Source organism: Massilia phyllosphaerae (assembly GCF_034659755.1).
GTDB classification, from domain to species: domain Bacteria; phylum Pseudomonadota; class Gammaproteobacteria; order Burkholderiales; family Burkholderiaceae_D; genus Telluria; species Telluria phyllosphaerae.
In genome coordinates, this window is the sequence record NZ_JAXSQX010000002.1 from 108,448 (window position 1) to 166,118 (window position 57,671).

The following is a 57,671-nucleotide window of genomic DNA, read 5'->3' on the forward strand; positions in this document are numbered from 1 at the left end:
TGCCGCGCGTCGAGCTCAAGGGCAGCGCCATCGGCGGCGCCCCCTTGAGCCTGGCATGGGCCGGCCACCCGGCCGAGTGGATCGGCGATGCCGGCGCAGGCCGGCCGCTGGCGGGCGCACGCGGCGAGACGCCGTTCTATCGCCAGGGCTGGCTGCTGTGGGACGGTACGGGGGCGCTGCGCGTGCTGCGCCGTCCCAGCAGCGCCTGCCCGCAAGCCGGCGAGCTGGTGCTGCAGCTGTATCGTCCGGACCCGTCGCTGGCGCCGGCACGCGCGCTGGTGGCGGCCTTTCCCGCCGCCGGCACGCCGGTCGAGGTGCGGCTGGCGCCGGGCCGCTACGCCGTGCCTGCCAGTGCCCCGGCGCGCATGGAAGACCAGCAGCTGTTCGAGCAGTTGCGCGCGCACCGCCTGGTGCGCCTGGGCGCCGATGGCCTGGCCGAGCTGGCGCCGCCCGACCTGGCCGGCTGGCGCGCCGCCGGAGCGACGCCCTGGGACGGCGCCGTGCTCGACACCGAGGGCCGGCGCCTGCTGCAGCACTTGTATGCGCGCGCCGACGGCGCGTTCGTGCGCGAGCAGGTGCGCATCTTTAATAGCGAACGCCGGCTGCTGGCCTGGCGCGTGCGCGGCGCCGACCTGCAGGCCGCACCGGCGCCGGCATGGCGCATCGAGCTGGACGGCGTCCCGGCACCGCTGGCCGGCGACATGCCTGCCGCCGGGGCGCGCCTGTTCGCGCGCCTGCCGCAGGGCTGGGCGCCGTGGCAGCGCGTCGGTGCCTGGCCGTCCGGCGGCAGTGCGCGCCTGCGCCTGGCGCTGCCGGCAGCGGCGCGCCCCGGCGATGCGATCCGGGTGATGCTGGCCGGGCGCCTGCTCGGCGTGCAGGGTGGACGGCTGGCGGCGCCACCGCTGCCGGCCTGCAGCGGGCGCGCCTGCCGCAGCCCCGACCAGGTGCAACTGCTCGACCTGCAGCTGGAGCCGGGCGCGCGCGAACTGGTGCTGGAGGCGGCGCCGCTCGGCATGGACGCGCTGGCCACGCCGGGCGATGCGCGCTACCGCCACCTGGGCGTGCGCGACGGCGAGCTGGCTTGGCAAGCCCTGCCGGCGGCAGTGCGCGCATCCGTCCCGGCCCCGGCCCTGGCCGAGGTGCGGATAAGCGACCGCAACGGCGCAGCGCTGTGGCAGGACGGCGCCCCCACTGAGGCCGCACGCGCCGCCGGCCTGGCCACGCTGCTGGGTGTGCGCGCCGACCAGGCGTCAAGCGTGGCCGGCATGCTCGGCCGCCTGCCGGGCGCCGGCCGCCACGAGGCGCGCCTGAGCATCGACCTCGGCCTGCAGGCTGCGGCCCAGGCCGCGCTCGACTGCATCGGCATGCGCCGCGGCCAGTGGCTGGACGGACGCTGCAGCGGCGCCGGCGCGGTGCAGGAAGGCCGCCAGGCCGGGCTGGTGGTGCTCGACACCGAGACCGGCGAGGTGCTGGCCGCGGCCGGCAGCGGTAACGGCCAGGTCGACGCCGCCAACTGGAGCGAGGCGCGCGCCTTCGAGCGCCTCGACCCGGCCGCCAGTCCGCTGCGCCTGCCGGCCTTCCAGCACGACGGCGGTGCCGAGCGCAGTCCCGGCTCGACCTTCAAGATCGTCAGCGCGCTCGGGCTGGAGCTGGCGGCGCAGAGCGATCCCGGGCTCGACGCGCTGTTGGACGGCATGCCGCTGGCCGGCATCAATGCCTACGCGGCGGCGCGCGGCTGGGATTTCCGCACCGGTGCGTCCAGTTACCCGGCGGACGGCCGCGCCCGCATCACCAATTTCCGCGACCAGGGCCTGGACCGGCGCGCCCAGGATGGCCGCCTCGGCCTGGCGCAGGCGCTGACCTACAGCCTGAACACCTGGTTCGCCTGGACCGGCGAGCTGTCCGACCGCGCCGCCGCTGCTGGTACAAGTGCGGGCGCCGGCCTCACCGACCTGCAGCCGCTCGTGGCCGACGGCCTGGACCGGGTGCGGCCGATCGTCGCCATGGCGCACCGGCTCGGCTTCGGCCAGGCGTTGCGCCTCGACGGCGGCCTGCTGCCGGCCGGGTATCCGTGGTCGGCCTGGGATGCGCTGCAGGCGACCCCGGCCGCGATCGACCCGGTGCATACCCGCCACGAACTGCGCCAGATGGCGATCGGGCTGCGCATGCAGGCGACGCCGCTGCAGATGGCGCTGGCGGCCGGTGCGGTCGGGCAGGGCGGCGCGATTGCGCCGCGCCTGCTGGTGGGGCTGGACGGCAGGCAGGCGCAGCCGCTGCCGGCGCAGCCGCTGGGGGTGCGCCTGGACCGCATCCGCGCCGGCATGAAGGGCGTGGTCGATGCCGGCACCGCCGCCGGCGCCTTCCGCGGCCCCGACCTGGCCGGGCTGCGCCGTGGCCTGTCCGGCAAGACCGGCACGGCCCCGGTTGGCGACGGCGAGCGCGCTACCGTGTGGTTCACCGGCTGGCTCGAGCCGGGGAGCATTCCCGGCCAGGCGCACCGGCTGGCCATCGCCGTGTTCGTCAGCCGTTCGGAAGCGACCGGCGGCGAGCATGCGGCGCCGGTCGCGGCAGCCGTGCTGCGCCATCTCGCGGCCAGCACGCCACAATCTACGTCGAAAGCCCGATCAGAGGGGTAAATAAACCTCACCAGCGCGCCTTGCTAGTGTGTTTGTATGGCATTATTTGCTACGGCTAGGCATTGCCCGGCCGTCCACACGTCGAAAGGGAAGTATGCGTTTGCCGGGCACCCGGTACCAGGAACCGGGTTGGGAAGAAGTGCGCAAGCTGCTGGGGCAGTGCTCGCTGGCACTGCTGCGCGCCGCGAGGCTGACGCTCGGGCTGGACGACTACGTCGACGGCATGGCGCGCCAGCTGCGCGCCCAGCGCCGCAGTGCGCGTGCCCAGGCGTCCGGCAACAGCTATGGCGACAGCGTGCTCGAACTGGCGCTGGCGCTGGTCTACGAGCTGCGCGCCCGCCCCGCCGACTGGGACGCCCTGTGCGCGGCGCTGGCGGCCGAGGGCGACGGCATCGCCGACGCCCTGCTGCGCAAGAAGGCCAACGACATGTATTCGCTGCTGCGCGACAAGGTCGACGCCGACAATTACCAGGCCGCCTGCGGGCGTCCGTGCAGTCCGAACCGTATCTACGCCTACCGCATGCTGGACACCGCCTACGGCGAGATCGCGCGCCTGTTCGCCGCCTGGGAGCAGCACCGCGCCCAGGTTGGCGCCATCCTCGGGCGCGGCATCGACGGCGGCGTGCCGATCGAGGTGCGCCAGCTGCGCGCGATCGGCGACTGCCGGCCTGAATGGCTGCTGCGCTGGAGCGAGACTTTGGCGCGTTACACCGGCACGGTCGGCCCGCTGCACACGCGTTCGAAGCGCTTCGCCAGCCTGAAGACGAGTCCCGACAAGATCGGCGCCATGCTGCGCGAGATCGGCGAATACGAAGCCCTGTCGGCCAACCGCGACCACGACTGGCTGCAGGACCTGGACGACGCCTCGGTCTGGATGGAGGATTACTGGCGTGTGCTGCAGGATGCCGGCGACGCCACGCCGGGGCCGGACCGCATCCTGGAAGCGCGCGAGGACCAGTTCGCGGCGGCGGACGATGAACCGGCAGTGCCGGCGCCGGACGACGTGCCGGACGCGCCTGCCGACCCGGGCCGGCAGGCGCGCCTGGAAACGATCGCCGCCACGGTTTCGCTGCCCCCCGGCTACATGCTGGCGGCGGCCCGTGCCGAGGACCGGCAGAGCTGGGCCGCGCGCACCATGGCCGGCGACGGCCTGGCGGTGCGGCTGGCGGTGTATGCGCGCCTGCTGGGGCCGGACGACGATTGCTTTCCGGACGCCTGGCGCGATCCGGCCAGCGGCGAACTGCCGACCATGCAGCAGCTGGCGGCGCTGGCCGAGGTATCGCTGCCGACACTGCGCAAGCGGCGCGACGCGGCCATCGCGCGCCTGCAGGCCGCGACCCTATTGAAAGGCGGATGACGATGATGAAGGCGAAACAGATGGAACGGCGCTTGCAGGAGCAGGCACTGCTCGGACGGCGCGTCGACGGCGACCGCCTGGTGCTGGACGACGCCACCCTGCTGGCGGCGCTGGACGGCAGCCGGCCGCTGCGCACGGCCGAGCGCGACGCGCTGCAAGCCTCGCCGCTGACGGCGCGCCGCCTGCGCCAGCTGGCGCTCGAGCGCCGCGCCGGCGCCGGATCGAGCACCGTCACCGCCTGGCGCGGCAGCCGCGGCATGCTGCGCGCGGCCAGCAGCGGCGGCGCGCCGTCACCGATCCGCACCGACGACGGCTGCTGGACCCTGCATTTCATCGCATCGGCGGACGGCTGGCGTACCATCCTGCAATTGGCGCCGGATGCGCCATTCGCCGCCGCGCTGCTGGCCGCGCGCGCGCCGCTGCAGGTGCGCGACGGCCTCGGCCGCATTTTGCTCGAAGGCCGGCTCGACGCCGACGGCGAATGCGAGGCGCCGTGGCCACTGGCGGCCGCGCCGGCCACGCACCTGCAGGCGCACGGCGCCGCATTCACGGTAACGCCACTCACGGAGACCTCATCATGTTAGGGCTGTTCAAGCGCGCGACCCCGGTCGCCGATGCCTGCGAGCTGGGCAGCAGCGCGGTGGCGCTGCCAGTGCGCAGCGGCTGCAACGTGCCGCCGCAGTTTCCGGTGGTGGTGGTCGACGCCCGCGGCAGCACCCGCCGCGCCGGCGCCGCCGCCGCCAAGCGCATCGAATTGCGCGACGGCGAGCTGGCCTACGCCTTCCATCCGGGGCCGTACACGGTCGACCTGGTGCCGTTTGCCGGCGCCCCGGAGATCGGCCTGCGCACCCGCTTCGCCATCGCCGCCGATGCGCAGGCCGCCCACCAGCGCTTCGACCTGTACCTGGCCAGCGAGGTCTCGGGCCGGCTCGGGCTGGATGCGCTGGTCGCCGCGATGGAAGGCGCGCTGCAGCGCGAACTGCAGGACGGCGGCCTCGCATTGCCGCCATGCGCCACCATCGACGAGTGGAACGCCTTCCGCCTCGGCCTCAACCAGCTGCTCTACATGCGTTTCGGCGTGACCGTCGACGATTGCGTGCCGGCCGACCTGGGCGGCAGCCGCGATTATGCGGCGCTGCTGGCGGCGCGTGCGGCGGGCGGCGCGGCCCCGGCGCCCATGCAGGTAGCGCCGGTCCCGCCGCACGCAGCGGGACCGGCGGCGGACCTTATCGCCGAGCCGGCCATCGCCGACGCCAGGGCGCTGCGCCGCCTGTTCCTGGAGCTGCCCTGCCTGATGTGCGGGCTGCGCCTGGCCGCGCTGCCGGCCAGTCCCGAGCAGTTCCGCCAGCAGCAGGCCATGCTGCAGCGGCTCGACCTGCTGTGCGTCGGCGTCAACGCCATGCCGGCGCTGGCCATGGCGGCGCCGGGGCAGGCACTCGGCGCGGCCGAACAGCAGCGCCGTGCGCGCCACAGCCGCCGCGCCACGGTCTCGCTCGACGAAGCCTGGGCACTGCTGGCGCGCCTGAAAAACGCCACCCCGGCGCTGCTGGCGCCCCTGTACGACGAGGCCGAGCGCATCGTCGCCAACCTCGAAGCCGACTGCGACGGCCGCCGCCGCACGCAGGACAGTGCCAACGAAGGCGCCAACCAAGGCGAGACCGCATGAGCGGCGCGCCCACCAGCGCCGAGTGCCGCAGCCTGCTGCAGGATGGCAGCGTGCTGACGGTCAGCGCCACGCGCCGGCCACGCGCCGGCCGCGCCGAGGTCAAGTGCAGCGCCCCCGGCGACGCCCGCCTGGCCGAACGGATGCAGGAAGTGGTGCGCCTGGCGCGCCACACCGAAAGCCGCTTCGACAGCCGCGACCAGGTCGTGATCGGCATCGACCGCGCGCCGGCTACCGGTGAGCGCGACTGGGAACTGGCGGTGGTGCTGGCCGACCGCATGGTGCGCGGCGTCTGGGCGGCGCGCGGCCCGGTGCTGGCCAACGGCTGGTCGGATGCCTGGCACCTGGGGCGGGTCGATGGCCATGCGGCCGACGTCCCGGCCGCGACATTGCCGGCGGCGCTGCTGGGCGGCCCCGGCGGCCTGGTCCACCTGGGGCAGCTGTCCGGCCATCCGGACCCGGCTGCCGCGGTGTCGACCGCGCGTGCCTGGTTCCCGCTGCATGCCGGCGGCGCCGCCGACAGCCTGTGCTGGGTCGAGGTCGGCGTCTATCCGGTGCAGGGCACATCGGGAGCGCTCGACGACGAACAGGCCATCGCGGTGCCCGGCCAGGATGCGGCGCGCCAGCTGGGCGTGCGCCAGGCGCTGGCCGCGGCGCGCCACTTCGACGCCGGCCATCGTCCCGGCGCGGGCGGCGGCGTCCGCTGGCGCACCACGGTGCGCTTCGGCCAGCCGCATTTCCAGGGCCGCTCGTTCGAGCTGGCGCTGGTGCTGGCCGACCGCATCGCGCGCGGCCGCGAGTTCCTGCCGCGCGGGCGCCTGATCGCAAGCGGGCAGTCGGACGCCTGGCATGCCGGCCGCGTCGACACCGTCGAGGGCATCGCGCCGAAATGCGCGCTGCTGCTGCGCGAAGCGGCGCCCGGCGACCGCATCCTGCTGCCGCAGGCCTGGCAGGCGGCGCTGCCGGACGGTTTCGCGCAGCAGCTGCGCGCCCTCGGCGCCAGCATGGCGTGCGTCGAGCGCATCGGTATCATCTAAGGCTGCCGCGCACGCTTGTCGCATGAAAACAGGATCGGGCCGCCGCTGCTACAATCGCGCGGCATGAAAGCAGGGCACAGTTTCAGGAAGACGGGAGACCATATGTTCAATCTGTTCGCGGCGGGCACGACGGCGCCCTTGCGCAAGTCGCCGGTCCTGGTCGACAACCGCTGGATGCCGGAGGCGGACGATCTGGCCGTGTTCTTCGGCGTGGATGCCTTGTCCGGGATCTTCGTGAAGACCTTGCGCGTGCCGGCCACCGCGCGCGCCTACATCCTGCAGGGTGGGCAAGCCACCGAAGTGCCGCAGGGAGAATACGAGATCGAGGGTTTCTTCACGCGCCTGAACCACCTGCTGCGCGACCAGCACGCCGAGATCCTGGTCACGCGCAGCAGCGCGATGGCGCTCGATTTTGCGCTCGACGGCCTGGTGACGGCCGAACAGCTGGAGGTGGCGGCGCGCCTGGCGCTGTCGGTCCGCATCGAGAACGTGCCGGCGTTCGCGCGCCATTTCATGACCACCCCGGGCACGATCGGGGCCGCCCAGCTGCGCGAACTCCTGCAGCCGCCGGTGCGCCAGCTGGCCGGCGAATTCGTGGCGACGCGCTCGCTACGCGACATGGCCGGCAGTACCCGCCTGCGCGAGGAACTCGACCAGCACCTGCAGGGCGGTATCGCCATGCTGCTGGCCCAGTACGGGCTGGCGGTGGCGCGGGTCGACACGCTGGAGGTGCGCCACGATAAGTTCGACGCCAACCGTGCCCGCATCGGCAGCCTGTGGCTGGCGGCCGACGAGCGCCACGTCGAGACCGCGCACGCGCAGCGGCTCGACGAGCTGTATTCCGAAGAAGAATGGCGCCGCATTCGGCGCCAGGAGCAGGATGCGCGCCTGGCCTACCGGCGCGCCGAGCTGGCCCAGGACGGCAGCCTGGAACGCGCCGAACTCTCGCTCAAGAACGCCGAACGCGCGCACGCCATCCGCGCGCGCGAGATCGAGCTGTACGGCCGCATTGTGGAGTCGCGCACGCGCAAGCAGGCGGTCGAGCGCGGCGCCATCGACGCGGTCAAGGAACTCGAGCACGAACTGGCCGCCAAGCGCGGCGCGCGCCTGGACGAAGCCGGGCAGTGGGAACACCTGCGCGAGCTGGCCGCGATCCGCATGCGCACCGAGCTCGAAGTGGCGCGCCAGGACGCGGCCGAGGCGCGCACCGTGGCGCAGCAGCGCTTCACCCACCAGCTGCTGCAGCAGCAGATCCGCAACAAGATCGAGCAGGCGCAGGGCATCGAGGATGCCGCACGGCGCCGCGCCGAGCTGGTGCGCCTGCAGGCCACCGAGCAGGCCGCCGCCCGCCGCGCCCAGGACATCGACGACGAGGAGCACGCGTCCCAGTTCCGGCTGGTGCAGCTGGCCAACCGTGCGCGCGTGCGCGAAGCCGAGCGCGTGCTGGAATGGGAAGAGGCCCAGTTCGGTACGCGCCTGCGTGGCGCCGAGCGCGGCGAGTCGGTCGAGGCCGAGGACGTGCGCCAGCGCATCGAGTCGTTGCGCCGCGCCGGCGGCCAGGCCGAGGCGCTGGCCCAGCACGAAAAGCTGCTGCGCACGATCGAAGCCGATGCCCTGCAGCTGCGCCGCCAGCAGGAGGTGCGCAACGCCGGGCGCGAGGCCGAATGGCAGCACGAGTTGCGCCGCATGGCCCAGGAGGCCGAACACGCGGCCGCGCTCGGCGCGATGGACGACACCGCCAAGCTGGCACTGGCCGACCCGGCCAACGCGGCGCTGCTGGCCGACGTGATGAAGACGCGGGTGCATGCCGGCATGAGTCCCGAGCAGCTGGCGGCGCTGGCCGGCGTGGTCGGCGCGGCGCATGCCGGTGGCGTCGAGGCGCTGCGCCTGGCGCAGCAGCAGGTCGAGGACGAGCGCGTGCGGCGCGAGCGCGAAGTCGACAAGGACCGCCGCCACCAGCTCGACCTGCTGGCGCTGCAGAACGACGTCAACAAGGCGGCGCTGGCGTCGCAGGCGCAGCTCGGTGTCGGCGTGGCCGCCGCCGGCAAGGCGGGCGGGGCGGGCGGCGCAGCTGCGGCCCCATGCACGCACGCGCACGCGGGTGCCGGCGACCGCTTCTGCGGCAGTTGCGGCGCGCCCCTGCCGGCCCGGGGCTGATGCAGACGGCGCTCGACAAGCTGCGCGAACTGCGCGCGCTGCACGAAGACGGCTTGCTGAGCCGCGAGGAGTTCGAGGGCCGCAAGAACGCGATCCTCGACGCCAGCTATGCGCCGCCGGCGCCGTCGTCCGATGTATTAGCCCCCGCCGCGCGCCCCGGCACCGAGATCGGCCTGATGGCCGGCCAGGAAGTCGGCCCGTTCGAGCGCCGCTACCGGCTCGACCGCCTGATCGCCCACGGCGGCATGGGCCAGGTGTGGGAAGCCACCGACCTCGCCACCGAAGCCGAGCTCGGACACAGCGCCCGGGTCGCGTTGAAGATCCTGCCGCCCCAGCTGACCGAGAACGGCGCGCATGCGCGCCTGCTGATCGAGGAAGCGGCGCGTGCGCGCCAGCTGGCGCACGAGCACATCGTGCGCGTGTACGACTGGGCCCAGGACCCGGCCACGTCCAGCTACTTCATCATCATGGAATGCCTGGACGGCGAAGACGTCGACAGCCTGCTGGCGCGCGAAGGGGCGCTCGGCCTGGAGCGCACGCTGCAGCTGCTGGCGCCGGCCGCCGAGGCGCTCGACCACGCCTGGGAGCGGCACCGCCTGGTGCACCGCGACATCAAGCCGGCCAACCTGTTCCTGACCCGCCGTGGCGAGGTCAAGCTGCTCGATTTCGGCATCGCGGCCAGCGCCCGCGGCGGCGTCGATGCCGACAGCGCCGGCGTGGAAGCGCCGCCCAGTTCCGGCACCGCCGGCTACCGCGCGCCGGAGGCTGGGCGCGACGCCGCGGCGCCGGCACCGGCACCGGCGCTGGACGTGTATTCGGTGGCGGTGCTGGTCTACCGGATGGTGGCCGGACGCCTGCCGTTCGGGCTGCTGCGCGATCCGCTGCAGCAGCCGACGCACCCGGCGGGGCTGAACGAGGCGCAGTGGGAGGTGCTGCAGGCCGGCTTCGCGCTCGATCCGCAAGCGCGCCCGGCCAGCGTGCGCCTGCTGCTGGCACGCCTGCAGGATGCCGCCGGCCCCGGCGCCGCCGAGCTGGCCGAAGAGGAAAGGCAGCGCCGTGACGCCGCGCAGCGCCAGGCGGCCGAGGCGGCCCAGGAAGCCGAGCGCAAGGCCCAGCAGGCGGTGCGCGAGGCGGCGATCCGGGCCGCGGCGGTGGCCGCCGCCAGGGCCGCGGTCGAGCGCCAGCGCCGCGAACAGGAAAAGCTGGCGCGCGCGGCGGCCGACGAAGCGCGCGCGGCACGCAAGGAAACGCTGCGGCGCCAGCTGGCCGAGCGGCGCGAGCTCGAGTTCGAAAAGGCGAGGGCAGAGCAGGAAGAGGCGCAGCGCAAGCAGGCGCAGGCGCGGGCTGCCTCGGTCTACCTGGCCGAGCAGAAACGGGCGCGTGCCGAAGAGGCGGCGCAGGCACAGGCAAACGCCGGCGCGGCCGGGACCGAGGTCGAGGCGCTCGAGGCGCCTATCGCTTCACCGGCATCGGCGCCGGCACCGGCACCGTCACCGGCGCCCGCCGGCCCGGCCGCCGCTGCTGCCACTGCCGGCCCGGAAAGCATCCTGCGCGACCGATTTATCGCCGCCGACGGCCAGGGCCCGGAACTGGTCGTGCTGCCGGCCGGCCGCTTCCAGATGGGCTCGCCCGAGCACGAGCGCAAGATCGCGATGGAAGCCGGCTCGCAGAAGGGCTGGCTGGCGCGCGAGCTGCCGCAGCACTGGGTCGGCATCGAGCGTCCGGTCGCGATGGGAAGATATCCGGTGCTGGTGGAAGAATGGCGCGACTTCGTGCGCGCCACCGGCTGGCGCCCGAGCGGCGACGTCGACTGGAATGCGCCCGGCTTCGCCCAGACCGGGCGCCATCCGGTGGTCGGCGTCAACTGGTTCGACGCCTTGCGCTACGTGCAGTGGCTGTCGCAGGCCACCGGCCGCACTTATCGCCTGCCGAGCGAGGCGGAATGGGAATACGCCTGCCGCGCCGGCACCCGCACCGCCTTCAGCTGTGGCGACACGATCGGCCCGGAGCAGGCCAACTACGATGGGAATTTCACCTACAACGGCGGGCCGCGCGGCGCCTACCGGCGCGGGACCACGCCGGCCGGCATGTTCGCCCCGAATGCCTGGGGACTGCACGACATGCACGGCAACGTGTGGGAATGGGTGCAAGACGTGGTGCACGACAACTACGAAGGCGCGCCGCTGGACGGCAGCGCCTGGGAAACCGGTGGCGACCCTGCGCGCCGCATCCTGCGCGGCGGCTCCTGGCTGTACAACCCGCGCTACCTGCGCTCGGCGCTGCGCAACGGCTTCTCGGCCGTGCTGTCCAACGATATCGTCGGTTTCCGCGTAGTGCGCGAGCTGGCCTAGCCCGCGCTTGACTGGATGACTAAGTAGACCTTCAGGCTGCCAGCGCCAGGCGGCCAGCGTGCGCCGCTGCACTGCGCGGGGCCGTAGGCGTATGTTCCTGGTCGAGACGGAAGGTGCCGACCAGTTCGGCCAGTGCATGCGCCTGCTCCTGCAGCGAGGCGGTGGCTGCAGCCGCTTCCTCGACCAGCGCCGCATTCTGCTGCGTGGCCTGGTCCGCCTGCACGACGGCCTGGTTGATCTGCTCGATGCCCGAGCTCTGCTCGGCGCCGGCCGCCATGATCTCGGTCATGATGTCGGTAACGCGCGCCACGCTGGCCACGATCTCGTCCATCGTATTGCCGGCCTGGTCGACCAGCCCGGCGCCGGCGTCGACGGTCGCCACCGACGCCGTGATCAGTTCCTTGATTTCCTTGGCCGCCGCCGCCGAACGGTGCGCCAGGTTGCGCACTTCGCCTGCGACCACCGCGAAGCCGCGGCCCTGTTCGCCGGCGCGGGCGGCTTCCACCGCCGCGTTCAACGCCAGGATGTTGGTCTGGAAGGCGATGCCGTCGATGACCGAGATGATGTCGACGATGCGCTTGGACGAATCGTTGATCGAGCCCATGGTCTGGACCACCTGCGACACCAGCTGGCCGCCGCGCACTGCGACTTCCGAGGCCGACACCGCCAGCTGGTTGGCCTGGCGCGCGTTGTCGGCGTTGTGACGCACGGTCGAGGTCAGCTCTTCCAGCGCCGAGGCGGTTTCTTCGAGGCCACCGGCCTGCTGCTCGGTGCGGTTCGACAGGTTCAGGTTGCCGGCCGCGATCTCGCTGCTGGCAGTGGCGATCGAGGCGCTGCTGTTACGCACGCTGCGCACGGTGGTGGCCAGGTGGCTCTGCATGTCGGCGAGGCCCTGCAGCAGCTTGCCCATCTCGTCGCCACGGTCGATCGTGACCGGCGTCGACAGGTCGCCCTTGGCCATCGCATCGAAGTGGACCAGCGCCTGGTCGAGCGGACGCATGATGGCGCGCAGCAGCGATACCGAGGACGCGATGATCAGCAGCGCGCCCAGCACCACGGCGCCGATGGCCAGCTTCATCTGACGGTCGCCCATGCTGACGCTGCCTTCGAACGCGGTCTTGGCGGCGGCGACCTGGTAATCGTCGAGCTTGGTCGAGGCGGTGTTGTAGTCGCCGAAGGTCGCCGTCAGCTTTTTCATGAACAGCGTTTCCAGCGTCGCGGCATCCTGCGCCTGCACCGCGCGGGTCACCGCCTCGATGGTATCGACATAGGCCTTGCGCTGCTCGGCCAGGGTCTTGACCAGCGCCGCTTCCTCGTCGCTGCGCGGCATGGCCTGGTATTGCTGCCAGGTCTTCTCCGAATCGGCCATGAAGCCCTGCATGCGCGAAATGGTCTTGGCGACGTCGGGTGCATCCGGGTGCAGCACGGCGCGGTCGAGCACGAAGCGGGCGCGTGCCAGCCAGTTCTTGGAATTGTTCAGGGCGATGCTGGACAGCAGCTGGTTGGAGTACACCTGTTCGAGCGAGCGCTGGGTCGCGCGCATGCCGTTGATGCCGATCAGGCCGGTTGCCACGATGATCAGGCCGAGCAGGGCCATGGTTGCAATGAGGCGAATGCGGAGGGTCAATTTGGTTGTCATACCAGGAAGCAGTGAAGAGAGTGGACGAACTCTACCGTTCAACTTTCCGGAATTCAACAAAATGGTGAAATTTGTTGCCTCATGGATACATCATACGAAGAATTACAAAATATCGGGGAAAGGCATGCTACGAATGAGAATGCTGTGGAAAGTGGCATAATCGAGGCCTCAGGCTTCCTTGTTCATGGCAGGACTGCGAGGTGTGACATGCACATTCCGGAGGACATTCAGATTCCCGTCATCGTATTCGGGCTGCAGGCAGCCCTGCTGGCGGGCGCGGCGCTGGTGTTCCTGATGCTGGTCCCGGACTGATCCGGGACGGCATCTGGCGGGTTCAGGCGTTCAGCGCCGCCGCCGCAATGGTGCGGCGGCGCTCGCCTTCGTGCGCGTCTTCAGGGCGCGGCCGCGCCGTAAAGCGCACGCGGCCATGGAACCCGGCCAGGCGCTCGAGCGCGCTCGCCGGCGTCAGCGGCGTTTCCCGGCCGCTGGCCTGGTCGAGGTGCCAGAATCCGCCATCGCGGTGGAACAGCAGCGGCATGGCGGCGGCCCGTGGCAGTGTCAGCGCGCCGCTACCTTCGACACCGGGCGGCGCCGGCCTGCGTTCGGGCACAAGCAGCATGAAGCACTCGGCGGCGCCGCCGGCATCCACGCGGTGCAGCACCAGCGCGTGGTCCAGCAGCGCCGTCACCACCAGCGTGACCACGCCGCGGATGCTGGCCGTCAGGTCGATGCGCAGGCCGAGCCGCAGCGGCACCGGCTTGTGCTTGCCGGGCCAGACGCCGTCCAGCAGCAGGCCGTAGCGCGACACGTCCTCGATCTCGAAACCGTGACGCGTGGCGCGGATGACGGCATGGCGCCCGGACAGCCGGCGCGTCAGGCCGCCGGCGTCGGGTCCGTGCTCGCCGTGGTGCTGGAGCAGCAGGTCGGCCTCGGCATGCGCCATCTCGAAGCGTCCCAGCACGCATTCGTCGAGCGCGAACAGGCGCAGGTGGCGCGGGAAGCCGGCATCCGGCTCGGTTTGCACCAGGCAGGCGCTGGAAGCCGGGCAGGGGTGGGCGGACGGCGCCGCCGGCAGGTCGATCTCGACCAGGTCCTCGTCCCAGGCCAGCGTCGGCAGCGCCAGGCTGACCTTGCCGCCGCCGTTGTCGCCCCTGAAGGCCGCGAAGTCGAGCTGGGCGATCGAGGCGTTGCGCGCCCGGACGTCGATGTCGAGCGTACCGCCGGCGGCCGGACCCTGCGCCAGGCCCTGCAAGCGCGTGATGGCGCCGTCGTCGGCGTGGATGCGGACGTTCTTGTGGGTCGACAGGAAGGTCTGGTGGATGTCGCCGAGCGTGGCGTCCGGGCGCGGCACCAGCAGTACCAGGGTCGCGGCCCAGGCGCGCGCGGCGTCGCCGGCAAAGGCTTGCGCATGCACTTCGGCGTCGATCCGGTACTGGCCGTGCTCGCGCCCGCGCGAGGAAAACTCGATGAACAACGGCCGCCAGTCGCCGCCCGGACCGCGCCGGAAGGCCATGCGCGCGCCGCTGTCGGCCAGCAGGTCCGATTGCAGCAGCAGCGCCATTTCGGCCGGCGCCTCCGGCGGCATGCCGCGCAGCTCCAGCTTGACCGCATGGCGGCCGCCGGCGGCGCGCGGGTCGTAGCCGCTGACGTGCAGGTGCGGCCGCGGCGCCGGCACGGCCGCGCGGACGGCGGCGCCGTTGCCGCGCGCGCTGCGCAGTTCGCGGATCATGTCGTAACTGGGCGTCTCGAAGGCATCGGCGGCCGCACTGGCCGCACCGGCCGCAGGTCGGTCCTGCGGCTGGGCATGGCCGTGAGCGCACTGGGTCTCGCCGGGCAAAACCCAGTGGGTGCAGTGCGGATGGTCGGAGCTGGCGCAGCGGTGCATGTTGGCGGCAGGTTGTTAAACAATAAATGGACGTGGCTCGAGCATAGGCGATTCTACCGGCAAGCGGCGCCCGTCTTGCCTGCGGCTAAGCACATTTTGCAATACTTTTTGCTGAATCGCATCGGTTTGCGACACCTCAGGCCAGCGGCAGTGCGGTTTCGTCGCGCGCGCCGCCGTCCGGCGACCGCAGCAGGATCGCGCTGACATTATCCGGATAGAAGAAGGCCGCCGGATGGGCGTTGTAGGCGGCCAGCAATGCAGCCAGCATGGTGGCGGCATCGGCGCGCCCGGCCAGCAGCTGCGGCCACTGGGACGCCCAGCCATACGGATCCGAACACGACCACAGGCCGTCGGTGGCCAGAAGGTAGGACGCGCCGGGCACCAGGCGCAGTGCGCGGCGGTCGGGCAGGTGGGCCAGCCAGGCCGGCAGGCGCAGCGGCGTCAGTTCAAACAGCGGATCCTGCAGGCGCATCGGATCGGCGAAGGCATTGCCGAGGATGAAGGCCTGCGATACCTGCGGACGGTGTTCGCCATGTACCTGCTGCCACCAGTGCGCGTCCTGCAACTGCCCGGCCATCGCCAGCGCCGTGGCCGGGACATGGTCGATCGTCAGCGGCGCCACCCGCGCGCGCGTGATCTCGTACAGGCGCGAATCGCCGACGTGGTACAGCAGCGCATCGGCGCCGGCCGGCAGTTCGAGCATGGTCAGCGTGGTGCCGGGGCGCGGGCCGTCGTCGAAGCGGGCGTCGGCGAAATGCCGCTGCAGGTCGCCGTGCAGGGTATCCAGGCGCTGCGCCAGCGCGGCCACCTCGGTGCACGGCGGCATCGCCAGCAGGCCGGCCACCACCGCTTCGGCGGCCTCGCGTCCATGGCCGTGGCCGCCCATCCCGTCCAGCACTGCCAGGCGCGCATGGCCGCGCGGCCAGCCGGGCAGGCGGCGCCGCACCGGCACCTGGCCGTGCAGCCAGACGGCATTGCCGTCGTGGTCGACCAGCAGCAGGTTGTCCTGGTTTTCCGTGCGCAGGCGCGGGCCGGCGCCGAGGCGCGAGCAGGCGGCGACGTCGAGGTCGCCGAAGCGCAGGCCGTGGAGGATGTCGGAGGGGAGCGGAATCGGCATGCTGTTACTTTAACCGATGCCGGCGCCGAGGTGGCCGGACTTCAGGCGCGCACGCAGGAGACTGCCGCTTGTGCGGCGGCGCCGGCGTCGCCGTCACACTCGGGCGGCAGGGATTCGAAGCGCATGTCGTCCAGCTGGGCGCACAAATCGGGGTCGCCGCGCACGACGGCGCCGCGCTCGATCACGCACTGTTCGACCGGGTCGTTCGGCATGGCCGGGTTCTCGACCCGTACGACGCGGCCTGCGGCGTAGTGGACGATCGTCAGCGTTACCCAGCCGTCGATGGCCTGGGCCCACAGCGTCTGGCAGCCGTCGTAGGCCGGGCCAATGGCGGGCGTGCGTGGATGGACTTTCAAAAGCATGCCCATATGATGGTCGACGCCGGCGTCCGGCGGCGGCACGGCCAGGCCGCAGTTCGGGGCGGCACCGGCGGCGGCGTGCAGCGCCAGCGCCAGCAGGGGAAGGGAGCGGATCATGAGGGTCGGAAAGCCGGACATAACCATGGATTGTACCCCGCTGCCACCCTGTGCTAAGTTAACTCGACAATCACCATGCCGGAATCAACCCGGATTGCATGCCATGCTGATCCGCCCGATCGCAGACGCCGACATCCCCGCCGCCGCGGCACTGCTGCGCCATGCGGCCGAAGAATTCATCCTGCATGAGTCGACGCCGCAGGACGCCGCCGCTTTCCTCGTGGACCAGGGCGAGGCCGCGCTGCGTAGCCGCATCGCCTCGGGCTACGTCTATCATGTGGCGCTGGTCGACGGTGAGCTGGCCGGGTTTGTCGGCGTGCGCGAGCGCAGCCACGTGTACAGCCTGTACGTCGACAAACGCTACCAGCGCCGCGGCATCGGCCGCGCCCTGTGGGAGACCGCGCGCGCCGCGGCGCTCGACGGCGCTTCGGACCATCCCGGCGTGTTCACCGTGAACGCCTCCAACTACGCAGTGCCATCCTACCTCGCGCTCGGTTTCGAGCGGACCGCGCCGATGCAGGTGGCGATCGTGCGCTACAACCCGATGCGTTTCGTCCCGGCCTGAGCGTCCTGGGAGCGCCGTTCGTCGGCGCGGCGCAGCCACAGGCTGCTGGCCCAGCCTTCGCGCGCCTGGCCGTCCACGCGCGCGCGTACCTGCCACCAGTCGCCGTCGGCGGCGCCGGTGGCGGTCACCAGGGTGCCGGCGCGCAGCACGGCGGTCCGCTGCGCCCGTACACCGTGGGCGTCACGCAGGTTCAGATCGTCGACGACCAGGTAGCGGCCGCCGGGCGCCGGCTGCGCGCCATGCGCATCCGGCAGCACCGGCGCCGCTGCGCGCGGCGGCGGCGTCACGGCGGTCGCCGGCACCCAGGCCGAGAACAGCAGGCCCAAGGCGAGCGTGCCGCTGGCCAGCACGCCGAGCGCGCGCAGGTTGGGACGGCGCCACCAGGCGCGCGGCGTCAGCCAGGCGGCCAGCAGCAGCGTCAGCGCGAATGCCGCGCCCCAGGCCGCGATGTGATTGAAGTCCATCTCAGGCATCGAAACGCAGCACGTAATGGCCGGCCACCAGGTGGTGTCCGGCCGGCAGCGTGTAGGGCGCGTCCGCCGTGGCCTCGCCGATCGCCGCCACGAAGTGCAGGTCCGGGTCGAGGTGGTACAGCGCTTGCGTCGGACTCAGGCGCGCGATGCGGTAGCCGTCGGCGACCGGTTCGAAGCTGAAGGCACTGCGCGACAGGCCGAGCCGGTCGGCGCTCGACGCTGCCGTCCCAGCGGCGTGGCGCAGGAAGCGCGGCGAATCAAGCACGCGCAACGCCGCCAGCACCGGCGTGCTGCGTCCGAACACCTGGCGCACGCCCGGCGCGACCGGTAGCGCCGGCGGCTGCGGCAGGCGCAGCAGTGCGCAATAGCGGTCGGCCATCGCGGGGGCGGGGGCCAGCAGGTCGAGCGCGGTGTGGTCGACCGGGCGGAAGCTGGCCGGCACGCTGATCGCCTCGCGACCGGCGGCGGTGATCGCGTGCAGCGTGTCACCGTCGTCGACGGCGAAGCGGATGATGCTGCCGTCGGCCGAGGGCACCAGCGCGCGGTCGAGGCCGATTTCCAGCGCTTGGGCACCGGTCTCGCGATAGCGCGACAGGCGCGGCAGGGCCAGTGCCGCCAGCGCCACCCGCTGGCGCGACACCGGCGCGTAGGTCGCTTCGGCTTCGGCGGCCGCGGCGATGGGCGCCGGCGGCGCGGCCTGCAGTGCGACCGGCACGGCGGTCAGGTCGGCCGGCGGCGCCATGCGCGGTTTCCAGACGGCGGGGCGGGCGGCGGGCGGCTCGGCCGCGTGCTCTGCGGCTGTTGCGGCTGCGGCGGTGCGCGCCGGCTGCGCCGCGGGGGTGGACGCCGGACGTGCCGGCGCTTGCGCGGCCTGCGCTGCCGGCAGGCGCGGCGTCGCCAGCGCAGCGGGCGGGAGCGGCGCCATGGCGGCCGGTGCCGGCGTTACCCGCAGCAGCAGGCGCAGCGGCGCACCGGCGGCATCGACGCCGCCGCGGCGCGAGCGCACGATGTAGTAGCCCTGGGCGGCGTCGTGCACGCACTCGAAGGCATCCTTGGGGCGCACCTGGACTTCGAGCGGCGTGCCGGGGCCGTCGTTGACCAGCAGGATCGACCCCTCGAGGCCGAAGGGCCAGCCGGGCGCGGCCCAGGTCGCATGCTGGTCGTCGTTGCCGATCAGGGTCAGGCGCTGGTTCGGGTAGACCGGGCAGACGGTCTTCCACACCGCGCTGTCGCGCGATACGCTGACCGTGTACTGGATGGTCTCGCCCGGCGCCGGCAGGTACACGGCGTGGCCGAAGCGGACCTCGACTTCGCCCGGCACCAGGCGCTCGGCGCCGACCACCCGGTAGCGCACCTCGTCGCCCTGCAGCAGGTCGCCGAAATCCTTCTGGTGCAGCGCCGCCAGGCCCTCGGTCAGCTCGCGCACGCGCGCGCCGCGCGTCAGGTGGCGGTCGTCGTCGACTTCTTCCTGCGGCAGCGCCAGCGTGATGTGCGAGAAGCAGCGGGTGGCGGCGCGCCCGCGCTGTTCGCGCGGGGCCCGCTCCAGCAGGTCGCGCAGCAGGGCGCGCCGCGAGAACAGGGCCAGCCCCGGCGCCTGCCAGATGGCGTCGGCGTCGAAGACGTCGGGTATGCCGGCCAAAATTTCGCGTTGGACGTAATTCGGTACGAGGCGGGGCATCATGATCAGGTTTCCTCCAAAGATTGGGCACTGGCTGCGGTCAACGCTAGCAGGGGGCAGATGAAAAACAGCAGGTGCGAGCCGCCGGCCGACAAGAAGCTCATCGGCTGGCCCATCACCGGGAAGATGGCCAGGTTGGTGCCCCAGGACAGCAGCAGGTGGCCGAACACGAAGGCGGCGCCGCCGCACAGCAGGAAGCAGCGGAAGCGTGCCAGCCAGGCGCGGCGGAAGTCGCGCGTGCCGGCCTGCGCCTGCCAGCAGCGCAGCGCCACGGCCAGCAATCCACCGACGAAGGCGGCCTGCAGCAGCCACAGGGCGAGCGCCGCGGCCAGGCCGTGGCGGTTCAGGAAGAACGAGGGGGCGAAGTCGTCCTGCACCGCCGGGATGTGGCGCGCCGCACCGGCATCCTGGCCCAGCGCCGCCAGCCCGAACAGGTGGTCGGCGCCGAGCCAGCCGCCTTCGGCCACGGCGCGCGCGCCCAGCAGCAGCTGCTGGCCGGTGTGCGGATGGGTGCCCGGATCGAGCCAGACCAGGAAGCGGTCGGCATAGAAGTTCCACTGCGCGACCTCGCCCGGACCGGCGCCGCGCAGGGCGGCCACCGCCAGCACCGCGCCGCCGGCGCCGGCCACCAGCAGCACGGCCGCGAGGCGCTGGCGCGTGGCCAGCGCATGCGCCAGCGCCATGGCGCCGCCCCACACCCCCAGCAGCACCAGCGGCGAATAATCGTCGACCTGTACAAGCGCCACGCCCAGCAGCGCCATGAACAGCAGCGCCGGCGCGGCCAGGCGCAGGCTGCGCATCCAGAGGCTGCCCGGCGCCGGCTGCGCGCCGGCGGCCAGCGCCAGGCAGTGCGCGCTCAGCGCCGCCAGCGCCAGCTTGGCGAATTCCACCGGTTGCAGGTCGAACACGCCGGTCTCGTCGCCGAACACGACCTGCACCAGTAGCGCGGCCAGCGCGGCGCCGGCCAGCAGCACCAGCAGCGCTTCGATGCGCGCCTGTGGCAGCGGCGCGCTGTGCCGCGGCGGGCGCAGGGCGAGCAGCATGGCGCCGGCGCCCGCACTGCAGCCGATCCCCAGGGCCAGCGCGGCAGCGGTCTTTTGAAAATAGCGCAGCCAGGAGGATTCGGGCGCGCCCAGGCCGAGTTCCAACTGGGCCAGCAGGCCGACCGCCAGCAGCAGCACGCCGGCGCCCAGCGCCAGCGGCAGCCGCCGCGGCGCCCACAGCGCCAGCCACAGCGCGCCCCACGCGGCCAGCAGCGAGATGCCGGCGCCGGGCAGGGCACCCAGGCTCCCGCCGCCCCGCTGCAGCCACAGCAGGCCGAGGCCGCAACCGGCCAGGGCGGCGCCGGCCAGCGCCGGCAGCAGGTCGCGCAGGCGATGCCGGCGCCGGCCGGCGCACAGCAGCGCGGCGGTAGCGAGCAGCGCCGCCGCAGCGATCGCGGCCGGCACCCCGGCCCGGTCGGGCAGCTGCCACAGCCCGCGCCGCGTCCATTCCCAGCTGACGCCGGGCGCCAGGCGCACTTGCGTGTCGGCGTAGAGGGCGACATGGCTGGCCGGCTGCAGGTGCAGCAGGTCGCCGTTGCGCTCGATCAGCAGGCGCGTGCGGCCGCTGACCAGGGCTGTCGCGTCGTCGAGGCGCTGCTCGCGGCCGGCCAGCGATGCCGGCGTCGTAGCTGCGCCATCGGCCAGCAGCAGCGGCGCCAGCGCATCGGCACCGGCGGCCAGCACCAGGCCGTCGCGCGCGCGTGCGATGGTCGCCGCCGGGGCGGCCAGGCCGGCGACTGCGATGCGGTTGCCGCAGTCGAGGTTGCCGCCGAAGACCAGCGGCCGCGCCAGCGTCAGCGCTGCCGGCACGACGCGGTTCCAGGCCGCCGCGACGCGGGTGCCGAGGCGGGCCTCCGGACAGGCCGCCTGCAGCGCGCCATCGCGCAGCAGCGTGGCGCCGTCGTAGTGCCAGCGGCTGCCCTTGCGGATGAAGGTGGCGCCGGTACCGTCGAGCGCATCGATCGTGAAGGCGGTGGCGCCGAGCTGGAAGCGCTGGCCGGCGGCCACCAGGGCGCTGCCGCTGCGGCGCCGCACGCCGTCGCGCTCAAGCGCCAGCAGGCCGCTGCCGGCGCCGCTGCGTGCCAGCCACCAGGCGCCGTCGGGGTCGCGCCGCAGGCGCAGCTGCGGCCCGCTGCCGGGCGCCGCGCCGAGCATCGCGCTGTCCAGGTCGAGCATGGCGCCGCGTGCCAGCGTCAGCGTGATCCGGGACGGCATCCAGGCCGCAGGCGCGCGCAGGACCGCCAGCAGCTGCAGCGCGCACAGGCCGGCCAGGGCCAGCGCGGCGAGCGGACGCCAGGCCTTCATGCCGCGCTCCGCAGGTCGGGTGCCGGTGCGCCGCCGGCACGGGCCAGCAGGCGGCTGATCTCGAGCGCGTGGCGGGGCCGGTCTTCGGGGCGTGGCGACAGCAGGGCGCGCAGCAGTGTCGATAATGGCGCGCACGCCGTATCATGGGCGCTACCGGCCTGCCGCGCGCGGCTGGAGAACAGCGCCGCTTCGTCGGGATGCAGGGTCGGGGGCAATGCGCCGCCGTGCAGCGCGCGCAGGCGGGCCGCGCCGGTTGTGCCGTGGGCGCGGTAGGCGTCGGCGCAGGCACCGGCATAGCGCAGCGGGACCCCCGTCACCAGGCGGTAGAGCAGGGCGCCGAGGGCGAAATAATCGGCGCGGGCGTCGGTGCGGTAGGCGCCGTCGTCCCCGGCAAAGAACTGTTCCGGCGCCTGCCAGGCGGCGGTGCCGGCGTAGGGGTGGGGCGCGCGGTCGGCGAGGGCGCGGCCGGTGCCGAAATCGGCCAGCTTGAGGGTGGCGCCGCCGTCGGCCAGCAGCAGGTTCGAGGGCTTCAGGTCGAGGTGGCGCCAGCCGTACTGGTGCATCCTGGCCAGGGCCGCGTTGACTTGCGCAATCCAGTCGAGCGCGCGGGCCAGCGGGATCGCAGCGCCGCGCGCCTGCACCGCATCGAGGTGGCGCGCCAGGTCGCCTTCCAGCAGTTCCAGCGCCAGCGCCGGCTGGCCGCGGTGGGTGCCGCTGTCGAGCAGCCCGACGATGTGGCGCCGGTCCCAGGGCTGCAAGGCAAGCAGGAAGGCGAGTTCGGCGCCGGCGCTGCGGGTCCAGCAGGCGCGCTGCGGCGGCAGCGCCAGCGCCATCTGCTCGGTATTCACCAGCTTGAGCGCCGCCGGCACGCCGTCGGGAACGGACTCGGCCTGCCACAGCACCCCGTAGCTGGACGCGGACAGCGGCGCGCGCAGGCGCCAGGCGCTCGCTGTCAGTGTGATGATGTCTCCGGCCTGATGCATGGTTTTCCCTTCGGTGGCGATCGCATCGATCTAGCCGGGGGGCGTGGAAAAGCCGGGTCCATGGGGTACAGGCGAAAAAAAACCGCGCCAGGGCGCGGTTCTCGTGCGGACGATGCCGGCAGGATCAGCGATGACGATCCCAGCCGCCGTGGTGGCCACGGTCGTAATGACCGCGATCGTAGCCCCGGCCGTAGTAACCGCGATCGTAGTAGCCGCGGTCATAATAGACCGGGCGCGATTCGACATACACCGGGCGCGATTCGACATACACCGGGCGCGGCTCGTAATAATAAGACGGGCGCGATTCGACGTAGACCGGGGCCGGGGCGGCATACACCGGTGCCGGTGCGTAATAGTCGTTCGAAGCGTAGTAACCCGACGATGCGTAGCCGCGGTTGCGGTAGTAATAATCGTCGTTGGTGCGTACCGAATTGCCGACCACGGCGCCGATCGCGGCACCGACCAGGGCACCGTCACGGCCGCCTGCGCTGCCGCCGATCGCGGCGCCGGCCAGCGCACCGATGGCAGTGTTGGCACCGCGGTCCTGCGCAAATGCCGAGGACGACACGGCTGCCGTCGACACGGCGGTCGCGGCCAGGAGCACCGCACCAAAGCATTTTTTGTTCAACATGGTAGTTCCTTGAGCCTCAACGGGGATCGATATGATCACAACGACGCCAGGCATGTTTGAAACTATAGACCCGGCAAACAGTGCTGCCACGAGTTAATACAGATTATTACAGTTGCTTCCGTGGCGGTAACATCTGCTTATAACTGCTATCGGGGACGATCCGGCCTTGTGCGCACTAAAGGCCGCCCCATCTAATGTGACATTTGCACGCATCGTTCTCTCCCATGGCCCGCCAACGTTCATCGCTTTCCCTCCTCGCCATCCTGGCCCTGCTGCACCTGTACATCGGCGTGCGCCTGTTGCCGGCCATGGGCCTCGGCCTGCCCGGCATCGTGATCGGCACACTGCTGCTGGCGTTGTCGGCCGCGCTGGTACGCATCGGCCTGGGCGCGCCGAACCTGCGCCGCAGCCGCTGGTCCGAACAGCTGTCCTGGGCCGGCCTGCTGGCGATGGGCCTGTTTTCCTCGCTGTTCGTATTGACCCTGCTGCGCGACGTGGCGCTGCTGGTGCTGGCGCTGTTCAAGGCCGGCGGCCCGGTGTTCACCCGCGACAGCGCGGTGGCGGTGCCGCTGGTGGCGCTGCTGGTCACCGCGATCGGCTTCGTCAATGCGCGCCGCGTCGCCCGCGTGGTGCGGGTCGATGTGCCGATCGCCGGCCTGCCGCCGGCATTCGACGGTTATTCGATTGCGCAAATCTCGGACATCCACGTCGGCCCGACCATCAAGCGGCCCTACCTGAACGCGATCGTCAACAAGGTCAACGGGCTGAAGGCGGACGCGATCGCCGTCACCGGCGACCTGGTCGACGGCAGCGTGCAGCGGCTGGCCATGCACACCGAGCCGCTGGGCCGGCTGTCGGCGCCCGACGGCACTTTTTTCGTGACCGGCAACCACGAATACTATTCCGGCGCCGAGCAATGGATCGCCGAAGTGCGCCGCCTCGGCCTGCGCGTGCTGATGAACGAGCATGTGATCCGCCGCCGCGGCGATGCCAGCCTGATGATCGCCGGCGTGACCGACTACACGGCCCAGCTGTTCAATCCGGCGCACAAGAGCGACCCGCAGCAGGCCATCGCAGGGGCGCCGGGCGACGTCGCCGTGAAAATATTGCTGGCCCACCAGCCGCGCAGTGCGCCCGCCGCCGCCGAGGCCGGCTTTGACCTGCAACTGTCCGGGCATACGCATGGCGGGCAGTTTTTCCCGTGGAACCTGTTCGTGCCGCTGCAGCAGCCTTTCGTCGCGGGCCTGAACCGGGTGCGCTCGCTGTGGGTGTACACCAGCCGTGGCACCGGCTACTGGGGGCCGCCGAAGCGTTTCGGGGCGCCGTCGGAGATTACGCTGGTACGCCTGGTGGCCGCCTGAGAGCGTGCCCAACAAGCCTCCATGGCTGCGTTGCAGCGTCTGGCCGTACTGTCGTACTGTCTTCGACGCTGCGTCGGTAGGCCGCATCCCTTGCCCTGGAGGCTTGTTGGACGCGCTACGCTAAGTAAGTGTATTTATCGCAATCTTTCCCTGCAAAAACTGCGTGAATGCGCTATCGTGGATGTTTTCGCCCTGACCGAAGGATTCACGTATGATTCGCAGCAGCCGTTTCCCCGTCCTGACCCTCGTCGCCGCGCTGGTCGCCGCTTCCCTGAACAGCGCCCAGGCCGCAGCGCCGGGCGCCGATCCGGCCGCGCTGGCCAAGGTGCGCGACACGGCGCTGCAGAACGAGTACCCCTACCAGCGCCTGGAAGACCTGACCGACCTGGTCGGTCCGCGCCTGTCCGGCTCCGCCGGCGCGGCGGCGGCGGTGACCCAGGTCGCCGACGAGCTGCGCAAGCTGGGCGCCAAGGTGACGCTGCAGCCGGTCAAGGTGCCGCACTGGGTGCGTGGCGTCGAGACCGGTACCATCGTCGACTACAAGGGCAGGCCGAACGGCGTCACCCAGCGCGTCGTGCTGACCGCGCTGGGCGGTTCGGGCGCCACGCCCGCCGCCGGCATCAAGGCCGAAGTGATCGTGGTGCGCAGCTTCGAGGAACTCAAGGCGCGCGCAGCCGAGGTGAAGGGCCGCATCGTGTTGTTCGACGTTCCTTTCGACCAGAACATGGCCGACCGCGGCCTCGCGGGCACCGCCTACGGGCAAGCAGTGGCCTTCCGTGGTGCCGGACCGCGCATGGCAGCCGAGATGGGTGCCTCTGCCGCACTGGTGCGCGCCGTCGGCGGCGCCGCCTACCGCATCGTCCATACCGGCGCAACCAATCTGCCGGAGAATGCGCGCATCCCGGCCGCAGCCATCACCATCGAAGATTCGATGCTGCTGGCACGCCTGGCCAAGCGCGGCCCGGTCACCCTGCACCTGACCCTGACTCCGCAGACGCTGCCGGACGCCGACAGCTTCAACGTGATTGCCGACTGGACCGGCACGGACAAAGCCGACGAGATCGTGCTGGTATCCGGCCACCTCGATTCCTGGGACCTGGCAACCGGCGCCAACGACGACGGCTCGGGCGTGGTCAGTGCCATGGGCGTGATCGATACCCTGCGCAAGCTCGACTACCGTCCGCGCCGCACCATCCGGGTGGTGGCCTGGATGAACGAGGAAAACGGCGGCCGTGGCGGACGCGGCTACAACGACGCCTACAAGTCGAGCGCCGAAAAGCATTTCGCCGCCTACGAGGACGACAACGGCTCGGGCCGTCCGTTCGGCCTGCGCGCCGGCGTCAGCATCGCCTCGGCGAAGCTGTTCGCGCCGCTGCAGGCCGCGCTGTACCCGATGGGTGCAGGCGCCTTCCGCCGCGAAGACGTGATCGCATCCGGTGACCTGGCGGCGCTGGAAGTGTCGGGTGTGCCGAGCTTCGAACCCTGGATCGATTCGTCGGACTATTTTAATTACCACCACACCACGGCCGACACCTTCGACAAGGTGAATCCGGAAAACCTGCGCCGCCACGCCGCGGTGATGGCCACCACGGCCTGGTTCCTGGCAAACATGGACGAGCCGATCGGCCGCTCGAACGTGGCGCAGGGTAATGGCGCGACCAGCGCCCGGGCGCAGGCGGCTGCCAACGCAAAATAAGGCGTGCCGCGCGGGCGGCTTTTACGTCGCCCGCCTTGTCGAAACCCGCACCAGCCGGCCCGCCTGTGGCCGGCAGTCCAGTCCCGCCCGATCCGGCCGAGCCGCGGCCTCAGCCGCAGCCGCAGCCGCAGTCTCAGCCTCAGCCGCCGTCGATGCGCCGGATCGCACGCGCATGGCCGCGGAAGGGGCGGCCATACACGGTCTGGATGCCGCTTGCGAAATTCTGGCCCCAGACCAGTTGCGGACGCGTGTCGTGCTGTTCGCTCGACCAGTACCAGACGCGGTCGAAGCCTTCGCGCTGGTTGGCGAACAGCAGCGACAGCTCGCGCCGCGTCGGCAATTCGCCCTGCCGCTCGAGCGCCCATTCGCGCGCGGCCGACCAGCTGACGTCGGATGCTTCTTCCGGCAGCAGGATCAGGTGGTAGTCGGCATCGCCGTTCTTGCCAAGGATGAGGCCGGCATACGATTCGCCTTCCTTCAGCATTTCCTGGATTCTCAAGTAATCGCCCATCGCGCACTCCGTTAAGTGATTTCTAGCAGTCCTGTTCGACCGTGATCGCTGCGCTTGGTTGCGAAGCAAGACTCGACATAGCTCATAACGGAATGCGCTATAGCTGGTGCGAAATTCTCCAACAAGGCGTCCTGCATGGCTGTGAGGCATCATGTCATTGCCTGATGGAAAGCTTTTTGATGCTGATAAGGAAGTGTTAGAAAAACTCAGTCTTCCAGGGGCAGGGTGATCTGCGGGCCGTCGGCTCCGGCGCGGTTGACGGCGGTGCTGACCTTGTGCCATTCGAAAGCCTCGGCCGGCACCGCCGACTGGCGCGCCAGCTCGATCGCCTGCTGCGGCGACAGGTCGGGGTCGAGCCACAGCTTGGCGTCGTCGGCTTCCAGCACCACCGGGCGGCGGTCGTGGATGTCGAGCATGCCGCCGGAGGCGTCGTCGGTCACCAGCACGAAGCCGGCTTCGGCGCGGTTCTCGACGAAGGGGCCGAAGTTGGCCAGGGCCAGCAGGAACAGCGGGCCGTGGTCCTTGCGGTGGATATGCCAAGGTTGCTTGTGGCCTTTTTCTCCGGTCCACTCATACCAGCCCTCGGCCGGCACGATGCCGCGTCCGTTCTTCAGCAGGCGCGACCAGTAGCGGTTGGCCAGCTTTTCGAAACGTGCATTGATGGCGATCGGCACCTTGCCTTCGGCCCACTTTGCGCGATAGCTCCAGAACACGTCATCGACGCGATGCTCCCCATCCTGCATATGGAATACAGGGCGGTAGGTGCCGGGCGCCGCGTTCGTGGTTGGCGCCGACTCGCTGTCGAAGACGGCGTCGGTCCAGCCCATTAAATTGGCGTAATGGCGCGCGGTTTGGCTTTGGTCAAATCGTCCACACATGCGCCGATGGTACAGCAGATGGCCGACGCAGCGCGTCCGTTAGCGATGTGGCATGCCACCGCAGAATGCAACAGAACTTTACTGCGCCTAGCCCGTGCGAGACACAAAGCGTTGTAAATATCACTGCCACTCTCAGCCGCGCATGTTTGTTTGTTACTATATGGATTGAAACTTTTCCAAAATCCAATAAGCGGCATGCCAGTCCCGAGCGCGTTGCGGCGCCCGACGTCGACCGGCCTGGCGCCGTCCCCCTTTCTGGTCCGGTAGTGAGCGTCTCGAGTCTCTTCTTTATTACCATTACGCTGTCCGCAGTCATGCTGCTGGTCTTGCGCTCGCTGGCGCGCCACGGCGTCGCCGGCGTGCGCGCCTGGTCGCAGGCGAACGGCCTGGCGATCGCCGCGCTGCTGCTGTTCATGGGGCGCGGCGTGCTGCCCGACCTGTTGTCGATCGAAGCCGCCAACCTGCTGTTCCTGGGTGCGCCGGCCATGATGTACGCCGGCTTCTTGCAGCACCTGGGACGCCCGGTGCCGGCACGCAGGCTGTGTGCCGGCGTCGGCGTCTCCATCTCCCTGCTGGCCCTGGTCCACTATCTGAGCGACAGCGCCGCCCTGCGCATCGCCCTGACCTCGGCCAGCCACGGCGTGGTCTATGCCCTCATCCTGTTCTGCCTGGCCGGCCATGCCCGCTTCGCCGGCGCGACCTATCCGCAGCGTTTCAGTGCCGGCGTGGCGCTGCTGCTGGTGGCGATCCACGCCGCTCGCACGCTGATCTACACGGCCTTGCACGACAGCGCGGCGACGATCTTCGACCACTCGCCGCTGAACCTGGCCTTCTTCACGCTCGGCACGCTGGCGCTGCCGGCGCTGACATTGGGGGCGGTGATGATGGCCAACGATACCGTCATCCGCCGCACCACCTGGGCCGCCGAGCACGACCACCTGACCGGGGCCTGGTCACGCCGCGCCTTCTTTTCCCTGGCCGAGCGCGAGCACGAACGTGCGTGCAGGAGCGGCAGTCCGCTGTCGGTGCTGGTGTTCGACGTCGACCACTTCAAGGCCATCAACGACACCCACGGCCACGCCGCCGGCGACGCGGTGCTGGCCGACATCGTGCTGCGCACCGAAGCGGCGATCCGCAACCTGGATGCCTGCGCGCGCCTGGGTGGCGAGGAATTCGCGGTGCTGTTGCCGGACACCGGACCCGACACGGCGCGCCTGGTGGCCGGGCGCCTGCGCACGGCGCTCGACCAGGCCGCCGGGGGCGTGCGCTACACGGTCAGCATCGGCGTGGCCAGCCTGGCGGCGGGCGAATCGCTGTCGGCACTGCTCAAGCGCGCCGATGCCGCCCTGTACGCGGCCAAGGCGGGCGGACGCAACCGGGTGTGCGATGCCGAGCCGGCGCCGGCACCCGGTCAATAGTTCAACTACTAACACTGTGCTTGCCACACGTAGTACAATCCGGGCCGGTACGCGGCCATGGCGAAACTGGTAGCCGCAGCAGACTTAAAATCTGCCGCCGAGAGGCGTGCCGGTTCGATTCCGGCTGGCCGTACCATCTCCTTCCTCTGTCGGCAACCACCTTGGTTGCATCCTTGCATTGGTGTAGCATGCGCAACGACGCTATGCTGCAATCGCAAGGAACGACATTGAACATCATCATCAACGAAGAACTCCGCTCTTTCATCGATCCCCTGACGCCGGTGGAATACGCGGCGCTGGAACGCAGCCTGCAGGCCGAAGGCTGCCGCGACGCCCTGGTGCTGTGGCGCGACGTGCTGATCGACGGCCACAACCGCTACGAGATCTGCCAGAAACATGGCATCCCGTTCCGCACTGTCCACAACAACAATTTCGCCACCCTCGAAGACGTGATGCTGTGGGTGATCGACAATAACCTGGCGCGCCGCAGCGTGTCCGACTTCCAGCGCGGCATGCTGGCGCTGCGCAAGAAGGAAATCGTGGCGGCGCGCGCGGCCCAGCGCGCGGCGGAAGCGCCGCCCGAGCAGGCGCCGGAAGAGGCGGGCGCCGACGAGTCGATCGATCCGCCGTGGAGCACGCGCGAAGACGTCGCCAAGGCGGCGCGCGTCTCGGCCAGCACCCTGAGCCAGATCGAACGCATCCGCAAGACCGCGGCGCCTGAACTGGTGGACGCGGTGCGCAGCGGGACGATTTCGGTGAGCGCCGCCGCCAACGTCGCCTCGCTGCCGGCCGATGCCCAGGTGGCGGCGGTGGCCGGCGGCAAGAAGGAATTGCAGCAGGCCGCGCGCCAGGTGCGTGAACAGAAGACCGGCACCCGCCCCAAGAAGGAAATCGATACGCTGGCGCCCGAAGACCAGGTCAAGGCGCTGCGCGCCGAGATCCGCGAGCTGAAGGACCGCATGGCGACCCTGCTGAACGAGAACGAGGTGCTGAAGTCGAAGCTGACCCACCTCGGCGCCGCATAAGGTTCACCCGAGCATCCACCCGAGCATCCCCTGACAGGAGAGTCCTTGAATCCGCTTCCGCGCCTTGTCGCCACCACCGTCCTCGGCCTTGCCACGCTGGCCGCCTTCGCACCCGCGCAAGCAGCCCCGGAGCGCGCCGTAGCCGCACCGGTGGCATCGCCGTTCAGCGGCGCCGAGCTGGCGCGCATGAAGGCGGGCGCCGCCCGCGTCAGTATCCTGCGCGACAAGTGGGGCATCCCGCACGTGTTCGGCAAGAGCGACGCCGACGCGGTGTTCGGCATGGTGTTCGCCCAGGCCGAAGACGATTTCAACCGCGTCGAGCTGAATTACATCAATGCGATGGGACGCCTGGCCGAAGTCGAAGGGGAGGGGGAACTCTGGCGCGACCTGCGCATGAAGCTGTACATCGATCCGGCCGACATGCAGGCCAAGTACGCGGCCAGCCCGGCCTGGCTGAAAAAGCTGATGGATGCCTTTGCCGACGGCATGAACTGGTACCTGGTCACCCATCCGCAGGTGAAGCCGAAGCTGATCACCCGCTTCGAGCCGTGGATGGCGCTGAGCTTCAGCGAGGGCAGCATCGGCGGCGACATCGAATCGATCGACCTGAAGGCGCTGGCCGCCTTCTACGGCAGCCCGCCGCAGGCCGCGCCGAAGGTGGAGAAGGTGGCGCTGGCCATGCTCGGCAACGGTGCCGACAAGGGCTTCGACGAAGAGCCGAAGGGCTCCAACGGCTTCGCGATCGCGCCGCGCCTGACCGCCGACAAGCACGCGCTGCTGATGATCAATCCGCACACCTCGTTCTACTTCCGGCCCGAAGTCCACATGGTCAGCGAGGAGGGCCTGAACGCCTACGGCGCCGTGACCTGGGGCCAATTCTTCATCTACCAGGGCTTCAATGAGCGCCTCGGCTGGATGCACACCTCGGGCGGCGGCGACGTCATCGACGAGTACCTGGAAACGGTGAGCGGGAAGGATGGCCGCTTCTTCTACAAGCACGGCAGCGAGGAACTGCCGGTGCGCAGCAAACGGATCGTCCTGCCGTACAAGACGGCGGGCGGCATGGCCAGCCGTACGGTCACCGCTTACTTCACGCAGCACGGCCCGGTGATCCGTGCGGAGAACGGCAAGTGGGTCAGCGTGAAGATGATGGACGATCCGATGCACGCCCTGATGCAGTCCTACGGCCGCACCAAGGCACGCGACTACGCCGCTTTCTATAAAGTGATGGAACTGCGCACCAACTCGTCCAACAACACGGTGTATGCCGATGCCGACGGCAATATCGCCTACTTCCACGGCAATTTCATCCCGCGCCGCGACCCGCGCTTCGACTGGACCAAGCCGGTCGACGGCAGCGACCCTGCCACCGACTGGAAAGGCCTGCACGGCATCAAGGAGACCATCACCGTCGTCAACCCGAAGAGCGGCTACATCTCGAACACCAACAACTGGCCGTGCACCGGCTTCGGCGCCAGCAGCCCGAAGTGCGCCGACTATCCGGCCTATATGTGGTCGTTGCCGCAGAATGCGCGCGGCATCCATGCCGAGCGCGTGCTGCACGACGCAGCCAATCTCACGCTGGATGGCCTGATCGCGCGCGCCTACGATCCTTACCTGACCGCCTTCGAGCCGCTGGTGCCGGCGCTGGTGAAGGATTGGGACGCGCTGCCGGACAGCGATCCGCGCAAGGCCGCGCTGGCGCGGCAGGTGGCGGCGCTGCGCGGGTGGGACCTGCGCTGGTCGACCGGGTCGGTGCCGACCTCGCTGGCCGTGTACTGGGGCCAGGACATGGTCAAGAATGCGGCGCCGCGGGCGCGCGCCGCCGCCATGCCGGTGGTCGACTTCGTGCAGGGCCGCTTGACGGGCGAGGAACGGCTGGCGGCGCTGGCGCGCGCCAGCGACAAGCTGCAGGCCGACTTCGGCAGCTGGCAGACGCCATGGGGCGAGATCAACCGCTTCCAGCGTCTCAGCGCCGCCGTCGACGCCGGCTACGACGACAGCAAGCCGAGCTTCCCGGTCGGCTTCACCTCGGCCAACTGGGGCTCGCTGGCCTCGTTCGGCATGACCGCCAATCAGACCACCAAGCGCATCTACGGCGACCGCGGCAACAGCTTCGTGGCGGCGGTGGAATTCGGCCCGCGCGTGCGCGCGAAAAGCATCCTGGCCGGCGGCGAGAGTGCCGATCCAGCGTCGCCGCACTTTGCCGACCAGGCCGCGATGTACAGCCGCGGCGAGTTCAAGGATGTGCTGTTCTACAAGGACGACATCGAGAAGGGGCTGGAGCGGAAATACCACCCTGGCGAGTAGGGCGGGCGGCTGGCGCGGGGCACGCCCCGCTTGCTATAATTTTAGGATGGCGAAACTCTATTTCAGGTACTCGGCGATGAACGCCGGCAAATCCACCTCCCTGCTGCAGGTGGCGCACAACTACGAAGAGCAGGGCCAGAAGGTCAAGCTGTACACCGCCGCGATCGACAACCGCTACGGCGTCGGCCAGATCACCTCGCGCCTCGGCCCGCATCGCGAGGTCGACGTGTTCGACGCTAGCACCGATTTCCTCGCCAGCGCCCCGGCGGTCGCGTGCGTGCTGGTCGACGAAGCCCAGTTCCTCAGCAAGGAGCAGGTGGTGCAGCTGCACCAGCTGGCCCAGGTGCGCGGCGTGCCGGTGATCTGCTACGGCTTGCGCAGCGATTTCCGCGGCGACCCGTTCCCCGGTTCGGCCTACCTACTGGCGCTGGCCGACGACATCGAGGAAATCAAGAACATCTGCACCTGCGGCAAGAAGGCGACCATGAACATCCGCGTCGACGCCGAGGGCCACCGCATCCGCGAAGGCGAGCAGGTCAGCATCGGCGGCAACGAAAGCTACCGCCAGGCCTGCGGGCGCTGCTTCTACACCGGCACGCACGCCTGAGCCGAACCCGGCTGCGCTGACCCGAGCGGCGATGTCCGTCCTGCACGCCTGCACCTCTATGCTGCCTCCCATGCTGTCGCCGCTGCTGCCGGCCTGGGGTTGCGACATGGCGGCGATGGGCCTGTACCTGGTGCCGTCGCTGGCGCTGGCCTTCCTGATCTGGATCGTCACCGCCGCCCATCCCTGGTTTTTCATATTCAGCGCCGCCGGCACCCTGTGCCACGAGTTGGCGCATTTTTCGGTGGGCCTGCTGTTGGGCGCCAAGCCGGTCGGCTTTTCGATCATGCCGCGCCGCCGCGGGCGTACTTGGGAACTCGGCTCGGTCACCTTTGCCAACCTGCGCTGGTACAACGCCGCCCCGGCCGCGCTGGCACCCTTCCTGGTGCTGCTGCTGCCGTTGGCGGCAGCCTGGTGGCGCACCCGCGGCGACTGGCGTTTCGGCCCGGCCGACCTGGCGCTGACGCTGCTGCTGGCGCCGCAGTTCCTGTCGTTCTGGCCGTCGCCGGTGGACTGGAAACTGGCGCGGCGCAGCTGGCCCTGGCTGCTCATCGTATTGACGACGATAGCGATTTTGTACTGGTTTCAGCCTAGTTTGTTTCGATATGTAAATTTTTGAAGGCTGGCGGCGCGCCGAGACTTAAGCTCGGCTGAAGAATCACATAAGCCGACTCTGCGTCGTCGCGCTATCCTGTAGAATTGGTTGCATGTGCCGTCCAGTCGGCGCGGCTGCCAAGATCGTCAACTCGCCAAGCCCGTCGATTTGCCATGGTCCGGCAGCCGCCTCAAGCAATCCGTACCGGAGAACCCAAGAATGAAGAAGCAGATGTTGATCGTTGCGCTGGCAGCCGCCATGACGGCCCATGTCGTGACGGCGCAGCCCGAGAAAGTCTCGGACAAGTCCATCGCCGTCCAGATCAAGCCGTCCGCCGCCCAGACCCAGGCCGCCCTGTGGGCTTCGCGCGTGCTCGCGCGCTACCACTACAAGGCCACCCCGCTGGACGACGCGATGTCGGCGAAGATCTTCGACGCCTATTTCAAGTCGCTCGACAGCGAGAAGCTGTACTTCACCCAGGCCGACATCGACCAGTTCGCACCCTACCGCCTGAAGATCGACGACGCCATCAACAACGAAGACCTGACGCTGCCGTTCCAGATCTATAACGTCTACCAGCAGCGCTTCAGCGACCGCATGGGCTATGCGCGCGAACTGCTGAAAGGCAAGTTCGACTTCAACACCGACGAAACCCTGCAGATCGACCGCGAGAAAGCGCCCTGGGCCAAGAGCGAGGACGAAGCGCGCGACCAGTGGCGCAAGCGTGTCAAGAACGACTGGCTGCGCCTGAAACTGGCCGGCAAGGACGACAAGTCGATCCGCGAAACCCTCGACAAGCGCTACGAGGGCTACCAGACGCGCCTGAAAAAGCTGAACAACGAAGACGTGTTCCAGATGTTCATGAACGCGTACGCGATGGCGATCGAGCCGCACACCAACTACCTCGGCCCGCGTTCGGCTGAGAGCTTCGACATCGCCATGCGCCTGTCGCTGGACGGTATCGGCGCCGTGCTGCAGGCGCGCGAAGACTACACCGTCATCCGCGAAGTAGTGCCGGGCGGCCCGGCCGACAAGTCGGGCAAGCTGAAGGTCGGCGACCGCATCGTCGGCGTAGCCCAGGGTAACGGTCCGTTCACCGACGTGATGGGCTGGCGTATCGACGACGTGGTGCAGCTGGTGCGCGGCGAGCGCAATTCCACCGTGCGCCTGGACGTGCTGCCGGCCGACGCCGGCCAGGACGGCAAGCACGTCACGATCGCCCTGGTGCGCCAGAAGATCAGCATGGAAGAGCAGTCGGCCAAGAAGCAGATCATCGAAGTCAAGGACGGCAACGTCAAGCGCCGCATCGGCGTGATCCAGCTGCCGACCTTCTACCAGGACTTCGACGCCCGCCGCAAGGGCGACAAGGACTTCAAGAGCGCAACCCGCGACGTCCAGCGCATCCTCGGCGAGCTCAAGAAGGACAAGGTCGACAACGTGCTGATCGACCTGCGCAACAACGGCGGCGGTTCGCTGATCGAGGCGGTGGAACTGACCGGCCTGTTTATCGACAAGGGCCCGGTGGTGCAGCAGCGTAACGCCGAAGGCAAGGTCGAGGTCGAGAGCGATACCAATGCCGGCCTGGCATGGGACGGTCCGATGGGCGTGCTGATCAACCGTGGTTCGGCCTCGGCGTCAGAGATCTTCGCCGCCGCGATCCAGGATTACGGCCGCGGCGTCGTGATCGGCGAGCCCAGCTTCGGCAAGGGCACGGTCCAGACCCTGATCCCGCTCGACCGCTTCTCGCAGAACGACAAGATGAAGTACGGCGAACTGAAGATGACGATCGCCCAGTTCTTCCGCATCAACGGCGGTACCACCCAGCTGCGCGGCGTCACGCCCGACATCAAGCTGCCGGTAACGTCGGACACCGAGAACTTCGGCGAGACCTCGTACGAGAACGCGCTGCCGTACACCCAGATCAAGCCGGCGATGTACCTGCCGTCGGGCGACCTGAAGGAACTGATCGGCCCGCTGCAGAAGAAGCACGATGCGCGCATCGCCAAGGACAAGGACTTCCAGGATATCCAGGACGATATCGCCGAAGCCACGAAACTGCGCAAGGACAACGTGATCTCGCTGAACGAAACCGTGCGCCGCAAGGAGCGCGAGAACCAGGAAGCCAAGGCCAAGCTGCGTGAAGCCCGCCTGGCCGGCGAGGGCGCGCCGAAGGACGAGCCGGTGTCCGGTCCGGGCAGCAAGGAGCAGCGCGGCAAAGTGCCGGATGCAACCAAGCCGACCAAGATCAGCAAGGTGACGGCGCTGAAGAACACCTCGCGCACCGACGACGGCCTGCAAGGCGACGAGCGCAGCCTGTCGGCGGAACTGGCAGCCGAGAAGGCGGCCAAGAATGCCAAGGATGTGTACCTGCAGGAAGCCGCCCACATCCTCGCGGACGAATCCGGCATGCTGAAGGCGGACACGCGCATGGCGTCGCGCGCCATGCCTTACTTGTCGATGTTGAAACAGAACGGCAACTGATACTTGCAACAAAAGTAATATTTCATGCAATAATTTCCGCTCGGGAAGGGTGGGCGAAAGCGAGGCTCCTTATGGATGCCCCGCTTTTTTTTATGGATTTTTCATAAAGTACTTGGTGCGATTCAATTGAAAATTATGTTTTTTATACTTGTGTTACGATCCGCCCAGCAGTTGAATCAACAATAACTTTCTCTACCCCTCAAGGAGTACAATATGTCAACTCGTTACCTCATCGCAGCGTTGCTGATGACCAGTGCCTGCGTCGCCCAGGCTGACGTCTTGCCAGCCAGCGACACCGCCGGCTCGTCGCTCGTTCAGGCTCTGTATGGCAAGACCAGCGCCGACCAATCCGGCGCAGTCACCGTGAACCTGGCCGACGGCGTCGAAGGCCCTTATGTCATCGGCACCAGCAATACCATCATGGCTGCGATGCTGGGTTACGGCATGTCGTCGGTATTCCACAAGACCTCTGCGGACGTCGCTCCGGTGAGCTACTCGGCACCTGACAGCGCCACCATCTCGGCACCGGCAGCCGCTGCATCGGCAGCCGCTGCACCAGCAACCGTCGTCGCTGACGCAGCCGCGCCGGCCGCAACCGACGTGATCGCCGACACCGGCGCCGCCAGCGGCAGCAACCAGGACGTCTCCACGCCGGTAACCGGCCCGCTGGCCGACATCTCGGGCACCCCGGGCACCACTGCTGACGCAACCGACGTCGGCGCCGCTGCAGCCGAAGTGCCGGAACCGTCGTCGATCGCCCTGATGATGGCAGGCATGGCTGGTGCACTGGCACTGGGCCGTCGCCGCCGCAATCGTTGATCGGACATCCGTCCTTGTAAGAAAAAAGCGGGCTGCGGCCCGCTTTTTTTTCGTCGGCGCCAGCGGCCATGGCTATCTTATTTAGGTGACATATCCGGCACGGTCGTGCTATTTTGTGACGATAACGTGGAGGAGACCCATGGACCTGGATTACACGGACGACGACCTGGCATTCCGCGACCGGGTACGCGCCTTCCTGGACGCCGCGCTGCCGCCGGACCTGCGGCGCAAGATGCACGAGCGCCTGCGCCTCGAGAAAGACGACTACGTGCGCTGGCACCGCATCCTGGCGCGCCAGGGCTGGGTGGCGCCGGGATGGCCGGTCGAATACGGCGGCCCCGGTTGGACACCCTTGCAGCGCCACATCTTCGAGGACGAATGCGCGCGCGCAGGCACGCCGCCGATACTGCCGCTCGGCATCAGCATGGTGGCGCCGGTGATCATGGCCTTCGGCAGCCAGGCCCAGAAGGATTACTATCTGCCGCGTATCCTGTCCTGCGAGGACTGGTGGTGCCAGGGCTATTCCGAGCCGGGCGCCGGCTCCGACCTGGCCTCGCTGAAGACGACCGCGGTGCGCGCCACCGACGCCGAAGGCGAACACTACATCGTCAACGGCCAGAAGACCTGGACCACGCTGGCCCAGCACGCCGACATGATCTTTTGCCTGGTGCGCACCGACAGCGGCGTGCGCAAGCAGGAGGGCATTTCCTTCCTGCTGATCGACATGCACGCGCCCGGGGTGACGGTGCGCCCGATCCTCATGCTCGACGAAGACCACGAAGTCAACGAAGTCTTCTTCGAGAATGTCCGGGTGCCTGCCGCCAACCTGGTCGGCCAGGAGAACAAGGGCTGGACCTATGCCAAGTACCTGCTCGGCCACGAGCGCACCGGCATCGCCGCGGTCGGCCGTTCCAAGCACGAAATGGCGCGCCTGAAGGCACTGGCGCGGCGCGAGCAGAAGGGCGGCCGTCCGCTGATCGAAGACCCGCTGTTCGCTGCCAAGGTCGCCGACCTCGAGATCGAACTGATGGCACTGGAAATGACGGTGCTGCGCGTCATTTCCCAAGCCGACCAGGCTCCCGGCCCCGAAGCCTCGGTGCTGAAGATCCGCGGCTCCGAACTCCAGCAGCGGCTCACCGAACTGATGGTGGAAGCCGCCGGTCCGATGGCGCTGCCCTTCGACCCGGCCTACCTGGCGGGCGAGACGGCACACAGCGCCTTCGACGACGATGTCGCGGCGCCGCTGCTGTCGCACTACTTCAATTACCGCAAGACGACGATCTATGGCGGATCGAACGAGATCCAGCGCAACATCATCGCCCAGATGATCCTGGGCCTGTAAGCGGAGCGAGACAGGACATGGACTTCAACTTCAAGGAAGAACAGCTGCAACTGGCCGACGCGCTCAGGCGCTGGATCGCGCGCGACTACGGCTTCGAGGCGCGCCGCGCCATCATCCGGTCCGACAGCGGCAGCTCGGACGCCGCCTGGCGCCAGCTGGCCGAACTCGGCCTGACCGCGCTGCCGCTGCCGGGAGCGCAGGGCGGCTTCGACGGCGGCGCGGTCGACCTGTACCTGGTGATGCAGGAGCTGGGGCGCGGGCTGGTCGTCGAACCCTACCTCGCCACCGTGCTCGGCGCCGAATTTCTCAAGCGCGGCGGCAGCCACGCCGGCTGGCTGGAACAGGTTGCCGCCGGCGACCTGAAGCTGGCGTGCGCCCTGGGCGAGCGCGCGGCCCGCCACGACCTGCACGACATCGCCACCCGCGCAGCGCCTGTGGCCGGCGGCTGGCGCCTCGATGGCGAGAAGAAGGTGGCCCTGCATGCGGCCCGGGCCGGCGTCATCATCGTCCCGGCCCGCACCGGCGGCGGACGGCGCGACCTGGACGGCATCACCCTGTTCGCGCTGCCGGCCGATGCGCCCGGCCTGCAGCTCACCGAATACCGCACGCTCGACGGCCTGCGCGCCGCCGACCTGCGCCTGGACGGCGTGCAGCTCGACGCCGGCGCCGTCGTCGGCACGGTGGGCGCCGGCTGGACCATCCTGGAGGCGGTGGCCGACTACGGCGCCGGCCTGCTGTGCGCGGAAGCGGTGGGAGCGATGGATGCGCTGTTCGCGGCCACGCTCGACTATCTCAAGACGCGCCAGCAGTTCGGGGTCCCGATCGGCAAGTTCCAGGCGCTGCAGCACCGCATGGCCGACATGTACATCCATCTCGAGCAGGCCCGCTCGCTGGCGCTGCTGGCGGCGGTGCGGCTCGACGGCGACGATGCCCTCGAGCGCCGGCGCGCGGTATCGGCCGCCAAGTACCGGGTCGGCCAGGCGGCACGCTTCGTCGGCCAGGAGGCGGTGCAGCTGCACGGCGGCATGGGCGTGACCGACGAGCTGCCGGCCGCCCATTATTTCAAGCGCCTGAGCGCGATCGAACTCAGCCTGGGCGACAGCGATCATCACCTGGCACGCTTCATCGCGCAGCCGGGTTTCGACGGCGAGGAGGCCGCATGAAGGATTATTGGTATTTCGAGGATTTCTACGCCGGCCAGGATCTCGACCTGGGCAGCCGCACGCTGGGCGAGGAAGAGATCATCGCCTTCGCCACCCAGTTCGATCCGCAGCCGTTCCACGTCGACAAGGAAGCGGCCGCCCACTCGATCTACGGCGGCGTGATCGCCAGCGGCTGGCACACCTGCGGCACCATGATGCGCCTGGTGGTCGACCAGCTGCTGAGCAAGTCCTCGAGCATGGGTTCGCCCGGCCTGGATGGCGTGCGCTGGCTGGCCCCGGTACGCGCCGGCGACACCCTCAACGTGCATTACCAGACCGTGAAAACCAAGGCGTCGACGAGCAAGCCCGACCGCGGCGTGGTGTGGTCGAAGTGGGTGGCGATCAACCAGCATGGCGAGACTGTCTGCACAGTCGAGGGCATAGGGATGTTCAGGCGCCGGCCGCCCGCGGCCGGCAACTAGAGCGGATCGGGCCCTGCGCTGCAGCCGGCCGTCGCCCGATAGCGGTTGCGGCCGCCCGCCTTGGCCTGGTACAGCAGGGCGTCGGCGACCTGGATCAGGTCGGCCGGGAAGCTGTGCTCGCCCGGCACCATGCAGGCGATGCCCATGCTGGCCGTCAGGTGCGGCGCCGTGGGCGAGGCCGCGTGCGGGATCGCCATGTGGTCGAGTTCGGCCATTAGGCGGCGCGCCACGCCGCTGGCGCCGTGGGCGTCGAGCTGCGGCAGCAGGATCGCGAATTCCTCGCCGCCGTAGCGCGCCACCATGTCCTGGCTGCGCCCGGCCGCGCGGCGCATGGCGCCTGCCACCTGCACCAGGGTGGCGTCGCCGCCCGGGTGGCCGTAATGGTCGTTGTACAGCTTGAAATGGTCGATGTCGACCAGCATCAGCGCCACCGGCAGGCCGCTGCGGCTGCAGCGCCGCCATTCGGCATCGAGACGCTCGTCGAAGGCGCGGCGGTTGGCGACGCCGGTCAGCGCATCGACCAGGATCAGGGCGCGCAGCGCGTCGCGCTGGCGTTTGACGGTGAGCTGGGTCCGCACGCGCGCGCGCACGACGGCGGCATTCACAGGCTTGCTGATGAAGTCGGCGGCGCCGGCTTCCAGCGCGCGCGTCTCGTCTTCCGGCGAGCTCAGGGCTGTGACGAAGACGATCGGGATGTCGGCGGTCTCCGGCGCGGCCAGCAGTTCGCGGCACAGCACGTAGCCGTCGGCGTCGGGCATCACGGCGTCGAGCAGGATCAGGTCGGGATGCTGGGTACGCGCCAGATCGAGCGCGCGGGCGCCGTCGAGGGCGAACAGGACCTCGTGCTCGTCCTGGAGGGCGGCGTGCAGGATCTGGATATTCTCCATCGCATCGTCGACCACCAGGATACGGCCGTTGATGGCCATGTCGGTCCAGCTCATGCATCCTCCAGGGTGTGCAGAATCTCGCGCACCAGTTCGGCGGCGGTATCGAAGCGCAGCATCGCGACGGCGTCCGCCAGCGGCTGGCACTGGGCGGGGGCGGCACGGCCGAGGGCGGGGCCCAGGGCATCGAAGACGGCGAGGGCTTTCATGTTATTATTTTGCAGCAGATCGAGGAGTTGCGCCAACGCGGCATGCAGCTCGCATGGCGGTGCCGGGCGCGCCGGCGCATCCTCGGGCAGGTCCAGTTCGCGCGCCGCCTGCAATACGCTGTCCAGCGCCGTTTCCAGCCGGGCCAGGCGCAGCGTCAGCGCGGCATCGGCGTCCACCCGCAGCGCGCCCTCGAACTCGAGCGCCAGGCGTGCGACGTCGGTGGCGCCGAGGTTGGCGGCCACGCCGCGCAGGCGGTGCACGGCCCGGGCTGCGCCACCACGGTCGCCCGCGAGCAGGCAGGCGCGCGCTTCGGCCACCGCACCGCCTTGCGAGGCTTCGAGGCGCTTGAACAAGGCGGCAAAGCGGGCGAAGCTGCCGCCGAAGCGGGGCAGGGTGGCCTTCAGGTCGATCCCGGGGATGGCGGCCGGCAGCGCCGGCGCCGCGGGCAGGGGCACCGCGGCCGCCGGCGCCGGCGTCTCCTCCTCGCCGCCGCGCCCGGTGACCCGCGCCAGCGTCCGCACCAGCTCGTCGACGTCGATCGGCTTGGCCACGTAGCCGTTCATGCCGGCGTCGAGCGCGCGCCGGCGGTCGTCTTCCATGGCGTTCGCGGTCATCGCGATGACCGGCAGCGCGTGCAGGCCCATGGCGCGGATCGCGCTGGTGGCCTCGACGCCGTCCATCACCGGCATCTGCAAGTCCATCAGGACCGCGTCGTAGACCTTGCCGGCTTCCAGCATGCTGAGCGCGGCGCGGCCGTTGACGGCGAAGTCGACGCGCGCGCCGGCGTGCACCAGCACGTAGTTCGCCACTTCCTGGTTCAGCAGGTTGTCCTCGACCAGCAGCACGTGCAGGCCGGCCAGGCGGGCGCGCAGCGGCGCGGCATGGCCGGGGTCCGGGTCCGGCTCTGCGGCCGGCGCCGCGGCCCCGTCCAGCAGCGTGGCCAGGGTGTCGCGCAGCGCCTGCGGCGTGAACGGCTTGGCCAGCACCGCATCGATGCGCGGGTCGGCCGCCAGCGCGTCCAGGCGCTCGTGTTCGGGATCTGCGGCGAGCAGCGCGCAAGGCGGCATGGCGATCGCGGCGTCGGCACGCGCGTAGGCGATCACGGAGGCGCCATCGAGGTCGGGCAGGGCGCTGTCGATGAACGCCAGCCTATAGTTGGTGGCCGTTGCCGGACCGTCCCCGCGCAGCAGCGCCAGCGCCTCGGCGCCGCTGGATGCGCCATCGACCTGCCAGCCGCAGCCGGCCAGCAGGCGCGCCAGCGCGCCGCGGCTGCTGGCGTTGTCGTCGACCACCAGCACGCGCGCATCGCCGAGAGGGCGTGCCGGCAGCGGCACCGGCACTGCCGGTGCCGGTACTGCGCCAAATCTCGCCGTGAAGCGGAACTCGGCGCCCTCGCCGGGCGTGCTCCGTACATCCAGGTCGCCGCCCATCAGCGCCACCAGGCGGCGGCTGATGGCCAGGCCGAGGCCGGTGCCGCCGTACTTGCGGCTGGTCGAGCTGTCGGCTTGCGAAAAGGCTTCGAACATGCGCTGCTGCTGCTCGGGGGCGATGCCGATGCCGGTGTCGCGCACCGAGAACGCCAGGGCCACCGCGCCGCCGTCGCCCTGCGCCTTGCGCGCGGCCGGCGCGATCGACAGCACCACTTCGCCGCGCTCGGTGAACTTGACCGCGTTGCTCATCAGGTTGAGCAGCACCTGTTCCAGCCGCATCGGGTCGCCCACCAGGCTGGCCGGCACGCCGGGGTCGACCGCGAATACCGGTTCGATGCCGCGCTTCCAGGCCGTGGTCGCGGTCAGCACGCCGACGCTGGACAGCACGTCGTCGATGCGGAACACCGTCTGCTCGAGCACCAGCTGGCCGGCTTCGACCTTGGAGTAATCGAGCACGTCGCCCAGCATCGACAGCAGGGTCTTGGACGCCATCTGCATGCGCGCCAGGTAGCCGCGCTCGCGCTGTCCGAGCCCGGCCTCCTCGAGCAGGCGCGCCAGTCCCATGATCGCGTTCATCGGGGTGCGGATCTCGTGGCTCATGTTGGCCAGGAAGGCACCCTTGGCGCTGCTGGCCGCCTGCGCCGCCTGCAGCGCTTCCTCGAGGCGCAACTGGGTGCGTTTCAGCTCGGTGACGTCGGCGTGCAGCATGTAGAAGCCGCGCACCCGGCCGGCGTCGTCGAAGTCGGGGATGTAGCTGCCCCAGGCATGGATCACCTTGTCGCTGCCGCTGCGCTGCAGCTTGCGTTCGAAGAATTGTGGTACGCCGCGCAGCACGCCATCGACATGGGGCCGCACCTGGGCGATCTGCTCGGGATCCACCAGTTCGTCGACCGAATGGCCGATCACCTCGGCGCTGCTCTTGCCGAGCCATTCGAGGTAGGGGCGGTTGGCGAAGCGGACGCGCAGCCCGACGTCCCAGTAGCCGACCAGCGCCGGCAGGTGGTCGGTGACCATGCGGATCATGCGTTCGCTTTCTTCCAGGCGGCTGCCGGCGGCGCGCAGCGCGGCTTCGGTGGCGACGCGCGCGCTGATGTCGCGGATGGTGCCCTGCACGATGCCCTTGCCGCCGATGTCGACCCGGTTCAGCAGCACGTCGGCATGGAACAGGCTGCCGTCGCGGCGCCGGTGCAGCCACTCGAACTGGCGCATGCCTTCCTCGAGCGCCCCACGGATGTAGCGCTCGGCCTGCTCTTCGGAGCGGCTGCCGTCGGGCTGGAATTCGGGCGAGGCGATGGCCGGCGACATCGCCAGGAAGTCGGCGGTGTCGGCGCAGCCGAACATGCGCACCGCGGCCTGGTTGGCGCTGACGAAGCCGGCGCCGAGGGCGAGCATGACGTGGGCGTCGCCGGAATCCTCGAACAGGGCGCGGTACAGCACCTCGTTGTCGCGGTGGCGCTGGTCTTGCTGCATGCGTTCGCTGATGTCGAGCACGACCGCGTTGATGCCGACCAGTTCGCGCGCCGACGCCGGGCCGGGACCGAACACCGGGTAGTAGCTGCACAGCCAGTGGCGCATCACGCCCGGCGCCGCCGGCGAGTCGCCGCTGTCCTCGACGTCGATCAGCGGACGGCCGCTGGCCAGCACCTGGCGGTAGGGCTGTTCGATGACGGCGCCGCGCGCGCCCAGCAGCTCGGGCAGGGTACGGCCGATATGGGCCGCCGCCGGCAGCCCGTTTACCGCTGCCAGGTAGTCGTTGACCATCACGATGCGCAGCTTGTGGTCGAGGTAGGCCAGGCCGACCGGGGCGCCGGCGTACACCGTGGCCAGCAGCGCGCTGGAACGCTGCAGTTCGTTGGTGCGCTTGGCCACCAGCGATTCCAGGCCGAGGCGGTAGTGCAGCAATTCGTCCTCGACCTGGCGCAGCGCCCCGGCGACGCTTGCCGCTTCGCGGATCGTCAGCAGCGGGATGCGCAGCGGCTCGCCGCGGCCGAGGGCGGCGGCCGGCTCGGTCAGGGCGCGCACCGAGCGCGCGATCGAATTGCCGATGCGCCAGGCCAGCCCGAGGCTGAGCGCCAGCAGCCCCAGGATGCCGGCCAGCGTGACCACCGGCTGGGTGCCCAGGAGATCGCGCGCGGCGTGGCGCGGGAAGCCGATGGCCACGGTCCAGCCTTGCACGGGCGTGCGCGCGAAGGCCAGGTTGGCGGCGTCGCTGCCGCGCGCCGCCAGGATGGCGACGCCGCTGGCATGGCCGGGCAGCGCGGCCGCCAGTTCGGCGCGCATCGGCGCGCCGATCGCGCGTACCATCTCGCCGGTGCGCGCGACCAGCCGTCCGTTGCGGTCGTAGACGTGGGCGTTCCAGTGCGGCGGCAACTGCTGGGCGGCCAGCAGCTCTGCCAGGCGGCGCGGGCGCAGCTCGACGGTGAGCGCGTAGGCAATCTTGTCGCCGGCCCACACCGGCACCGTGATCGCGATGCCCCGGGGACGGGGGCTGCCGGCGCGGCGCAGGCCGGAGACGACGGCGTCGCCGCCGGCGAACACCGCACGCAGGTCGGCCCGGCTGACCTCCGCATCGGTATCGCCGTCGGCTGGCGGCGGCAGCGGGCTGCCGAAGGCGTGGCGCGAATCCAGCAGCGGGCGGCCGTCGGGCGCGCTCAGCACGAAGGCGCCGACCGGGAATGCCGGGCGCAGCAGGCGGCGCGCATTGGCGTGGAATTCGGCCAGGCGGCCGGCCGCCAGTGCCGGGTCGTTGGCCAGCGTGCGCGCGGCGGTCTCGCCGTTGTCCAGGTCGCGCTCGACCGCACCCGCCAGCGCGCGCGCGATCATGGCCGCATCCTCGGCCACGTGGCGCGCCTCGCGCTGCTCGGCGTCGTGGGCGAACACCAGGTAGCCGATCAGGATCGGCAGCGCGCAGGCAAGGACCAGGGTGACCAGCTTGGACCGGATCGATGGCAGGGAATGGGGACGTGACAAGGGCACCGCATGAAACTCCACGAATACGCATCGCTATGCGCCATGGATCGCATGGTAGCCCAGCCATCGGACCGGTGTAGCGCTGCTGTAGTTATTGAGAGTAATAAGTTCACGCTAGTAGATGCATGGCAACGTTCAAGTTCGAAATGACAATGCCTCGGTTTCCGGTCGTCGCGCGCGGGCGACGCTTCCGTATGGAAATTAATGCCGAGCGTAAATTTTTGTATCTTCTGCTTTAGAATAACGGGAGGTGCTTTAAAGAAACTAAGAGGTGATATGGCGAGGCCGGAAAAAGTCAGGCTCGGGGAAATCCTGGTGCAACAGAAGCTGCTGTCGGAAAATCAGCTGAACCAGGCGCTGGCCGACCAGAAGCGCACCGGGCGCAAGCTCGGGCGCGTGTTCGTGGAAAGCGGCTTCGTTACCGAAGAACAGATCTCAGGCGCGCTGGCGCGCCAGCTCGGCATCCCCTACATCAACCTCAAGTTCTACAACATCAACCAGGACGTGGTGCGCCTGCTGCCCGAGACCCAGGCGCGGCGCTTCCGCGCGCTGGTGCTGGAAGACCGCGTCGAGAGCGTGCTGGTGGGCGTGTCCGACCCGACCGACCTGTTCGCCTACGACGAGATCGCGCGCCTGCTGAAGAAGGGCGTCGAGCTGGCCGTGGTCAACGAGACCGAGGTGCTGCAGGTCATCGACCGCATCTACCGCCGCACCGGCGAGATCACCGGCCTGGCGCGCGAGCTGGAGCAGGACCTGGGCGACGCCACCTCGGTCGACTTCGGCGCGCTGGCCTCGAATTCCGGCCTGGAAGAAGCGCCGGTGGTGAAGCTGCTGCAATCGGTGTTCGACGATGCCGCCCAGGTGCGCGCCTCCGACATCCACATCGAGCCGCAGGACGGGCGCCTGCAGATCCGCTTCCGCATCGACGGCGTGCTGCACCTGCAGACCGAGGCCGACATCAAGATCGCGACCCCGCTGGCGCTGCGCCTGAAGCTGATGGCCGACCTCGACATCTCGGAAAAGCGCCTGCCGCAGGATGGCCGCTTCGCGGTCAAGGTGAAGAACCAGCGCATCGACGTGCGTATCTCGACCATGCCGACCCAGTACGGTGAATCGGTGGTCATGCGTCTGCTGAACCAGGTCGGCACCACGTTGCGCCTGGACGCGATCGGCATGCATCCGACGCTGGTCGAGCGCTTCCGCGCCATCGTCCAGCGCCCCAACGGCCTGGTGCTGGTGACCGGCCCGACCGGTTCCGGCAAGACCACGACTTTATACAGTGCGCTGGCCGAGCTGAATTCGGTGGAAAAGAAACTGATCACGGTCGAGGACCCGGTCGAATACCGCCTGCCCGGCATCAACCAGGTGCAGGTAAACGACAAGATCGACCTGAATTTCGCGCGCGTGCTGCGCTCGGCGCTGCGCCAGGACCCGGACATCGTGCTGGTCGGCGAGATGCGCGACCAGGAAACCGCCCAGATCGGCCTGCGCGCCGCCATGACGGGCCACCTGGTCCTGTCCACGCTGCACACCAACGATGCCGCCTCGACCCCGCTGCGCCTGATGGACATGGGCGTGCCGCGCTACATGGTGGGCGGCTCACTCCAGGCGGTGCTGGCCCAGCGCCTGGTGCGCGTGATCTGCGAAAGCTGCACCCAGCCGCACGCGGCGCCGGCGCCGGAACGTGCCTGGCTGCGCGCGGAACTCGGCGAGCGCGCCGAGACCGTGCCGTTCTTCCACGGGCGCGGCTGCTCGCACTGCAACGGCACCGGCTACCGCGGCCGTACCGGCGTCTACGAACTGCTGGAGATGACGCGCGCCGTGAACGACGCCGTCAACCACCCCGACCCGGGCCACTTCCTGAAGGTGGCCCACGCCGAGATGCGCGGCGAAACCCTGCGCCGCAGCGCCGTGCGCCTGGCGATCCAGGGCCGCACCACGGTGGCCGAGGCGATGCGCGTCAGTAACCAGACCGAGGAATAAAGCGTGCCGTTCTTCGCTTATAAAGGCCGCAACGGACGCGGCGAGATGATGCAGGGCGTGCTCGAAGGCGCCGACAGCGGGGCGATCGCCGACCAGCTGTTCGGCACCGGCGTCACGCCGCTCGAGATCGTGCTGACCACGCGCAAGGTCACGACCGGCAACGACGACGGCGAGACCGTGTGGCAGCGCCTGGCCCGCAAGCGCGTCACCTCGCTCGACGTCCAGCTGTTCAGCCGCCAGATCTACACGCTGCTGAAATCCGGCGTGCCGATCATGCGCGGCCTGGCCGGGCTGCAGGAGTCGGCCACCAACCCGTCGTTCGGCCGCGTGATCCGCGACCTGCGCGAATCGCTCGACGCCGGCCGCGAACTGTCGGCCGCGATGCGCCGCCATCCGGAATGCTTCTCGACCTTCTACCTGGCCATGGTGCGGGTGGGGGAGATGACCGGCCGCCTGGAAGAAGTCTTCCTGCGCCTGTTCGACCACATGGAATTCGACCGCGACATGCGCGAGCGCGTGAAGACCGCGCTGCGCTATCCGATGTTCGTGCTGATCGCGATGGTGGCGGCGATGGCGGTGGTGAACATCTTCGTCATCCCGCAGTTCGAAAAGGTGTTCAACAGTTTCCATACCGAGCTGCCGCTGATGACGCGTATCCTGATCGGCACCTCGCGCTTCACGGTGGAATGGTGGCCGGCCTTCGCGGTCGGCATCGTCGCCGCGGTCTTCGGTTTCCGCACCTGGACCCGTTCCGCGGGCGGCCGCCTGGCCTGGGACCGCATCAAGCTGCGCCTGCCGATCGCCGGCAAGATCATCCACAAGGGCACGATGGCCCGCTTCGCGCGCAGCTTCGCGCTGTCGATCCGCAGCGGCGTGCCGATCGTGCAGGCGCTGACGGTGGTGTCCCAGACTTCCGACAACGCCTACCTGGCATCGCGCATCGAGCAGATGCGCGACGGCGTCGAGCGCGGCGACAGCATCCTGCGCACCGCCACCAACGCCCAGGTGTTCACCCCGATCGTGCTGCAGATGATCGCGGTGGGCGAGGAGTCCGGCTCGATCGACGACCTGATGGACGAGATCGCGATGATGTACGAGCGCGAAGTCGACTATGAGCTGAAGACCCTGTCGAGCCAGATCGAGCCGATCCTGATCGTGTTCCTGGGCGTGATGGTGCTGATACTGGCGCTCGGCATCTTCCTGCCGATCTGGGACCTGGGCAAGGCCGCGCTGCACCACACATGATGAAAACGCCGATCCTGCGCCGCGGCTTCACGCTGCTCGAATTCGCGGTCACGCTACTTGTGGCGGCGACCGTCAGTACGCTGCTGCTGAACCGTTTCGAGTTTTACCGCGAACAGGCCGAACTGGCGGCGACGCGCCAACTGGTCGGCGTCCTGCGCACGGCCCTGCACGCCCGGGCTTCCCAACTGCAGGCTGCGGGACAGACGGAAAGGCTACGCGCACTGGCCGACGACAATCCGATGAACTTGCTGGCGCAAAAACCAGCCAATTATCTGGGGGAATTTGTCGCCGTGGACCCGGGCAAGATCGGGCGCAGTGGATGGGTGTTTGATGCGCGCGACAAATCCATTGTGTATCTGTTACCAAACGCCGAAAGTTTTTCTTTCGGTACGGCAAGATTGCTCAGATTCAAGGTAGAATTCTTTCGTGCACCTGAACAACGTTACGTCGGCCTCGCCCTGAATCAAGTCAGCGGATAGGCAGCGAGTCACCCAGCTAACCCAAGCGGCTTATCCGCACCAATTTTTCCTGGAGAATATCGTATGAAGAAGAACCTCAAAAGCGCTGCCCAGGGTGGTTTCACCCTCATCGAACTGATTGTCGTGATCGTCATCCTGGGTATCCTGGCCGCCACCGCGCTGCCGAGGTTTGCCGACCTGAGCAACGATGCACGCATCGCGTCGCTGAAGGCGGCGCGTGGTTCCCTGGCGTCGGTGTCGTCGATGGCGCACGGTATGTACCTGGTCAACCCGGTCGGTGTCGCCGCGGCCGGCACCGTGCCGATGGAAGGTCTGGCGGTTGCCATGATCAACGGCTATCCGTCGGCAGTGACCGGGCTCGCCACCGCGGCCGGCCTCAGCGCCAACGACTACAAGATCGATGTCTCGGGCTCCGGCGCCGGCGCCACCGTGACGATTTCGCCGGTTGGCATCGACAGCAACAAAATCGGGAGCTGCAGCGTGGTCTACACCGCGACCAACAGCACCAGCACCCCGCCGACGATCGTGATCCAGACCGGCAGCACCACCAGCACCGGCGCCGGCGGCACCACGACCTCGACCGCCAACGCCAACCCGATCTGCAGCTAAGCAACCAGGGAGCAGGGCGGATGCCGCGCCGTACAACACGACCCGTGCCGCCTGCCGTAGCCGCTCCCCCTCGCCAGGATGGGTTCACGATGGTCGAACTGATCGTCGTGATCGTCCTGGTGGGCATCCTCAGCGCCATCGGCGCCTCGCGTTTCTTCGACCGCACCGGCTTCGACGTCGCCGCTTTCGCGGAACAGGGCCGTTCCATGCTGCGCTATGCCCAGAAGCTGGCGATCGCCCAGAACCGCCCGGTGTACGTGCAGGTGCTCGGCAACATCGAAGGCTTCGGCCTGTGCTTCAGCGCGGCCGCGCCGTGCGCGCCCGCCGACCAGGTGCCGGCGCCCTCCGGCGCCAACAGCGGCAGCGCGACCACCCGCAAGTTGTGCCTGGCCGGCGGCGTCTACACCGAACGCTGGTCGTGCGAAGGATGGCCTGTCGGCAGCAAGTTCAACCCCAAGTCCGGCACGATGAGCCCGTTTTTCTACAACGGCCTCGGCCAGCCTGTGCCGACCGGCGGCGGTACGTTCGCCGGCCTGACGGTCATCATCGACGGCGGCGGCGTCTCGAACCAGATCTCGGTGTCCCAGGAAACCGGCTATGTCTACTAACGCGCGCTGCCGTACACGGGGCCGCGCCCGCCAGCGCGGCGTGACCATGATCGAGCTGATCCTTTTCATCGTGATCGTCGGCATTGCCCTGACGACCCTGATCAGCGTGATGAACCTCACCACCCAGCGCAGCGCCGATCCGGTGCGTCGCAAGCAGGCCCTGATGCTGGCCGAGGCGCTGCTGGAAGAGGTGGAACTCGCCAAGTTCTCGTACTGCGACGTCTACGATCCGCGCGCCGGCGACGACAATCCCTCCACCGCGGTGAAAGGGCCGGGCGACTGCGCCGCCGGCACCGTCGAGGGGTGGGGACCGGAAGCAAACAACCAGCGTCCCTTCGACAATATCAACGATTACGTCGCCGGTGCGAACGTCCCCGCGACACCGTTCGGGGCCGGCACCACGCTGCTCGACGCCAACGGCAATCCCCTGCCGCTCGCCGGGTTCACGGCGAGCGTGAAGATCCGCCCCGATACGCTGCGCGACACCGGCGGCGCGAATGCGATCGGCAGCGGCGGCAGCGCTGCCCAGACTGACGTCCTGCGCATCACGGTCACGATCGGCTACGACGGCCAGTCCCTGAGCCTGGACGGCTTTCGCACGCGCTACGCGCCGGCTTCGCTATGACGGGCGCGCGCGTATCGGGCCGCCGCACGGGTGGCTTCACCCTGATCGAGGCGATCGTGGTGATCGTGGTGCTGGGGATCCTGGCCGGCATCGTGGCGGTGTTCGTCCGCGCGCCGATCCTGAGTTACCGCGACGCCGTCGACCGCGCCGAGATGACCGATCAGGCCGACCTGACGCTGCGCCGCATCGCGCGCGACATCCGCCTGGCGCTGCCCAACAGCGTGCGTGTCCTGAACGGCAGCACGCTTGAGTTCCTGCAGACCCGCAGCGGCGGGCGCTATCTGTCGGTCGAGGACGGCGTGCCGACCCGTCCCGCGCTCGACGATCCGGCGCAGACCGCGTTCACCGTACTGGCACCCCCCGACAGCTTCGGCCAGGTGGTGGCAGGCGATCGCGTGGCGGTCTACAACCTCGGCGTGGCGCAGGCTGATGCCTACACCGGTGGCAATACCGGCGTGGTGCAGGCGGTGCCGGCGACCGCGACCGACGCGGCGCTCGGGCGTATCGCCACCGTCCAGTTGAACGCCAACCCGTTCGCGGCGGCGGATCCCGCCTTGCCATCGCCAACACGCAGCTTCCACGTCGTCAGCGGCCCCGTCAGCTTTTATTGCCAGGATGCCGGCGATGGCACCCAGACCTTGATGCGCGCATGGGGCTACGCCATCAGTGCGACGCAGTCGGCGGTCCCGAGCGGCGGCCAACGCGCCATCGTCGCCGCGCGCCTGACCAATTGCAACGGCCTGTTTAACTACGACACGGCGGCGACCCAGCGTACCGGTCTGGTGCTGGTGTCGCTCGAGCTGCGCGGCCGCACCCCCGATTCGCCGGCCATCCGCCTGGTCCACCAGATCCACGTCGACAATACACCATGATGCGAGCACCTCTTTACCTGGCGCGCAGCGCTGGCGTCGGCCTCGTCACCGCGATCTTCCTGCTGGTCGTGCTGGCCGGCCTCGGCGTGGCGATGGTCTCGCTGTACACCACCCAGCAAGCCAGTGCCGATCTCGACCTCGAGGGCGCGCGCGCCTACCAGGCGGCCCGCGCCGGCATCGAGTACGGCCTGTTCCGGCGCCTGCGCGGCGGCTGCACGGCGGCCGGCTGCTGCCCCGGCGCGTCCAACCAGGTCACGCTCGCCATGCCGGCCGACAGCGAACTGCGCAGCTTTACCGTGGTGGTCAGCTGCAACCAGGCGGGCGGGCCCAACACGCCGGCCAACATCACCTCGGTCGCCTGCAACATGGCCGACGCCAACAACCTATGCGAAGGCGTGCCCAACAATAGCCCACAGTACGTGCGGCGCCGCATGGAGGTGTCGGCGTGACGCCCGGCTACACGTCGCGATGGCCGGCGCTGGTCATGGGCATGCTGCTCGGACTGGTGCTGCTGCTGGCTGGTCCGGCGGCGCGCGCCGACACCGCGATCCAGCAGTACACCAGCTTCCGCGGCCAGGTCAACTTCACCGGCACCGAGGCGACGCTGCGTACGGCAAGCAACAACAGTTACAGCAACAGTTCCTGCAGCATCACCGGCAGCGTCTCGGCCAAGCTGTCCGGCGTGCCGACCGGCGCCACCATCATCAGTGCCCAGCTGTACTGGGCCGGCTCCGGCAACACCGCGGACAACAACGTCACCTTCGACGGCGTATCGGTGTATGCCGGACGCCAATACACGTCCGGCAGCGTCGGCAACGGCTTCAATTATTTCAGCGGCGCCGCCGATGTCACGGCGCGGGTCAGGAGCAAGCTGAATCCGAACACGACGTATACGTTCAGCGGCTTGGCCGTCGAGAACGGCAGCCCGTGGTGCGCCTCGCAGGCCGTGGTCGGCGGTTTCGCGCTGCTCGTCGTGTATTCGCACCCGGACGAGCCATTCCGCCTGCTGAACGTCTACGAAGGCTTCCAGTACTTCCAGAACAGCGGCTTCGTCATCAATCTCGGGAACTTCAACGTGCCGAATCCGCTGCCGAGCAACGTGACCGGCCGCATCGGCCACATCACCTGGGAAGGCGATGCGACGCTGTCGCAGGGCGGCGAGAACCTGCTGTTCAACGGCAAGGAGCTAACCGATGCGATGAACCCGGCGGGCAACCAGTTCAACTCGGCCAGCAACATCACGGGCGATTACAACAGCTACGGCATCGACTTCGACGCCTATACCCTGAACGCGAACTTCATCACGCCGGGGCAGAGCACCGCCACCACCACCTACCGCTCGGGCCAAGATCTGGTGCTGCTGAGCGCCGAGATCGTCGCCATGCCTTTTGTCGGCAACGGCGACCTGGCATTGTCGATGACCCGCACTGGCGACCTGCGCGTGGGTTCGACCGCCTATTACACCCTGAACGTCAGCAATGTCGGCACCGACGTCGAAACCGGTCCGATCACGGTCACCGACACGCTGCCGTCCGGCCTCAAGCTGGTCTCGACCAGCGGCAGCGGCTGGAGCTGCAGCAGCGCCGCCGGCAGCAACGGCGCCACGCTGGTCACCTGCACCCGCGCCGGCCAGCTTGCCGCCGGCGACAAGGCGAACGCGCTGACCCTCACCGTGACGCCGAACACGACCGGCAGCTTCACGAATTCCGCCACGGTGAGCGGCATGACCGGCGACGGCAATACCGGCAACAATACGGCGACGGATACCGGTTCGGCCGTCGACCCCGCTTCGTCGGTCGTGTTCACCACCGAGGTCTGCAGGAATGGCGACCTGATCGTCACCGCGCCCAGGGACGCCGGCTGCCACCGTTTCATCGGTCCGGTGACCGCTGCGGCCACCACCACCAAGATCTACGTGACCTCGGTGTCCGGCGGCCGCGCCAGCGCCGTCAGCAACGCGGACTACACGCTCAACATTGGCCTGGCGGCAAGCTGCCTGCCTTATTCGAACGTGGCATTGACCTATGCGCAGTCCGGCCTGGGCCTGGACTGCAAAGGCACCTGGAAATACCTCAGCGTGACCGTGCCGGCCAACCAGCCGACCGGCACCTTGCCGAACGGCTCGGCGTTCTTCTATGCCGACGTCGGCCGCGTCAGCCTGTCGCTCAGCTACCAGGGCACGGTCATGGGGACGGTCGACTTCATTTCGCGCCCGAGCGACATCCGCTTTCAGAGCGTGTTCCGTAACGCCGACGGCGTCGCCGACCTGCTGGGCACGGTCGGCGACAGTTGGAAGAAACCGAGTCCGACCGCCTTCGCCAAGGCAGGCGAACCATTCACGCTGCGCCTCGGCGCGCTGATGGCCGACAACAACTATGCGCCGAGCTTCGGCAAGGAGCCGACCGCGCTCAAGGGTGTACTGGCGGACAACCTGATCGAACTCAATTTCAAGCTCGATCTGTTCGCCGCGAATCCCCTGGCCTCGCCGGTCCTGCCAGTGGCCGACACCGACGGCGCGATCGACAAGCTGGTCGCCGCGGCCTTCGTGCTGGACCAGGGCTTCACGCTGAACGGCAGCATCGCCGGCGCCCTGGATGCCAAGGCGCGCTGGTTCGAGGGCGGCTATCTCGCCATCACCCCCTATCTGACGGATTACCTGGGCACCGGCGTGGTGGGCGGGCCGGACAAGGCGGTGAAGGCGGATCCGGCGCGGATCGTCAGCGGCACCCGCGTGATCGGCCATTTCTATCCCGACCATTTCGAGAGCCGCGCCGTCGCGCCTTTCGCCTGCACCGCCGACATGGCCTGCCCGACCGACTTCGCGCCGGTGGGCGCCGTGTACTCGAACCAGCCGTTCAGCTTCACGGTCACGCCGTATGCGCTGCCGCGCGACGGCACCGAGCAGCCGCTGTCCCTGTTCCGCAACCTGGCCGGTCTCGCCGGCAATGCCAACGCCAATGTCGTGGGCGGCGTGGTCTACCGTAACGTGGGGATGACGGCCGCGGTCAAGCCGAACGACACCACCAGTTCGCCCTTGACCGGGTTGGCGGTCGACCCCGCCAACCCGCTGCAGACCTCCAGTGGTCCCTACGATTTCCCGGCCATGACGACCAACGCGACCTACGCGCTCGGCAATCCCTTCGTCGCGGGCAGCAGCGCCGCCGCCACCGGCGGCAGGGTGGCGCCGACGCTGTTCTACCTGCGCGCCAACATGCGCGAGCGACTGTCGACCGGCCCGACCACGACCAAGGATATCTTCGTCACGTCGGCCACGCTGGAGACCACGCGCGCCGCCCAGTACGAGGATGGCCTGATGGTCGTGTCCGGGCGCCTGTTCGTCCCCAACGCCTTCGGTTCCGAACTGCTGAGCCTACCCCTGAACCTCGCCGAGCAGTACTGGAACGGCAAGACCTGGGTGACCACAACCACCGACAGCGCCACCACGACCGGCGACAAGCTGGTGCCGGTCACGAACAGCTGTACGCGCTTCTTCGCCGGCAGCAAGAGCGCCACGCCGAGCGCCTGCACCGCCGCCGCGGTGTCCGCACTCGGTGGCGCGGCCATCCCGCTCAACAACGGCGTCGGCCGCCTGAGCCTGAAGAGCCCGGGCCGCACCAACATCGGCGCCTTCGACCTGACGGTCGGCGGCGGCAATGCCGGCATCTGGCTGCCGAGCACGCGCGCGCGCGTGACCTTCGGCGTCTACCGCAATCCGCTGATCTACCTGCGTGAAATCTACCGGTGAGGTGTCAGCACAACGACTTCTTGGTTGTTCTGCAAAGGAAACCGGGAATATTTTTCCTGAGTGCAAAAATGGTATCGGCTTTTGCCCGGAGTTGAATATAATCAAGAGTCTACCGAATACTCCTCGAAACCCACTGATGTCCACGGCCGTGCATGCGTTTATTTAGTCGACCCAAGAAGAACGGCGCCTGGCTGGCGATCGTGCCGCAGCGCGATGGCCTGGCCACCGCCAGCGTTGCCGCGCCCGCAGCCGGCGCCGCCACGGATGCCGACCGGCGGCCGCTGGTGATGCATGCGCACTTCTTCCCGGGCCGCCTCGATGCCGACACCCTCGAGCGCGCCGGCAAGGAACTGCACAGCGGCGACTACCGCTGCGCCACGGTGTTGGGCGGCGGCGACTACCAGCTGCTGTCGGCCGAAGCCCCCAACGTGCCGCGCGAGGAGCTCAGGACCGCGATGCGCTGGCGCCTCAAGGACCTGCTCGACTTCCCGGTCGACGACGCCACCATCGACGCGCTCGAGATTCCGGTCGACGCCAGCGCCGCGGCCCGCCCGCAGCAGAGCGTGTTCGCCGTTGCGGCCAGGAACAGTGTCGTCAAGGCGCGCCAGAACCTGTTCGCCGACGCCAAGGTCAGGCTGGGCGCGATCGACATCCCGGAGATGGCCCAGCGTAACGTGTCGGGCATGCTCGAACGCGACGGCCGCGGCGTGGCCATGCTGTCGTTCGGCGAGGACGGCGGCCTGCTGACCGTGTCCTGGCGCAGCGAACTGTACCTGTCGCGCCGCATCGACGTGACGCTGGCCCAGCTGCTCGAGCCCGACCGCGAGCGCAAGCACCAGGCCTTCGACAAGATCACCCTCGAGCTGCAACGCTCGCTCGACCACTTCGAACGCCAGTTCTCCTTCATCAGCGTGGCCAAACTGGTGCTGGCACCGACCGCCGCCACCGGTCTCGAGGACTACCTGTCGAGCAACATCTACACCCGCGTCGAGACGCTCGACCTGGCGACCGTGTTCGACCTCGCGCACGTGCCCGAGCTCAAGGACGCGGCGCTCCAGCAGCGCTTCTTCGTGGCGCTGGGCGCGGCCCTGCGCGATGTCCAGGCCGGCAGCGTCAGCACCCGCGCGCCGCAGCAGATCAACCTGTTCAACGAACAGTTCGAGCAGCAGATCCAGCGCCTGACGGCGCGCACGATGGCGATCGGATGCGGCGTGCTGGCGCTCGGCCTGGCCGCTGCCGGCATCCATGAGAACATGCAGGTGGCCGACCTGCAGGGCGAGGCCAATGCCGGCGCGGCGCGCCTGGACGGGGTGCAGAAGCGCCTCGCGGGCGTCACCGCCGACTACCCGGCGCGCCAGAAAGACGCGCGTCTCGACGGCGAACTGGCCGAGGCCAACGCCCAGCTCGATGCGCTGCACCGCGTGTCGGACACCATCCGGCGCGGCGACCTGGGCAACACCCGCGGCTATGCCGAATACTTCCGCGCGCGGGCGCGCCCGCGCGGGGGGGGCGGGTGGGTGTCCGGCGGCAGCATCGGCGGCGGCGGCCAGGACATCGGGGTGCGCGGCCGCGCGCTCGACGCCGCGCTGGTGCCGGGCTTCCTCGGCCGCCTGCGCAACGAGCAGGTGATGCAGGGTACGCCGGTGGGCACCCTGCAAATCGGCGAAGCGGCCGCGCTCAAGGTCGCGGGCAAGGACGGCAAGGACGCCAGCATGCCGGCGCCGTACGTCGAATTCAGCCTGGCGTCGGCGCCGCAGGGCAAGCCGGGAGCACAGCCATGATCAAGCAACGTTGGCAGGTACTGGCTGCCCGCATCGACGGCCTCAGCCAGCGCGAACGCGTGATGGTGTTCGTGGCCGTGCTGGCGCTGCTGGCCGTGGCCGCGCAATTCATCGTGCTCGGCCCGCTGCAGCGCAAGCAGGATGCGCTGCGCACCCAGCTGGCACAGCAAAAGAGCGCGATCGCCGCCACCAACGCCGAGATCGTGCACAAGCTGGAACAGGCCCGCCTGGATCCCGACGCGCCGCTGCGCGCGCGCCTGCAGGCGGTGCGCGGCGAGACCGAGCGCTTGAGCTCGGACCTGCGCGCGATGCAGCGCGGCCTGGTGCCGCCGGAGCGCATCGCGCCGCTGCTGGAATCGATCCTGCGCGCCAACGGCCGCCTGAAACTGGTGGCGGTGCGCACCTTGCCGGTGGATCCGCTGAGCAGCATCGTGGATGCCGGCGAGAAGGCCAAGGGCATGACCGCCGGCACGCTGGCCGCCGCTGCGCCTGCCGCCGTCAAGGGCCCCGAGCTGCTGTTCCGCCACGGCGTCGAACTGACCGCGCGCGGCAGCTACCTCGACATGGTCG

General features: G+C 69.4%; 44 protein-coding genes and 1 tRNA gene (2 of these 45 only partly in view). 32 read left to right on the forward strand and 13 right to left on the reverse strand.

Annotated elements, in window-relative coordinates:
- The 7 genes from U1H99_RS08710 to U1H99_RS08740 all read left to right on the forward strand — a co-directional run.
- Positions 1-2,636: the 3' portion of a penicillin-binding transpeptidase domain-containing protein gene (locus tag U1H99_RS08710; protein WP_323141341.1), read on the forward strand. Its footprint begins 616 nt before the window's first position; only the last 2,636 of its 3,252 coding nucleotides appear in the window; its start codon lies off the left edge, out of view; its stop codon occupies positions 2,634-2,636.
- Positions 2,637-2,730: 94 nt separating this feature from the next.
- Positions 2,731-3,993 carry a hypothetical protein gene (locus U1H99_RS08715; RefSeq protein WP_323141342.1) on the forward strand — a complete coding sequence of 421 codons (1,263 nt, stop codon included), beginning with the start codon at positions 2,731-2,733 and terminating at the stop codon, positions 3,991-3,993.
- A 2-nt stretch (positions 3,994-3,995) separates the two neighbouring features.
- Positions 3,996-4,577, forward strand: a complete 582-nt coding sequence (locus U1H99_RS08720; protein ID WP_323141343.1) for a hypothetical protein — start codon at positions 3,996-3,998, stop codon at positions 4,575-4,577.
- A complete protein-coding gene (locus U1H99_RS08725; RefSeq protein ID WP_323141344.1) occupies positions 4,571-5,659 on the forward strand; it encodes a hypothetical protein in 1,089 nt (362 codons plus the stop codon). The genes U1H99_RS08720 and U1H99_RS08725 overlap by 7 nt, the downstream gene beginning before the upstream one ends.
- Positions 5,656-6,693, forward strand: coding sequence for a hypothetical protein (locus U1H99_RS08730; RefSeq protein ID WP_323141345.1), 1,038 nt, complete (start codon positions 5,656-5,658; stop codon positions 6,691-6,693). The genes U1H99_RS08725 and U1H99_RS08730 overlap by 4 nt, the downstream gene beginning before the upstream one ends.
- Before the next feature lie 102 nt (positions 6,694-6,795).
- Positions 6,796-8,850, forward strand: coding sequence for a hypothetical protein (locus U1H99_RS08735; RefSeq protein WP_323141346.1), 2,055 nt, complete (start codon positions 6,796-6,798; stop codon positions 8,848-8,850).
- Positions 8,850-11,201: a bifunctional serine/threonine-protein kinase/formylglycine-generating enzyme family protein gene (locus U1H99_RS08740; RefSeq protein ID WP_323141347.1), complete on the forward strand. Its 2,352-nt coding sequence runs from the start codon at positions 8,850-8,852 to the stop codon at positions 11,199-11,201. Before U1H99_RS08735 ends, U1H99_RS08740 begins: the two co-directional genes overlap by 1 nt.
- 31 nt (positions 11,202-11,232) lie before the next feature.
- Here U1H99_RS08740 and U1H99_RS08745 read toward each other — a convergent pair whose 3' ends face one another.
- The 4 genes from U1H99_RS08745 to U1H99_RS08760 all read right to left on the reverse strand — a co-directional run bounded on the left by U1H99_RS08745 (position 11,233) and on the right by U1H99_RS08760 (position 16,318).
- The gene (locus tag U1H99_RS08745) at positions 11,233-12,840 is read right to left on the reverse strand and encodes a methyl-accepting chemotaxis protein (RefSeq protein WP_445974737.1); all 1,608 of its coding nucleotides are present in this window, start codon (positions 12,838-12,840) and stop codon (positions 11,233-11,235) included.
- Between the two features lie 334 nt (positions 12,841-13,174).
- Complete coding sequence (locus U1H99_RS08750; protein ID WP_323141349.1) at positions 13,175-14,725, reverse strand: FHA domain-containing protein; 1,551 nt, start codon at positions 14,723-14,725, stop codon at positions 13,175-13,177.
- 136 nt (positions 14,726-14,861) lie between these two features.
- On the reverse strand, positions 14,862-15,842 hold the full coding sequence (locus U1H99_RS08755; protein ID WP_323141350.1) for a PP2C family protein-serine/threonine phosphatase: 981 nt from the start codon (positions 15,840-15,842) through the stop codon (positions 14,862-14,864).
- Between the two features lie 41 nt (positions 15,843-15,883).
- Positions 15,884-16,318, reverse strand: coding sequence for a hypothetical protein (locus tag U1H99_RS08760; RefSeq protein WP_323141351.1), 435 nt, complete (start codon positions 16,316-16,318; stop codon positions 15,884-15,886).
- 103 nt (positions 16,319-16,421) lie between these two features.
- On the opposite strand from U1H99_RS08760, the gene U1H99_RS08765 reads away from it, so the two are divergent.
- A complete protein-coding gene (locus U1H99_RS08765) occupies positions 16,422-16,883 on the forward strand; it encodes a GNAT family N-acetyltransferase (RefSeq protein ID WP_323141352.1) in 462 nt (153 codons plus the stop codon).
- On the opposite strand, the gene U1H99_RS08770 is transcribed toward U1H99_RS08765, so the two are convergent.
- The 5 genes from U1H99_RS08770 to U1H99_RS08790 form a co-directional block, all read right to left on the reverse strand.
- Complete coding sequence (locus U1H99_RS08770) at positions 16,853-17,347, reverse strand: SH3 domain-containing protein (protein WP_323141353.1); 495 nt, start codon at positions 17,345-17,347, stop codon at positions 16,853-16,855. The genes U1H99_RS08765 and U1H99_RS08770 overlap by 31 nt on opposite strands.
- Before the next feature lies 1 nt (position 17,348).
- Positions 17,349-19,037, reverse strand: coding sequence for a hypothetical protein (locus U1H99_RS08775; protein WP_323141354.1), 1,689 nt, complete (start codon positions 19,035-19,037; stop codon positions 17,349-17,351).
- A gap of 2 nt (positions 19,038-19,039) precedes the next feature.
- Positions 19,040-21,382: an FtsW/RodA/SpoVE family cell cycle protein gene (locus tag U1H99_RS08780; protein WP_323141355.1), complete on the reverse strand. Its 2,343-nt coding sequence runs from the start codon at positions 21,380-21,382 to the stop codon at positions 19,040-19,042.
- Positions 21,379-22,365, reverse strand: a complete 987-nt coding sequence (locus U1H99_RS08785; RefSeq protein WP_323141356.1) for a protein kinase domain-containing protein — start codon at positions 22,363-22,365, stop codon at positions 21,379-21,381. Before U1H99_RS08785 ends, U1H99_RS08780 begins: the two co-directional genes overlap by 4 nt.
- A 124-nt stretch (positions 22,366-22,489) precedes the next feature.
- Positions 22,490-22,996 (reverse strand): YMGG-like glycine zipper-containing protein, encoded by a 507-nt coding sequence (locus tag U1H99_RS08790; RefSeq protein WP_323141357.1) that lies wholly within the window; start codon positions 22,994-22,996, stop codon positions 22,490-22,492.
- A 224-nt stretch (positions 22,997-23,220) separates the two neighbouring features.
- Here U1H99_RS08790 and U1H99_RS08795 point away from each other — a divergent pair, with 224 nt between their 5' ends.
- Complete coding sequence (locus tag U1H99_RS08795; protein WP_323141358.1) at positions 23,221-24,357, forward strand: metallophosphoesterase; 1,137 nt, start codon at positions 23,221-23,223, stop codon at positions 24,355-24,357.
- 211 nt (positions 24,358-24,568) lie between these two features.
- Positions 24,569-26,053, forward strand: a complete 1,485-nt coding sequence (locus tag U1H99_RS08800) for a M20/M25/M40 family metallo-hydrolase (RefSeq protein WP_323141359.1) — start codon at positions 24,569-24,571, stop codon at positions 26,051-26,053.
- Between the two features lie 139 nt (positions 26,054-26,192).
- On the opposite strand, the gene U1H99_RS08805 is transcribed toward U1H99_RS08800, so the two are convergent.
- Both U1H99_RS08805 and U1H99_RS08810 read right to left on the reverse strand, forming a co-directional pair.
- The gene (locus tag U1H99_RS08805) at positions 26,193-26,564 is read right to left on the reverse strand and encodes an Lcl C-terminal domain-containing protein (RefSeq protein ID WP_323141360.1); all 372 of its coding nucleotides are present in this window, start codon (positions 26,562-26,564) and stop codon (positions 26,193-26,195) included.
- A 206-nt stretch (positions 26,565-26,770) separates the two neighbouring features.
- Positions 26,771-27,442: an SOS response-associated peptidase gene (locus U1H99_RS08810; RefSeq protein ID WP_323141361.1), complete on the reverse strand. Its 672-nt coding sequence runs from the start codon at positions 27,440-27,442 to the stop codon at positions 26,771-26,773.
- A 314-nt stretch (positions 27,443-27,756) separates the two neighbouring features.
- Here U1H99_RS08810 and U1H99_RS08815 point away from each other — a divergent pair, with 314 nt between their 5' ends.
- The 11 genes from U1H99_RS08815 to U1H99_RS08865 all read left to right on the forward strand — a co-directional run bounded on the left by U1H99_RS08815 (position 27,757) and on the right by U1H99_RS08865 (position 39,660).
- The gene (locus U1H99_RS08815) at positions 27,757-28,860 is read left to right on the forward strand and encodes a GGDEF domain-containing protein (protein WP_323141362.1); all 1,104 of its coding nucleotides are present in this window, start codon (positions 27,757-27,759) and stop codon (positions 28,858-28,860) included.
- A gap of 51 nt (positions 28,861-28,911) precedes the next feature.
- Positions 28,912-28,996 (forward strand) — tRNA-Leu (locus U1H99_RS08820).
- Between the two features lie 91 nt (positions 28,997-29,087).
- On the forward strand, positions 29,088-29,885 hold the full coding sequence (locus U1H99_RS08825; RefSeq protein ID WP_323141363.1) for a hypothetical protein: 798 nt from the start codon (positions 29,088-29,090) through the stop codon (positions 29,883-29,885).
- 45 nt (positions 29,886-29,930) lie between these two features.
- Complete coding sequence (locus U1H99_RS08830; protein ID WP_323141364.1) at positions 29,931-32,195, forward strand: penicillin acylase family protein; 2,265 nt, start codon at positions 29,931-29,933, stop codon at positions 32,193-32,195.
- A gap of 46 nt (positions 32,196-32,241) precedes the next feature.
- Complete coding sequence (locus U1H99_RS08835; RefSeq protein WP_323141365.1) at positions 32,242-32,802, forward strand: thymidine kinase; 561 nt, start codon at positions 32,242-32,244, stop codon at positions 32,800-32,802.
- A 31-nt stretch (positions 32,803-32,833) separates the two neighbouring features.
- Entirely contained in the window at positions 32,834-33,418 is a 585-nt protein-coding gene (locus U1H99_RS08840) for a hypothetical protein (protein WP_323141366.1), read from the forward strand.
- Positions 33,419-33,613: 195 nt separating this feature from the next.
- Positions 33,614-35,875: a carboxy terminal-processing peptidase gene (locus U1H99_RS08845; protein WP_323141367.1), complete on the forward strand. Its 2,262-nt coding sequence runs from the start codon at positions 33,614-33,616 to the stop codon at positions 35,873-35,875.
- Positions 35,876-36,088: 213 nt separating this feature from the next.
- Positions 36,089-36,694 carry a PEP-CTERM sorting domain-containing protein gene (locus U1H99_RS08850; RefSeq protein WP_323141368.1) on the forward strand — a complete coding sequence of 202 codons (606 nt, stop codon included), beginning with the start codon at positions 36,089-36,091 and terminating at the stop codon, positions 36,692-36,694.
- Between the two features lie 139 nt (positions 36,695-36,833).
- Entirely contained in the window at positions 36,834-38,036 is a 1,203-nt protein-coding gene (locus U1H99_RS08855) for an acyl-CoA dehydrogenase family protein (protein WP_323141369.1), read from the forward strand.
- Positions 38,037-38,053: 17 nt separating this feature from the next.
- On the forward strand, positions 38,054-39,199 hold the full coding sequence (locus tag U1H99_RS08860; RefSeq protein ID WP_323141370.1) for an acyl-CoA dehydrogenase family protein: 1,146 nt from the start codon (positions 38,054-38,056) through the stop codon (positions 39,197-39,199).
- A complete protein-coding gene (locus U1H99_RS08865) occupies positions 39,196-39,660 on the forward strand; it encodes a MaoC family dehydratase (RefSeq protein ID WP_323141371.1) in 465 nt (154 codons plus the stop codon). Before U1H99_RS08860 ends, U1H99_RS08865 begins: the two co-directional genes overlap by 4 nt.
- Here U1H99_RS08865 and U1H99_RS08870 read toward each other — a convergent pair.
- Both U1H99_RS08870 and U1H99_RS08875 read right to left on the reverse strand, forming a co-directional pair.
- On the reverse strand, positions 39,657-40,601 hold the full coding sequence (locus U1H99_RS08870; protein ID WP_323141372.1) for a diguanylate cyclase domain-containing protein: 945 nt from the start codon (positions 40,599-40,601) through the stop codon (positions 39,657-39,659). The two genes, U1H99_RS08865 and U1H99_RS08870, sit on opposite strands and share 4 nt — an antisense overlap.
- Positions 40,598-45,160 (reverse strand): response regulator, encoded by a 4,563-nt coding sequence (locus U1H99_RS08875; RefSeq protein ID WP_323141373.1) that lies wholly within the window; start codon positions 45,158-45,160, stop codon positions 40,598-40,600. The genes U1H99_RS08870 and U1H99_RS08875 overlap by 4 nt, the downstream gene beginning before the upstream one ends.
- A 270-nt stretch (positions 45,161-45,430) precedes the next feature.
- Between U1H99_RS08875 and U1H99_RS08880 the strand changes: the two genes are divergently transcribed.
- The 11 genes from U1H99_RS08880 to U1H99_RS08930 all read left to right on the forward strand — a co-directional run.
- Positions 45,431-47,137, forward strand: coding sequence for a GspE/PulE family protein (locus U1H99_RS08880; RefSeq protein WP_323141374.1), 1,707 nt, complete (start codon positions 45,431-45,433; stop codon positions 47,135-47,137).
- Positions 47,138-47,140: 3 nt separating this feature from the next.
- The gene (locus tag U1H99_RS08885; protein WP_323141375.1) at positions 47,141-48,382 is read left to right on the forward strand and encodes a type II secretion system F family protein; all 1,242 of its coding nucleotides are present in this window, start codon (positions 47,141-47,143) and stop codon (positions 48,380-48,382) included.
- Complete coding sequence (locus U1H99_RS08890; RefSeq protein ID WP_323141376.1) at positions 48,379-48,861, forward strand: type II secretion system protein; 483 nt, start codon at positions 48,379-48,381, stop codon at positions 48,859-48,861. Before U1H99_RS08885 ends, U1H99_RS08890 begins: the two co-directional genes overlap by 4 nt.
- 63 nt (positions 48,862-48,924) lie before the next feature.
- Positions 48,925-49,470: a prepilin-type N-terminal cleavage/methylation domain-containing protein gene (locus U1H99_RS08895; protein WP_323141377.1), complete on the forward strand. Its 546-nt coding sequence runs from the start codon at positions 48,925-48,927 to the stop codon at positions 49,468-49,470.
- Between the two features lie 20 nt (positions 49,471-49,490).
- Positions 49,491-50,078, forward strand: a complete 588-nt coding sequence (locus tag U1H99_RS08900) for a prepilin-type N-terminal cleavage/methylation domain-containing protein (protein WP_323141378.1) — start codon at positions 49,491-49,493, stop codon at positions 50,076-50,078.
- Entirely contained in the window at positions 50,068-50,703 is a 636-nt protein-coding gene (locus U1H99_RS08905) for a prepilin-type N-terminal cleavage/methylation domain-containing protein (protein ID WP_323141379.1), read from the forward strand. Before U1H99_RS08900 ends, U1H99_RS08905 begins: the two co-directional genes overlap by 11 nt.
- Positions 50,700-51,575, forward strand: a complete 876-nt coding sequence (locus U1H99_RS08910) for a type II secretion system protein (RefSeq protein WP_323141380.1) — start codon at positions 50,700-50,702, stop codon at positions 51,573-51,575. The genes U1H99_RS08905 and U1H99_RS08910 overlap by 4 nt, the downstream gene beginning before the upstream one ends.
- Positions 51,572-52,024, forward strand: coding sequence for an agglutinin biogenesis protein MshP (locus tag U1H99_RS08915; protein WP_323141381.1), 453 nt, complete (start codon positions 51,572-51,574; stop codon positions 52,022-52,024). Before U1H99_RS08910 ends, U1H99_RS08915 begins: the two co-directional genes overlap by 4 nt.
- Entirely contained in the window at positions 52,021-55,320 is a 3,300-nt protein-coding gene (locus U1H99_RS08920; protein ID WP_323141382.1) for a DUF6701 domain-containing protein, read from the forward strand. Before U1H99_RS08915 ends, U1H99_RS08920 begins: the two co-directional genes overlap by 4 nt.
- A 152-nt stretch (positions 55,321-55,472) precedes the next feature.
- Positions 55,473-57,101, forward strand: coding sequence for a hypothetical protein (locus U1H99_RS08925; RefSeq protein ID WP_323141383.1), 1,629 nt, complete (start codon positions 55,473-55,475; stop codon positions 57,099-57,101).
- A protein-coding gene (locus U1H99_RS08930) for a type II secretion system protein GspM (protein ID WP_323141384.1) crosses the window boundary here: on the forward strand, positions 57,098-57,671 show its 5' portion. Its footprint extends 140 nt past the window's final position; 574 of the gene's 714 nt are visible here — the first part of the coding sequence; the start codon lies at positions 57,098-57,100; the stop codon falls past the right edge of the window. Before U1H99_RS08925 ends, U1H99_RS08930 begins: the two co-directional genes overlap by 4 nt.

What these genes read in the sequence shown, in the direction of transcription:
- U1H99_RS08900 (WP_323141378.1), top strand. Translation starts at nt 49,491, where the DNA reads ATGCCGCGCCGTACAACACGACCCGTGCCGCCTGCCGTAGCCGCTCCC.
- U1H99_RS08850 (WP_323141368.1), top strand. Translation starts at nt 36,089, where the DNA reads ATGTCAACTCGTTACCTCATCGCAGCGTTGCTGATGACCAGTGCCTGC.
- U1H99_RS08730 (WP_323141345.1), top strand. Translation starts at nt 5,656, where the DNA reads ATGAGCGGCGCGCCCACCAGCGCCGAGTGCCGCAGCCTGCTGCAGGAT.
- U1H99_RS08780 (WP_323141355.1), bottom strand. Translation starts at nt 21,382, where the DNA reads ATGAAGGCCTGGCGTCCGCTCGCCGCGCTGGCCCTGGCCGGCCTGTGC.
- U1H99_RS08775 (WP_323141354.1), bottom strand. Translation starts at nt 19,037, where the DNA reads ATGATGCCCCGCCTCGTACCGAATTACGTCCAACGCGAAATTTTGGCC.
- U1H99_RS08750 (WP_323141349.1), bottom strand. Translation starts at nt 14,725, where the DNA reads ATGCACCGCTGCGCCAGCTCCGACCATCCGCACTGCACCCACTGGGTT.
- U1H99_RS08715 (WP_323141342.1), top strand. Translation starts at nt 2,731, where the DNA reads ATGCGTTTGCCGGGCACCCGGTACCAGGAACCGGGTTGGGAAGAAGTG.
- U1H99_RS08720 (WP_323141343.1), top strand. Translation starts at nt 3,996, where the DNA reads ATGATGAAGGCGAAACAGATGGAACGGCGCTTGCAGGAGCAGGCACTG.
- U1H99_RS08745 (WP_445974737.1), bottom strand. Translation starts at nt 12,840, where the DNA reads ATGACAACCAAATTGACCCTCCGCATTCGCCTCATTGCAACCATGGCC.
- U1H99_RS08905 (WP_323141379.1), top strand. Translation starts at nt 50,068, where the DNA reads ATGTCTACTAACGCGCGCTGCCGTACACGGGGCCGCGCCCGCCAGCGC.
- U1H99_RS08790 (WP_323141357.1), bottom strand. Translation starts at nt 22,996, where the DNA reads ATGTTGAACAAAAAATGCTTTGGTGCGGTGCTCCTGGCCGCGACCGCC.
- U1H99_RS08860 (WP_323141370.1), top strand. Translation starts at nt 38,054, where the DNA reads ATGGACTTCAACTTCAAGGAAGAACAGCTGCAACTGGCCGACGCGCTC.
- U1H99_RS08735 (WP_323141346.1), top strand. Translation starts at nt 6,796, where the DNA reads ATGTTCAATCTGTTCGCGGCGGGCACGACGGCGCCCTTGCGCAAGTCG.
- U1H99_RS08855 (WP_323141369.1), top strand. Translation starts at nt 36,834, where the DNA reads ATGGACCTGGATTACACGGACGACGACCTGGCATTCCGCGACCGGGTA.
- U1H99_RS08840 (WP_323141366.1), top strand. Translation starts at nt 32,834, where the DNA reads ATGTCCGTCCTGCACGCCTGCACCTCTATGCTGCCTCCCATGCTGTCG.
- U1H99_RS08880 (WP_323141374.1), top strand. Translation starts at nt 45,431, where the DNA reads ATGGCGAGGCCGGAAAAAGTCAGGCTCGGGGAAATCCTGGTGCAACAG.
- U1H99_RS08795 (WP_323141358.1), top strand. Translation starts at nt 23,221, where the DNA reads ATGGCCCGCCAACGTTCATCGCTTTCCCTCCTCGCCATCCTGGCCCTG.
- U1H99_RS08815 (WP_323141362.1), top strand. Translation starts at nt 27,757, where the DNA reads ATGCTGCTGGTCTTGCGCTCGCTGGCGCGCCACGGCGTCGCCGGCGTG.
- U1H99_RS08895 (WP_323141377.1), top strand. Translation starts at nt 48,925, where the DNA reads ATGAAGAAGAACCTCAAAAGCGCTGCCCAGGGTGGTTTCACCCTCATC.
- U1H99_RS08785 (WP_323141356.1), bottom strand. Translation starts at nt 22,365, where the DNA reads ATGCATCAGGCCGGAGACATCATCACACTGACAGCGAGCGCCTGGCGC.
- U1H99_RS08910 (WP_323141380.1), top strand. Translation starts at nt 50,700, where the DNA reads ATGACGGGCGCGCGCGTATCGGGCCGCCGCACGGGTGGCTTCACCCTG.
- U1H99_RS08835 (WP_323141365.1), top strand. Translation starts at nt 32,242, where the DNA reads ATGGCGAAACTCTATTTCAGGTACTCGGCGATGAACGCCGGCAAATCC.
- U1H99_RS08870 (WP_323141372.1), bottom strand. Translation starts at nt 40,601, where the DNA reads ATGAGCTGGACCGACATGGCCATCAACGGCCGTATCCTGGTGGTCGAC.
- U1H99_RS08915 (WP_323141381.1), top strand. Translation starts at nt 51,572, where the DNA reads ATGATGCGAGCACCTCTTTACCTGGCGCGCAGCGCTGGCGTCGGCCTC.
- U1H99_RS08770 (WP_323141353.1), bottom strand. Translation starts at nt 17,347, where the DNA reads ATGGACTTCAATCACATCGCGGCCTGGGGCGCGGCATTCGCGCTGACG.
- U1H99_RS08845 (WP_323141367.1), top strand. Translation starts at nt 33,614, where the DNA reads ATGAAGAAGCAGATGTTGATCGTTGCGCTGGCAGCCGCCATGACGGCC.
- U1H99_RS08890 (WP_323141376.1), top strand. Translation starts at nt 48,379, where the DNA reads ATGATGAAAACGCCGATCCTGCGCCGCGGCTTCACGCTGCTCGAATTC.
- U1H99_RS08865 (WP_323141371.1), top strand. Translation starts at nt 39,196, where the DNA reads ATGAAGGATTATTGGTATTTCGAGGATTTCTACGCCGGCCAGGATCTC.
- U1H99_RS08740 (WP_323141347.1), top strand. Translation starts at nt 8,850, where the DNA reads ATGCAGACGGCGCTCGACAAGCTGCGCGAACTGCGCGCGCTGCACGAA.
- U1H99_RS08765 (WP_323141352.1), top strand. Translation starts at nt 16,422, where the DNA reads ATGCTGATCCGCCCGATCGCAGACGCCGACATCCCCGCCGCCGCGGCA.
- U1H99_RS08755 (WP_323141350.1), bottom strand. Translation starts at nt 15,842, where the DNA reads ATGCCGATTCCGCTCCCCTCCGACATCCTCCACGGCCTGCGCTTCGGC.
- U1H99_RS08725 (WP_323141344.1), top strand. Translation starts at nt 4,571, where the DNA reads ATGTTAGGGCTGTTCAAGCGCGCGACCCCGGTCGCCGATGCCTGCGAG.
- U1H99_RS08800 (WP_323141359.1), top strand. Translation starts at nt 24,569, where the DNA reads ATGATTCGCAGCAGCCGTTTCCCCGTCCTGACCCTCGTCGCCGCGCTG.
- U1H99_RS08760 (WP_323141351.1), bottom strand. Translation starts at nt 16,318, where the DNA reads ATGATCCGCTCCCTTCCCCTGCTGGCGCTGGCGCTGCACGCCGCCGCC.
- U1H99_RS08805 (WP_323141360.1), bottom strand. Translation starts at nt 26,564, where the DNA reads ATGGGCGATTACTTGAGAATCCAGGAAATGCTGAAGGAAGGCGAATCG.
- U1H99_RS08925 (WP_323141383.1), top strand. Translation starts at nt 55,473, where the DNA reads ATGCGTTTATTTAGTCGACCCAAGAAGAACGGCGCCTGGCTGGCGATC.
- U1H99_RS08810 (WP_323141361.1), bottom strand. Translation starts at nt 27,442, where the DNA reads ATGTGTGGACGATTTGACCAAAGCCAAACCGCGCGCCATTACGCCAAT.